This is a genomic window from Tellurirhabdus rosea, from assembly GCF_026278345.1.
GTDB classification, from domain to species: domain Bacteria; phylum Bacteroidota; class Bacteroidia; order Cytophagales; family Spirosomataceae; genus Tellurirhabdus; species Tellurirhabdus rosea.
This window is the reverse complement of record NZ_CP111085.1, coordinates 663,699-721,369: the sequence shown is the minus strand read 5'-3', so window position 1 is coordinate 721,369 and position 57,671 is coordinate 663,699. Positions and strand designations below refer to the sequence as shown.

Here is a 57,671-nt window from a genome sequence, read left to right as displayed (position 1 = left end):
ACGGTACCTGCCCGTGCGGAACGCGGTGAAGGTGTTTTCGATCTACCGCATCGGCGACGTGGGCATTCTGCTCGCCATGTGGGCCAGCCATCACCTGTGGCACGAGAACATCACTTTCCTGAAACTGCATAATTACGAGCTGGTGCACGAACACCTGATGGGCCATAGCGGCGTTGGGGTGTTCATTGCAATCTGCCTTCTGATTGCGGCGGCGGCCAAATCGGCCCAGTTGCCGTTTTCGTCCTGGCTGCCCCGGGCTATGGAAGGCCCGACGCCGTCGAGTGCTATCTTCTACGGCTCGCTGTCGGTGCACTTCGGCGTCTTTCTGTTACTGCGGACGCATCCGTTCTGGGAACAGCAGTGGGTGGCGCGGGTGCTGATCGGTCTGGTGGGGCTGGCCACGGCGCTGATCGCCTTCCCGATTGCGCGGGTGCAGTCTACCGTAAAAACGCAGATTGCCTACGCCTCGATGGCCCAGATTGGCCTCATGTTCATGGAAGTGGCGATGGGCTGGGACACCCTGGCGCTGGTTCACTTCATGGGAAATGCCTTCCTGCGGACCTACCAGTTGCTGGTGTCGCCCTCGGTGGTCAGCTACCTCATCCGGGACCAGTTTTACCACTTCGAACCGCGGACGCATACCGTTGAAGATACGTGGCCGAAAAAGCTGGAATACTCGCTGTACATCCTTTCGCTGAAAGAATGGAACCTCGACCGCCTGATGAACCGCCTGATTTTTTCGCCCTTCAAGAAAATCGGCCACCGGCTGGACTTTCTGACGCCGCGCAACGTGCTGTTCGTGGTGCTGCCGCTGTACGCGGTGGGGCTGCTGGCGCTGCTTCAGGACGGACTGGTGCCCCCGGCCATCCGGCCGTTTCTGCCCGTTTCGTTCTCGTTTCTGGGTCTGGTGATGGTTTTCAAGGCTTTTTCGGAGCGGAAATACCCGGAACTGGGCTGGCTGCTGGTCATCATGAACCACCTCTGGATTGCGCTGGCGGTCTCGTTCAACGAGCAGTACGACCGGACCCAGACGTTCTTGTACCTCAGTGGCGTAGCCTTCGCCGGACTGGTCGGGTACGCCTGTCTGCGCCGCCTGAAACGGGCCGAGCCGCTGCACTTTGACCTGAATCAGTACTACGGCCATGTGTACGAGTACCGGGGCCTGTCGCTGCTGTTTCTGCTGGCCTGTCTGGGCGTGATGGGCTTTCCGATTACGGGGACGTTCATTGGCGAAGACCTGATTTTCAGCCATATCCACGAGAATCAGTTTGTGCTGGCGTTCTTCAACGCGCTGAGCTTTATCCTGGGCGGTATTGCCCTCATTCGTATCTATTCCCGGCTGTTTCTGGGGCCGCACGTGAAAACCTATCACGAAACGCCCCTGCGTTCGGCCTGAATCTTCATCTCTCACCCAACTTTTTGTAAAGTTTATGACAACACAAACCAAACCGTCAGCGCCCGCAACCGGGCTGGCGGGTCTGAAACAAAACTGGCCAACGGAATTACTGTCGGGTTTTCTCGTTTCGCTGATCGCGCTCCCGCTTTGTCTGGGTATTGCCGGGGCCAGTAATTTCCCGCCCATTATGGGAGTGCTGACGGCCATCGTCGGCGGGGTCGTCGTGGCCTTTTTTGCCGGTTCCGAGCCGACCATCAAAGGTCCGGCGGCGGGGCTGATCGTGATTGTGGCCGGGGCCGTGGACGAGCTTGGCAGGGGCAACATGGATCTGGGCTGGAAGCTGACCCTGGGCGTTATTGTGGTCGCCGGAGTGCTGCAAATCGGGCTGGGACTGCTGAAAGTGGCTAAACTGGCCGACTTCTTCCCGCTGGCGGCCGTCCACGGCATGCTGGCCGCCATTGGGCTGATCATCATGTCCAAGCAGCTGCACCTGGCCGTGGGCATTGCCCCGTCGGAGCTGAAAGGCAAGGAGCCGCTGGAACTGATGGAAATGGTGCCGCACAGCCTGTTGCACATGGAATGGCACGTGGCCCTGATCGGGTTCGTGAGCCTGGTCATTCTGTTCGGCATGCCGACGATCAAAAATAAGACGGTGAAGAAGATTCCGCCCGCGCTGGTGGTGCTGGTCGTTTCGATTCTGATGGGTCTGGGCCTGCACCTGACCGAAATCCATGATTACGACAAGATCAAGCCGCTGGTCAATCCGGGCGAGTTCCGGCTGAACCTGAATGCCGTTTTCGACGGAGTCAGCGGCGATCTGCTGCCGATTTTCCTGAAATACCTGGCTATGTTTACCCTGATCGGTTCGCTGGAATCGCTGCTGACGGGAAAAGCCATCGACCTGCTCGACCCCGAAAAACGGAAGTCGAACCTGAGCAAAGACCTCACGGCGGTGGGCATCGGGAACGTGGTGTCGGGGCTGCTGGGCGGCCTGCCGATGATTTCGGAGGTTGCCCGTTCGTCGGCCAACCTGACCAACGGTGGGCGGACCCGCTGGGCCAACTTCTTCCACGGCCTTTTTCTGCTGCTGTTTGTAGTGCTGCTGGTGCCGGTGATCAAACTGGTGCCCGTGGCGGCGCTGGCGGCCATGCTGATTTCGGTCGGCTATCGCCTGGCGAACCCGAAGGAGTTCCGGCACATGTACCACATTGGCAAAGAGCAGTTGATCGTTTTTGTGGCAACCATTCTTGTGACACTGGCCACGGACCTCCTGATCGGTATTGCGGCGGGTATTCTGGTGAAACTGCTGATTGAACTGGCCCTCGGCCTGCCGGCTAAATACATGTTCCGTCCGGACATGCAGCTGGAGAATAAAGGCGATCAGTACCGTCTCACCGTGCGCGGCGCGGCGGTTTTCACGAATTATCTGGCGATCAAAAAGCAGCTGGACGCGATTCCGGTTGGGAAGAAAGTGACCGTTGATCTGGAGCATGCCCGTTACGTGGACCATACGGTGATGGATAATCTCCATAACTACGAAATGGACTACAAGCGCAGCGGCGGCGAGTTCGGCGTCATCAACATCAAGAAGCACCGCCCGCTGTCGGCCCACCCGCTGGCGGCGCGCCGCAAAAAAGACCTGGAACCGCAGCGCGCCCAGGCATAATTGGCTGGAGTGGAAGAGAACCCTGGCAGCGGTCGCAGACCCTGCCAGGGTTTTTCATAAAAAGGATTGTCTCTGGAGGAAAACGGTAAACCCTGACAGAGCCTGCGACCGCTGCCAGGACGGGTTTAAACACCGAATTTCCGGAGATTATACACAAAACTGAGCAGGAAATACCGGCGCAAAACCCGGCTCTGCACGTCTTCCACGTACGTTTCCGTGACGTTTCGCTGGATGCTCCGGTTCTGGTTCAGCAGGTCGAATGCCTGAAGCCGGAGTTCGCCGTTTTTGTTCCGGAAAAACTGCTTCGAGAGCGCGGCGTTCAGCAGGGCGTAATTCTGATTGAAGCCCGCCGAACGGCCCGTGTTGTTCAGATACAGCAGATCGGTCGTCAGCGTAAAACCGCCGGGTAACTGGTAAAATACGTCGATGTCCAGCGATTTAGTGAAAAACTCCGTGTTCTGCGAAGCCTGCAGCGAGAAGTCCGCCGTCTGGTAACTCAGGTTTCCGGCGACGCTGAAGTCAATCTTTCCGTTGAAGTTGGAAGCGAGACTGACGCCCTGCCCGATCGTCCGGTTCCAGGAAACGTTCTGCTGCCGGTTGACAAAGCTGACACCCCTCGTCAGCGCCGCGTTGGTGTTCAGGCTGACGTTCAGCTTCCACGGACTGACGCGGCGACCCAGCGACAGAAACCCGTTCAGGCTGTAGTACCCGTCCGTGTTGACCGGCTGGGTCGTCTGCGCCCCGGTCTGGCTAAAGGTCGTCGCGCTGGCGATCCGGTTGGCTACCTGATTCAGGTTCAGAAAGCCGAAAATGCTCCGGTTGTTGGTCGTGCTGAACGCGTTGTAGCTCATCGTCACCGTGTTGTAAAACTCCGGACGCAGGCCCGGATTCCCCAGGCGGATGTTCAGCGGGTTTGTATTGTCAGCCACGGGTTGCAGCTGACTGACGGACGGAGCGTTAATCCGCGTTCGGTAATTGAGCCGGAGCGTCCGGTTACGCGTCCAGTTGTAGGTGAACATGGCCGTGGGCAGCAGATTGGTGAACGGCCGGTTCAGCACCGTGTCCACGCTCCGGTTGTCGGCCCGCAGTTGTGCCTGCTGTACGTCGAACCCGAGGCCGTAAGTGTACCGAAGCCGCCGCGTCTGCAGCGTCATGCCCAGCCGGTGCGTCGTAAACTGGCTCGAAAACCGGTTGCTCAGCGGCAGATTGTAGTCGTCGTACAGGCCGGTTGTTTCGTCAAAATCATTGACTTCCCGCGCCGACCGGCTCCGGTTTCCGGAATAGCCATAGCGGAATTCCAGTTTTTTGCTCATCGACAGCGGCTCCGTGTAGGACAGCGTCAGGTTGTTGTTCATGAAATAATTGTCCTGATCGATCTGCTGGTTCAGCAGCGTACTGCGCGGAATACCGGTGTCCGGCCCGTACGTGCGGTTGGTGGCCTGGTTGAGGCCCAGCGTGCTCTGGTTGCTCAGAGCCGTCGTCAGATTGACGGAGAACGTGCGGCCTTCTCTGCGGAATTTCCGCATCAGGAGGAGGTTGCTGAACCCGTTCATGCCGTTGCCGTCGGAGTGGTAACGGGTCTCGTTGCTGCTCAGCGGCTGGCCCGTCGGGGTGCTGATCCGCTGATCGGTCAGGCTGCGGATGCCGGTGCCGTTCCACGACAGGTTGGGCGTGAAGCGGAGAGAGGTCAGCGAGTCCAGCTTCCAGTCGAGGCGGAGGTTGAGCCGGTGATTGGTGGCCTGCGCCCGGTTGTAGAGCGACTGGTCGTTGATGAACGCCCGTCCTTCCGCGCTGCCCGCCGGGACGATGTTCTCGCGGCGGCTCTGCTGCTCGGTGGTCGTAGTCGTGCGGTTGGCGAAGTAGCTCGTCGCGATTTCGGCCCGCTTGCCGATGCCATCCCGGTAGTTGAGTCCGCCGCCTAGTGTTTCGACGATGTTACTGGGCTGGCTGTTGTTGCCCTGCGAGCCGCCTGCGCGCCCGCCCTGGTCTACTATGACCATGCCGCCTCCGCCCGTGCCGCCGTTGCCAAAGCCCATCCCGCCCGAGCCGAACCCCATGCCGCCGCCATCGGGCGAGAAATTCTGCTGGTTGATGTTGTTGCCCTGTCCGATGAGCGAAATCTGCCGTCCGTTGTTGAAGCGGTTCAGGCTGATGTTGCCCGCGTAACGCGGGTCGTTGCCGTCCTCATCGACCCCGGCCCCGAGGCTGTTCCGGCCAAAATAGCCTTTCCGCTTGTCCCGTTTGGTCGTGATGTTGATGGTCTTTTCGCGGTTGCCGTCGTCCATGCCCGAAAACGCGGCCTGGTCCGATTGCTGGTCGTACAACTGCACCTTGTCCACAATGTCGGCGGGGAGGTTGCGGGTGGCCATCTTCGGGTCGTCGCCGAAAAACGGCTTTCCGTCCACGAGCACCCGGTTTACCTGCTGGCCCTGCGCCCGGATGGTGCCGTCGCGGGCCACTTCCATGCCCGGCAGTTTTTTCAGCAGGTCTTCCACCGCCGCGTTCGGTTTCGTCTTGAACGACCCGGCGTTGAATTCCAGCGTGTCCTCTTTGACCGTAATCGGCGCGCGTTCCTGCACGATGTTCACCTCGTTCAGCGTCTGGGCCTGCGGCTGCAGGAGTAGTTTTTCAAAATCAACCGTCAGTTTGTCCGCCGAGATGTTGAACCGGCGGGAGATGTTCTGAAAACCCACGTACGTAATCAGGAGCCGGTACGATCCCTCGCCGAGGTTGCGGATCTGAAACCGCCCGTCGCCGTCGGTCAGGTGAAGTGAGAGGTAGGACGAATCGCGGCCGGATAGCAGCGAAACGGTCGCTTCGCGCAGGGGTTTACCGGAGGCCGAATCCAGCAACATGCCCGTCACCTGCCCGCGCTGGCCCGTTTTCTGCGCGGCCAGCGGGAGCGTCCAGAGCAGGAGCAGCCCGAATAAAAGCTGACGCATGGGTTAGTTCCGTTCCATTTGTTCCATCATCCGCGACCGGAAATCGGCCATGGCTTTCTGCCGCAGTTCGTTCAGCTGCTCGCTGGAAACGGTTTCGGCACCGGCGCTCGGCTGAATGTCTTTCTCCGAAACGGCCGCTTTCAGGTCTACTTTAGTGGCTTTGAAGGCTTCCCGGCCGCCTTCGACCGCCAGCACGACGCCCTGCGGAGGAATGAGGGCGCGGATGGGGGAGTAGCTGAACGGCAGTTCGGTCGTGTACCAGACGGTGTAGGTTTCGCCCCGGTGCGGCACGGTCGCTTTTTTGCAGACGTACCCGGCGATTTTTTTAGTCTGCCCCGATTCGGTCCAGCCTTCGGGCGTTTTCAGGAATGGCTGTTCGGCGCGGTACACTTTGGTTTCGGCCTCTTTTTTGACGGATAACTCGGTCAGGTATTTCCGGTTGCTGAGGTCCAGAAACGTCTGTTCCTCAAACGGCCGCTGAATGTTGGTGTTTTGCCGGGGACCTCTGCCGCCGGGACCTCCCGGACCACCGGGTCCTCCCGGGCCGCCGACGAACGTCCGGATCATCATGCCGCCGCCTTCCCGCACTTCTTTGCCGAGGTTTCCGGCAAAGAGTAGTTTGGTTTCAAACGTCCGGACGTCGGGGATGTCGGCCGGAAAATCCGGGCTACCGGGCTGCACGGCCTGTCCGTTAATGACGACCCGCATCTGCGACATATCGACCTTCTGCATGGCTTCGTAGGTGATCTGTCCGGTTGTCTGCGCCATTAGCTTTGTTGTTACCCCCGCCAGCAGGAGCAGGGATTTGAATCGGGTTTTCATGGAAGTAGGGGTTATTTCTAAGTACGGAGCAAAGATGGGCCGGTATTTTGTAAGATACTGTTACACTTTGTTAAGTAGTGTTAAAGTGAAAAGCCCGCTCCTGTGCGTCTGAGCGGGCTTTGTGTTTTGGGAGGACGGCTTTGGCCGCGTACGGCACAAAAAAACCTCCGGCTCCGGAGGCTGTTGGGCTGGTAAAGCAGGCGCTTGTCCGATGAGTGAAAGCTGAGCGGTTGGCGGCGGTTCTCTATCCAGGCGGCATTTTCTAGAAGTGATAGGGCAACTGGCCGATCTGCATCCAGTACAGACTGAGGTTTTTGACCAGCATCTTCAATTCCGGGTAAGTTGGCGGCTTGTGGATAAAGGCGTTGATTCCGTTATGATACGCTTTGTAAACGTCGCCCTGTCTGTCGCTGGCCGTCAGAAGGATGATCGGCAGCATTTTCAACCGGGAGTTATTGCGCACCTGCTGGGCCAGTTCGATGCCGTTAAGACCCGGCAGATTCAAATCGGTAATGATCAGATTAGGATATTGATAGGCGGGTAATTTGGTCAGGGCCTTGATCAGTTCTTCACCGGTGGCAAAGGTCGTTAACATAACATGAGGACTTTCTTTACTGAAGGCTCTTGAGATGGCACTTACAAAACCCGGATCATCGTCCACTAAAAACACTCGGCTTTTTCTCACTGCACAGTACGTTGTTTCTAATGGATAGAGACCACCCAGCCTGTATATAGTTTACGCTTTATATCATTTTTAAGCGGATTTTAAGATAAACTGTCTGAGGGGGCTTTGGGAATGGCTCCTTGAAGGTCTGGTAACGAATGCCTTCTATTTTCGGCCACCAGCGGGTCTAACGGTCCTCGTTAACAGGGTTTTACACGGATCCTGGGTCCAGAGAGCCCGGTGTTGTTACCAAAAATCCTGATTTGTTAAGCCACCTGCTAAAAAATACGGAAACATTCCTTCAAAACTGGTTATTGAAGCATAGCGACCGGCCATCGGGTCTGTTCGTTTTACGGGCCAACTTATTATAAAGAATGAGCGAGAAATTTCATGCTGACGGTTCAGCCCCTATTATTATCATTGATGACGACGAGGAAGACCAGTATTTTTTCACCACGATTCTCCAGAAACTGCTTCCTCAGCGTGAATGCTTTACGTTCCACTCGGGCGACGATGCTTTGCACTATCTGAAGACAACCCAGGTGCGTCCTTTTCTCATCATTACCGAAGTCAAGCTTCGAAAAATGGACGGACTGGAACTGCGCCGCCAGATCGAGCTGGACCCTGAACTCAAGGAAAAAGCCATTCCGTTTATTTTCTTTTCGCATCCCGTGCACCTGCACGATGTGAAAGAAGCCTACGAACTTCCCATACAAGGGTATTTTGAAAAGGCTTCCAACATGAAAAAGGTCGAGCAGCAGCTTAAATCGATTGTGGATTACTGGCAGGCCTGCCTGCATCCAAACAGTCCGCAGTTCCTGCAGTAGAAGCCCGGGCCCGCCCGGACTCCTTCTCTACGTGATGAGGACCGAATACGGCCACATGCCCTGTTTGGAGTTCATTACTCGGCTTTTTGGTCTCCCCGGATTCGCAGCTCATTTTTAGGTCCAGGCACTCCGCGTTCTTCATCGCTCAAGGTCCAGATGCTTAGGCACGCGGAATCTGCTGGCACGCCAACGTGATTCGAACCGAGCAGTACATCCACTCTGCGGATGGAGCCTTTCGAGATTTGGAGCGTATCAGAAACCAGATGCCCATTGAGCATGAAAACCACGGTTCGTACCGATGCGGGTAATCGTTTTTTCGACAAATACAGATGGGGAGTAACCACATCAAACTGTTGGTCTGCTTCGAGATAGATGCAGCCATTCTCCGCTAAAGTTCCGTACCGCTCGTTGGTCTGTTTATCCCGAATAACGGTCACTGACAGAATGAAGTCAGTGTTCACTTCGTTTGGACTAACTATAACCCCATTTGCAACACTGAGAGGAATTTTTGAATGGTTAACCTGAGTCGAATCAAGCCAGGGATTGACCCGTTGGGCTTTGGCGGCTAACTGACTACAGATAAACAGCAGCAGGAGGATAGTAAACCGATCCGTTTTCATAAATTATTCCAGTTTAAACGATGAATTATGTAGCCCCTAAGGTAAAAATAAGAACAGGAATAGCCATACATGAGCTGTTTTAGCGGCCGATCCACTGACTCGGCGCTGCGGCGGACCACTAAATCGCTCAATCACTCAATTCATCCCTAACGTTAATCGGCACCGGGCGGCAACTGCGGCAAAGCTGGCGTAGTATTTGCACTTTCCTGCCGGAAGGCGGGCAAAACGGCCCGTCGCCACCGTACGCGTCATGAGTTTGAAACGAATTGAGGAACTGGATGCCCTGCGCGGAATTGCCGCCCTGCTGGTCGTGGGTTTTCACTACGTGATGAGGACCGAATACAGCCATACGCCCCTGATTTACGGCGTCACCGGCGTTGACCTGTTCTTCATCATCAGCGGCTACGTTATTTTCCTGACCCTGAACCGGACCCGCGACTGGCGCGATTTTGTCGTCTCCCGCTTCGCCCGGCTGTACCCGGCCTACTGGTTTGCCGTCCTCTTCACTGGAGTTCTGTTCTACTTCTTCGACCGGGGCGGTTTCCGGTTCACGATGATTCCGATGAACCTGACCATGTTTCAGCGGCTTTTCGACAAACAGGACCTCGACGGGCCGTACTGGACGCTCTGGGTAGAACTGGTTTTTTACGCCCTGATGCTGCTGGTGCTGTTTACCCGAAGCGTCCAGAGTATTTACCGAAACGGCCTGATAGCGTTGCTCTTACTGCTGGTGTTTCATCTGGCGGGGCTGTCGTTTTTTCCGGAAGCTTACCCGGCCATCACAAAACGGATTTCGTTCCTCAGCCACGCCCCGCTGTTTTTCGCCGGGATTGTCTTTTTCAACCTGCGGGCGCGCCAGCGGTGGTACGACCACCTCGTGCTACTGGGCTGCCTGCTGTTTGCCTGTCTGCTGCACGACCGGGGCGGGCATAGCTACAAGCACATGAATCAGGCCATGCACGCGGCCATCACCGCTTTTTACTTCGCCGTTTTTTACCTTTTCTGTTATGGCAGGCTCGGTTTTATAAAGAATAAAATTACCCTGTTCCTCGGCCGGATTTCGTATTCACTATACCTGATTCACCAGTTTGTCTCCACGAAAGTGATCATTCCGACCCTGATCGAACGGTATCATTTTTCCCGCATCGAAGCCTCGCTAATTGCCCTCGCGGTAGTGATCGCCCTCGCCACGTTCATGAATCAATACATCGAAGAGCCGGCAAATCAGTGGATTAAAGGAACATACAAAGCCTGGAAAAACCGGAAGCCGGTGGAGAAAGAAGTGCTGGTTTGAACGGTTAGGCAGAGCCGCGTTAAGCGGGGGAGTTGAAACAGGGGCGAAGAGGCCGTCAATTCCGGGGATCTCTCCGGCTTCACTTCTTCTCCGCTCCATTCTGCTCGCCTCCGGTTAACTCCGCGATGCAACCGCTTACTTCGCCGTAATCTTCAAACTGATCTGCCCCGTCGAGATTTCCGGGCGGTCGCCCGAGGAGGTGGGAACCAGCGTTACCCGTTCGAGCTGTTCGCGGTACCAGGCGACCACGCTGGGAGATACCGTCGTGTTTTTCACCGTCAGCGACAGCACCCGTCCCTGCGCGTTTACCCGCACCACAAAAATAATGCGGCCCGTTTCGTCGTAAGGGTCCGGGGCGACCGACAGCCGTCCGAACCGGAAGCCGGTCAGGTCGAGGCCGATACCGCCCGTACCGCCCGGACCGGCGATGCTGCCGCCCGGCTGGCCGTTGGGGTTGCCGCCTTCCGTGTTGCGGCTGTTCATGGTGGAGCCGTTGCCGGGTTTATCCACTTTCTTGAAAAGGCCGTGTTCGTCCACTTTAGGTTCTTCCACGGGCGAGGGCTGGTTGCTGACAATATTCGGCTTGCTGTTGCCCGGTAGCCCTTCCGTCGGGCGGGCCTCCGTGGGGGTGGGTTTCCAGCGGGCCACCGGGGCGGCGGCGCGCCCGCCTACTTCCTTGACGGCTACCGGCGTCCGCTGGGGCTGGCGTTCGATGCGCAGTGGAATGTAGGCGATCTGCAGGCTGTCGATCACCGGCCGGTCCACCGTATCTTTCGGCGGGGTAAACGTAAAACGGGCCAGAAACAGCAGCAGAAGCACCACCGCAGACAGCAGCGCCGTGTAGAGCAGGGCTTTCTGCTGGGTTTGCGCCTCGGGGGAAGAGTTCAGTTGGGTATACATAGCCGGGTTATATTGGCGGTCGACGGCCGTTTGATGCCAAAAGCCAGCGTCCGTTTAGCGATTCAGAGAAAAAACGGCTCAAGATAAAAAAATCCGTCCGTTGAGTCCGTTTAAGTAAACGTCTTTTAGCCGCCGTTCGGTACGGCAAATGGCTATTTTTTTGGAAACAGACCGGGACGAAAGCCGAAGCGGACGGTTATTAGCCCAAACAGCGGGACAAATCGGACAACATGGGTATTCACATCGGAACCTCAGGCTGGAGTTACGACCATTGGCAGGACGTGCTGTATCCGCCCAAAACGCCGGTCGCCCGGCGGCTCGGGTATTATCTCCGGCAATTCACCACCGTCGAGCTCAACAGCAGTTTTTACCGCTGGCCCAAAACCGAAACCTTTGCCGGCTGGCAGACGCGCCTTCCCGAAGGCTTCGTGATGAGCGTGAAGGCGCCGCGCTGGCTGACCCACGTCAAAAACCTGAAAGAGCCGGAAGCCTGGATCGACCGGATAGCCGAGGGCTGGGACGCGCTGGGCGACAAAAAAGCCGTGCTTCTGGTCCAGCTTTCGCCCCGTTTTGCGCTGAACTACGACCGGCTGGCCTATTTTCTGGAAACGATGCCCGACCGGATTCCGCTGACCGTGGAGTTCCGGCATCCGACCTGGCATACCGAACCCGTTTTCTCGCTGCTGGAACAGCACCGCGCGGCGTACTGCATCATGAACGGCTTTGGACTGCCCTGCCTGCTGCGCACCACCGGTCCGTTTGTGTACGTGCGGCTGCACGGGCCCGAAAACCAGCCCCTGTATCACGGCGGCTATTCGGATGAGGAACTGGCCGGATGGGCGGAACTCGTCCGGGAGTGGCACAGAGCCGGGAAAGACGTGTACGTCTATTTCAACAACGACATCGGCGGTCACGCCGTCCGGAACGCCCTGACGCTGCGGGCGCTGCTGGGCTAAAGCTCAATCGGACGGGTAGATTCCCGAACCATCAGCCGGGTCGGAATCCGGAGAATGCTGCTCGAAACGGGCCGCAGCTTGTTTTCAATCAGTTCGATGAGCTGGCTGGACGCCGCCTGCCCGATTTCCCGGGCCGGTTGCATGACCGTGGTCATGGAAGGATGCAGCAGATCCGCTACCGTCAGGTTGGTGAAGCCAACCAGCCCCACATGGTCGGGAATGACCACGCCCTGCGTGCGCAGGGTTGATAAACAAGTCAGGGCGAGGCGGTCGCTGGCCGTAAAGAAGGCGTCGGGCGGGGGCGACAGGCGGAGCAGATCGGCCACGATGGGTTCCAGTTCGGTCTGGTCAAAGCCAACGTAACGGACCAGCGATTCGTCGAACGGAATGCCGTTGGCCTCCAGCGCGGCCCGGTAGCCCGCCAGTCGTTCCTGCGAAATGGACATGAACGCCGGGATGGTGATGTGGGCAATCCGCCGCCGTCCGCTCTGAATCAGGTGTTCGGTGGCCGAGTAGGCTCCGCTGAAATTGTCGGCCACGACCTTGGGCGCGTTGAGCTGTTCGGAAACCCGGTCGAACTGCACGATGGGAAAGCCCTGCTGGTGCAGCGTTTGCAGGTGCGAAAGGTCGGACGTTTCGCTCGAAAGCGAAATCAGCAGCCCGTCCACCTTCCGGGCGACGGCCTGTTCGACCGTCAGCAGTTCCCGTTTATACGATTCGTGGCTTTGCAGAATAATGACGTGGTAGCCCCGGTCGTAGGCGATTTCTTCGATTCCGTTGATGGCCTGCGAAAAGAAATTGTTGGCAATCTGCGGCACCACGACGCCAATGACCCGACTGCGGTTCTCCTTCAGGCTCAGGGCAATGGGATTGGGTCGGTAATTCATTCGCTCCGCATAATCCATCACCAGCCGTTTCGTTTCCGGACTGATCTCGTAACTGCCCCGTAAAGCCCGCGACACGGTGGAGGTCGACAGGTTCAGGGCGCGGGCGATGTCTTTAATCGTAATGGAATTCAAAGCGGTGTCGTGTTATGGTGCAAAATTAACAGAAGGGACCTCCCGACCAATTCCCCGCCCTCATTTCCGGCGCGCATTCCGTCCGCCCCGCCACCGGTCGATCCGGCCGCTCCCCGATTTCCGACTCAGTAGAGTACAGGAGGGTTCGGGCGATGAGTTTGCTTTACTTGCCGGTCAGGTTCCTGAACTTTTCCACGAAAAAATTCTCTTTCTTTCCCCGGCAGAATATCCGGGACGGAAGTCGGATGAGAATACGGGGATTTCCGGAAAACCACATCTCAAAACCGCAGCGCCCTTCCTGAACCATGAACCGTTTCGTCCCTTTATTCGCCCTGCTCAGCCTGAGTGCGCTGGCCCAGCCCCGGCTGGAAACCGGCGTCCAGAAGCCCATGCCCGCCGAGTGGATTGACCGGGACACTGGCCACCGCATTGTCCGCCTTTCGGACGGGGAGGGCAACAACCAGAGTTTCTACTTCCACAACAACCCGTTTGTCAGACAAATCCGCGACGAGGGCGATAAGATGGTGTACTACCGGACCACCGGCACAAACGGTCGCCAGCTGTACGTCCTCAACCTGAAGACGCGCCGGAACGAGCCGCTCACCCCTCGCTCCGGACGGTTCGGGGGCGAAATCGTCGCGCCGAAGCACCGGGAGGTTATTTACCAAAGTGCCGACAGCGTGTTTGCTACGCATATCGACACAAAAAAAACGCGGCTTCTGTACGTCTTCCCGAAAGGCTACAACGTCAATATCACGAGCCTGAACGCCGACGAAACCCTGCTGGCGGGCGTCAAAAGCGGGGAGGAAGCGCGGGAAATCCTGCGGAATTTTCCGGAAAAGAAAGACTTCTTCCCCCGCATCTTCGAGGCAAAGGTACCTCACGCTCTGTTTACCGTAGACCTCAAAACCGGCAAACTGGCCGAAATTCATCAGGAGAATACCTGGCTCGGGCACGTGCAGTTTTCGCCCACCGACCCGGACATTCTGATGTTCTGCCACGAAGGTCCCTGGCACTTGGTGGACCGCATCTGGCAAATCAACGTGAAGACCAAAGCCGTGAAGTGCATGCATAAACGGACCGTCGAAGGCGAGATTGCCGGACATGAGTTCTTCAGCCGCGACGGCCGGACCATCTGGTTCGACCAGCAACAACCCCGCAGCGTGACTTTCTACCTGACCGGCGCCGACGTGCAGACGGGCCAGGAGCGGCGCTACGAAATGACCCGCGACGAATGGTCAATCCACTTCAACATCTCACCCGACCAGACGCTTTTTGCCGGCGACGGCGGCGACCCCGGACAGGTGGCCAAAGCGGCCAACGGCATGTGGATTTACCTGTTTCGGCCAGAGGGGGGCCGGTTCCGGTCCGAGAAACTGGTCAACATGAAACACCACGGCTACAAGCTCGAACCGAACGTCCACTTCTCGCCCGACGGCAAATGGATCATTTTCCGGGCGAATTTTGAGGGCCAGAGCCAGGTGTACGCGGCCGAAATTGCCAAACGTGAATTATAAAAATGAAAAAGCTACTTTTCCTTCTCTTACTCACCACCGCTTCCAGTGCCCAGAAACTCCCGCCCAAAAAGGAGATTCTTGCCAAAATGACCCTCGCCAACGACTATTTCATGCAGAAATGGCCCGATACCGGCAAGGAAATCGTCACCAACAAAACCCGCCCGAGCAACATCTGGACCCGGGCCGTCTACTACGAAGGACTGATGGCGCTGTACGGCATCGACAAGCAGAAACGCTACTACGACTATGCCGTCGATTGGGGAACGAAGCACAAATGGGGTCTGCGCAGCGGCGTCAACACCCGCAACGCCGACGACCAGGCCTGCGGACAGACCTACATCGACCTGTATCTGATCGACAAACAGCCCGAGCGCATCCGCGACATCAAGGCGTCCATCGACAACATGGTCAAGTCCGGTAAATCCGACGACTGGAACTGGATTGATGCGCTGCAGATGGCGATGCCGGTCTTTGCCAAACTGGGAGTGATTTACAAAGACAACGCCTATTTCGAGCGGATGTACGATTTGTACAATTTCTCGAAAGTATCCCACGGCGGTAAAGGACTTTACAACCCGGAAGACGGCCTGTGGTGGCGCGATAAGGATTTTGTGCCGCCTTACAAAGAACCGAACGGACAGGATTGCTACTGGTCGCGGGGCAACGGCTGGGTGGTGGCCGCGCTGGTCCGGGTGCTGGACATCATGCCCAAAGACGCTCCGCACCGCGACGAATACCTGCAGATGTACCAGACCATGATGAAAGCCCTGCCGCCGATTCAGCGTCCGGATGGCTTCTGGAACGTCAGCCTCCACGACCCGACCAACTTCGGCGGCAAGGAGGCGACCGGAACGGCCCTGTTTGCCTACGGCATGGCCTGGGGTATCAACAAGGGGTTGCTGGACAAAAAGACCTACCTGCCGGTGCTGACCCGCGCCTGGAACGCACTGTCCAGTGAATCGGTGCAGCCGACCGGGTTCCTGGGCTACGTGCAGGGCACGGGCAAGGAGCCGAAAGATGGTCAGCCGGTGACGGTCAGCAGCATGCCGGACTTTGAGGACTACGGCCTGGGCTGCTTCCTGCTGGCCGGCACGGAAGTGTATAAGCTCAAATAACCGGCCCGGAAAAAACGGTTAAAACCGTTGAATCGACCCCCGGTGGGAATACCCCCGGTGGGACCACGGAACCCGCCCGCCGTTGAAACGGTGGGCTACCAACGCATTTTTGAAATAGCCTACGGTTGAAACCGCGGGCTGCCAACGCATTTTGGGATAGCCCACGAATGAATTCGCGGGCATCGTAAATAAACAAAGGTGTAGCCAGTCGTTTTAACGACTTATTTTCACAAATGAACAAAAAGACATTCCTTTTATCCCTTCTCCTCGGCACCTCGGTGAGCCTGTACGCCCAGCCGAAGTGGCCCGCCATTACCCAGCAGACCAAACCCTGGACACGCTGGTGGTGGATGGGCAGCGCCGTGAATCAGAAAGACCTGAGCCAGTTGCTCGACCAGTACCAGAAAGCCGGACTCGGCGGGGTCGAAATTACGCCCATTTACGGCGTCAAAGGCACCGAAAAGCAGTTTCTGACCTTTCTGTCGCCGGAATGGGTATCGATGCTGACGCACACCCTGAAGGAAGCCAAACGCAACGGCATGGGCGTCGATCTGGCGCAGGCGTCGGGCTGGCCCTTCGGCGGACCCTGGGTGACGAGCGAAGATGCCTGCAAATACGTCGCTTTTCAATCGTATTCTGTCAAAGGCGGGGAGAGCCTGAGCGGGCCGGTGCAGTACATCCAGAAGCCGCTGACCCGGATTGTCGGCCAGCCCATTGACATTAAGGAACTCGTCGAGCCGATTACCAAAAATCCGAACCTCCAGCTCCACGCCTTCGACCAGGTGCGTTTTGAAAAACCGCTGCCGCTGCAATCGCTCATGGCGTATTCGGACAAAGGGCAGACCGTGGACCTGACGACCAAAGTGGACGCCAAAGGCAACCTCGCCTGGACGGCCCCGGCGGGTGGCAACTGGACGCTCTACGCGCTCTTTCAGGGCTGGCACGGCAAAATGGTGGAACGCGCCGGACCGGGCGGGGAAGGCGACGTGATCGACCACTTTTCCAAATCGGCCACCGAAAACTACCTCCGGCGCTTCGACGAGGCGTTCAAGGGCGTGGACGTGAGCGGCATCCGGGCGTATTTCAACGACTCCTACGAAGTGGACGACGCCAGCGGCGAATCCAACTGGACGCCCGCCCTGCTGGCCGAGTTCCAGAAACGCCGCGGCTACGACCTGCGGAAACACCTGCCCGCGCTGTTTGGCAAAGCGTCCGAAGACCAGAACAAACGCGTCCTGAGTGATTACCGCGAGACCATCTCGGAACTGCTGCTCGAAAACTATACGAAGACGTGGAGCGACTGGGCGAAAAAGCGGGGCGCCATCATCCGTAACCAGGCGCACGGCTCTCCGGCCAACATCCTCGATCTGTACGCCATCACCGACATCCCCGAGATTGAAGGCACGGAAATTCTGCGCATCAAATTCGCTTCGTCGGCGGCCAACGTGACGGGCAAGCGCCTGACCTCCTCCGAGTCCGCAACCTGGGAAAACGAACATTTCCTCTCGACGCTCGGCGACGTCAAAAAGGCGATGGACCGTTTCCTGCTCGGCGGCGTCAACCATACGTTTTACCACGGCACCAACTATTCGCCCCAGAACGCGCCCTGGCCGGGCTGGCTGTTCTACGCTGCCGTTCATTTTAACCCGCAAAACCCGTTCTGGACGGATTTCGGTAAGCTGAACCAGTACGTGGCGCGGGCGCAGTCGTTCCTGCAACAGGGGCGCCCGGACAACGACGTGCTGGTGTACCTGCCGATTTTCGACTCGTTCACCCGCCCCGGCAAGGTGCTTTTGCAGCACTACGACGGCATCGACCATGGCTTCAAAGGCATGCCGGTCGAGCATCATGCCGAAGAACTATGGGCGAAAGGGTACGGCTTCGATTTTATTTCGGATAAACAACTGTTGGGCGTTACCGGACAAAACGGCACGCTGACGACGGGCGGCAACCGCTACCGCACGGTGCTCGTCCCCGAAGCGGGTCTGATGCCGCTGCCGACAATGCAGCAACTCGTAAAACTGGCCCAGAACGGCGCAACGGTGGTGTTTGTCAAAGCCCTGCCGGAAGACGTGCCGGGCCTGAGCAACCTCGAAACCCGCCGCGCCGCGTTCAAAAAACTGCTGGCCGGACTGAAGTTCGCAGAGGCCGGGAAAGGCGCCCGTCGGGCGGCGGTCGGCAAGGGGGCGTTTATCGTGGGCGAATCGGTGGAAGCGGGTCTGACGGCCGCCAACACCCGCCGCGAGGCGCTGGTGGACAACGGTCTGGAGTTCGTGCGCCGCAAACACGACCGGGGCGCGTATTATTTCGTGACCAACTGGAGCGACAAAGCCGTGGAATCCTGGGTGCCCGTCGCCACGAAGGCGCAGGCGGTCGCGCTGTACAACCCGATGACGGAAGAGGCCGGCATGGCGCAGTTCCGACCCGGTGCCAGCGGGGGAGAGGTGTACCTCCAGCTGGCCCCCGGCGAATCCTGCATCCTGGAAACGTACGATACGGCCGTCAACGGCCCGGCCTATGCCTACCGCAAGGCGGGCGGCGCGCCGCAGGAACTGAAAGGAACCTGGAACGTGGCCTTCGTTTCGGGCGGCCCGACCCTGCCGTCCAACGTGCAGACCGATAAACTGGCGAGCTGGCCCGAACTGGCGGGAGACGCCGGGAAGAAGTTTGCCGGAACCGCTGACTACACGCTGACCTTTGCCCGTCCGCAGGGAGCCGCCGACGGTTACCGGCTCGATCTGGGCAGCGTGGCCGAAAGCGCCCGAGTCCGGCTCAACGGACAGGACCTCGGCACGCTCATCGGACCCGTATTCCAGGTCTTTATTCCGAAAGACAAACTGAAAGATTCCAACACGCTGACGGTGACTGTCTCCAGCGGCATGGCCAACCGCATCGCCGACATGGACCGAAACGGCCAGCCCTGGAAGATTTTCTACAACATCAACATGTCGGCCCGCCTCCGCGAAAACCGGGGAAAAGACGGCAATTTCACCGCCGAAGGCTGGTCGCCCCGCCCGTCGGGTCTGCTCGGCCCGGTCACGCTGACGCCGGTAAAAAATGATTGAATGTTGAATGACTGAATGACTGATTAGCTCCGCCTCAAGGTATAAACGGAGGAGCTAATCAGTCATTCAGTCATTCAACATTCAGTCATTCAACATTCAGACATTCAGTCATTCAAAATTCAATCATTCAACATTTTCCCCATGAATCTTGTCGCCTTTACCATGCAGCTCAAGCCCGGCGTGGAAGCCGAGTACGAGCGCCGTCACGATGAAATCTGGCCGGAACTGTCCGCCGCCCTGACCGAAGCCGGGGTGTACGATTACGCTATTTTTCTGGAAAAAGAAACCGGAAAGCTATTTGCCGTGCAGAAACGCACCGAAAATCATTCTGCCGATGACCTCAAAAATCAGGAGATCGTGAAGCGGTGGTGGGCGTATATGGCTGATCTGATGGAGACTCATGCCGATAACGCGCCGGTATCCCATCCGCTGCAGCCAGTTTTTTATCATAAGTAATAGTACCGGGAAAAATACGGCGGCAGGAGAGTGCGGGAAGGTCCTTCAACCCGGGTAAAGTAAACTTGTTGTGGTTTTCGTACCATTCCAAGTCAGAATAAATCTTTGCCCCTATGAGAACAACCCTTTACCGGACCTGCCGACTGGCATTCGGCCTGCTGTTACTGACGCAGGCAGTGCTGGCGCAGGTCGTGACCGGCGTCGTAACGTCGGCAGACAAGGCCGAACCACTACCCGGTGTGAACGTCGTGCTGAAAGGCACCAGCACCGGGGCCGTCACGGATGTCGACGGAAAGTATTCCCTCCGCATTGGCTCGGTTCCGGCCGCCGTCCTGACCTTTTCGTTTATCGGTTATAACCCGGTGGAAGTGCCGGTGGGCAGCCAGTCGGTTATCTCGGTAAAACTCGAACCTGACGTGAAAGCGCTCAGCGAAGTCGTCGTCATCGGTTACGGCACCGCCCGGAAAGCGGACGTAACGGCGGCCGTGTCTTCGTTTCAGGCGAAAGGCATCGAGCAGCGCCCCATCCTCCGCGTCGACCAGGCACTGGTCGGACAGCTGGCCGGGGTGCAGGTGAAGCAGACCAGCGGCGCACTCGGTAAGGGCTTCAGCGTGCAGGTCCGCGGCTCAGGCTCCATCACGGCCGGCAACGAACCCCTGTACGTCATCGACGGCTTCCCGCTCGCCACGGCAGCCCCCAACGGATCGGGTAACTTCAGCACGGGCAACCCGCTCGACAACATCAACCCCAACGATATTGAGTCTGTACAGGTGCTGAAAGACGCCGCCGCCGCCGCCATCTACGGTTCGCGGGCGTCCAACGGCGTTGTGCTGATCACCACCCGGCGCGGCCAGGCGGGCAAGGCGCGGATTACCTTCAACACGTTCGCGGGTTTTATGGAACGCTCGCGCAAGCTCGACATGCTCAGCGCCGAGGAGTGGGTAGACCGCGCTACGGAAATGATTAACGCCCAGTGGGTGGCTTCGGCTCCGGGCCGTTCGGCTTCGCAGACCAACGACGAACGCCGCCGCATTCTGGGCCTCGCGCCGGGTCTGGTCAACACCAGCTTCATGACCGACGACCGCTGGGCACAGCCGGGCCATCCGGGCCTGCGGTACATCGACTGGCAGGACGAGGCGTTCCGTCGCGGACTGGTTCAGAACCACCAGTTGGCGGCCAGCGGCGGCACTGACTTTGTCCGGTATTATGTGTCGGGCAACTTCGTCAAGCAGCAGGGCATGGTCATCAACACGGACTATACCTCTTACTCGGCCCGCGCCAACGTGGAAGTGAACGCGTCCAAAAAGCTGAAACTGGGTCTGAACATCGCCCCAACGTATTCCATCAACAACGACCCCGGGGTGGAAGGCAAGGACAACATCCTGCACCAGCTCGTCAGCTACACGCCGGTTCAGGAAGATACGATGGGCCTGTACCCGAACGTGGGCAACTACGGCCAGTACCGCTGGAGCGTGTCGCCGAACAGCCCGATCGGTAAACTCGAATACACCATCGGCGAAACGAAACGCTTCCGGACGCTGACCTCGCTTTTTGCGGATTATCAACTGGCCAAGGGCCTGACGTTCCGCACGACCGTCAACCTTGACAATACGGACAACAGCTCGAAAGGCTACACCCCGTACATCATCGCCAGCAACCTCGCCACCCGGCAGGCTCAGTTGACCCAGCAGACGTCCGGCTCGTTCAGCAGCTACCGGAAGCGGACGTTCGTGAACGAAAATACCCTGACATACGCCAAAGTCTTTGGTAAGCATGACCTCTCGCTGCTGGCTGGTTTGTCGTACAATTCCGATAAACTGGAAACGTCGCAGCTTAACTCGAACGGTGGTTTCAGCAGCAACGTCATCACGACGCTTAACGCCGCCAACGCCGTGACAGGCAACACCACCGAAAGCCGGAACGTCCTGCTTTCGTACTTTGGACGGGCACAGTACAGTTTCGACGGCAAGTACCTCTTCTCGGCCAGCCTGCGCCGCGACGGCTCGTCCCGCTTTGGGGCCAACACCAAATGGGGAATGTTCCCTTCGGCCTCGTTCGGCTGGCGTCTGTCGGAGGAAGAATTCATGAAAAACATTACGCCGATCAACGACCTGAAGCTCCGCGCCAGCTGGGGTACGGCAGGTAACTACAACATCGGCGATTACCGGACCATCCCGACGCTGGGTACCTACAACTACACCTTCAACGGTGTCGGCGTGATTGGTCAGGCCCCGGCGGGCGTAGCCAACCCCGATCTGGGCTGGGAGCGGGCCGAAACGTTCGACGTCGGTCTGGACGCGACGGTGCTCAACAACCGCATCAGTCTCTCGTTCGACTACTACACCCGCCTGAACTCCGACCTGCTGCTGAACGTCCCGATTGCCGGGGCCACGGGCTTCTCCAGCTACCTCAGCAACGCCGGAAGCGTCCGCAACAAGGGCTGGGAAATCGAACTGAACACCCGGAATGCGGTCGGTGCTGTCAAGTGGAACACCTCGCTGAACTTCAGCCACAACGCCAACAAGGTGGTGGCGCTGGCCGGTGGACAGCAGCAGATTCTGATTCCGTCCGCCTTCGATATTTCGCACTCCATCCTGCGGGTGGGCGAGCCGCTGTACAGCATTTATGTCGTGAAACAAATCGGCATCCTGACGCAGCAGGACATCGACAACAAAGCGGCCCTGTTCGGCTCGCAGACCGTCGGCGACCCAAAATACTTCGACGCCAACGGCGACAAAGTGATCGACGCCAACGACCGCGTGATCGTGGGCCAGCCGAACCCCAAATACGTCTGGGGGATCACCAACACGGTGAGCTACAAAGGCTTCGACCTGAACGTGCTGGTGCAGGGCCAGAACGGCGGGTCTATCTACTCGCTGCTGGGCCGGGCACTGGGCCGGACGGGTCAGGGCTTTACGGACAACGCGCTGGGCTTCTACCGGGACCGCTGGCGTTCGCCCGAGAACCCCGGGGCGGGTGAAGTCGGGAAGGCTTACTCGACCTTCGGACGGATCAAGAACACCGACTGGCTGTATTCTTCGGATTACGTCCGCGTGCGAAACATTACGCTGGGCTACAACCTCGGCAGTGTGATCAAGGTCCCGGCCATTTCGAGCGCCCGGGTGTACGTGACGGCGGAAAACTTCATTGGATTCGACAAGTACAAAGGCGGATTCAACCCCGAAGCGTCCAACACGGATCTGAGCGGCAGCGGTTCGTTCCCCGAGCCGGGTGATTACGGCGGTCTGCCGCTGCCCCGCTCGCTGGTCTTTGGTTTGAACCTGTCGTTTTGAGTTTTGAGTTTTCCGTTTTCTGTTGTCCGTTTTATTTACTGCTTTTGGTGATTGCCTGAGTTATAAAGCAAATAGAAAACAGACAACCGAAAACAGAAAACCGACAACTGAAAACAGAAAACTGATATTTAAATGAAACTCAAAATCATAACCGCTGCCCTGCTGTTGTCGGTGCTTTCGTCCTGCACGGACGACCTGACGCAGGTGCCGCTTTCTTCGGCGACGACCGCCACGTTTTACACGCAGCCGAGCGATTTTATTCAGGCCGCCAATGCGATCTATAACGACCTGCGGGGCTATCCGGACCGCCAACTGAACCTGTCGGAGACGCGCTCGGACAACCTCTACGCCGTTTCGGACGGGGGCGTGCGCGACTGGGAAGGTATCAACAGCTTTCACAAAACCATTGCGTCCAACCCGTACGTCTCGGAAGCCTGGAACACCAACTACAACGGAATCTACCGCGCCAACGTCCTGCTGGATCAGCTTCAGCAAAACGGCAAGGTGATCACGGACGCCACGCTGCGGGCCCGTCTCGAAGCCGAAGCGCGTTTCCTGCGGGCGTTTTTCTACTTTGATCTGGTGCGCTGGTTTGGCAAAGTGCCGGTGATCGAAAAGGCGGTCACGGCCAACGAAGCACTGGCCATTCCGCGCAGCCCGGTGGCGGACGTGTATAAGCTGATCATCGCCGATTTTCAGGCCGCCATCCAGAGCCTGCCCGAAACCTACGCGGCCGCCGAACGGGGCCGTCCGACCAAAAACGCCGCCCGGTCCCTGCTGGCGCTGGTGCACATGACCCGCTCGGGTCCGACCTATAACATCGAAGGGCCGGGACTGGGCCTCAACGAATGGACCCAGGCGCTGACGCTGCTGAACGAAGTCATCGCCAGCGGCCGCCATTCGCTCGTGGCCAGCTACCCGAACATTTTCTCGTACACCAACGAGAACAACAGCGAGGTGGTCTTTGACGTGCAGTACGTCACCGGCCTCAACCCGGTCATGGGCGCGACCTTCCCCTGGGCACTGGTGCCGGACACCTGGTTCCAGTCGAACGGAAAACCCATTCAGGGCGGTCTGACGATTCGGCCGGTAGCCAACGACCTGCTCAATGCCTACGACCCGAAAGACACCCGGAAGGCGTTCACGATTCAGACGGGTTACACCTTCAACGGAGTGACCGAAACGCAGTCGTTCATCAAGAAATACGTGGACCTGACCCGCGTGCCGGTCAACCGCGTCGACTGGCCGATCAATTTCATCGTCATGCGCTACACGGACGTGCTGCTGCTGAAAGCCGAATGCATCCTGCGCGGGGCCACGGGCGGTACGCAGGCCGAGGTGGACGCCATCGTAAACCAGGTGCGGGCCCGGGCCGGTCTGAGTCCGATTACGGGCGTTACGCTGACGCAGCTTTTCAACGAACGGCGCGTGGAGTTTGCCGGGGAAGGTTCCCGCTGGCACGACCTCGTTCGCAGTGGACAGGTGGAAACCAAGATTCCGGCCTGGATTGCGGCGGAGGATGTGCAGAAGAAAATGCTGCCGTTCAGCAAGGAGTATGTCATCTACCCGATTCCGCAAACCGAACTGGACGTGAAACCCGGCCTGTACGAGCAGAACAAAGGGTACTAAGCGGCCTGTAACCGCCTGAGCAGCAAACCAGCGGCAAAGTTCCTGAGCAAACGGCCCGTCCGTCCGCTCCGGGGCTTTGCCGCCTTGTTTTTCGGGGCGGCGGCGTTGGTTTTTCCGCATCAAAAATTGACACTTTTTCCCTCCACAGGAGAGTACGGGATGGTCTGGGGTCCCAAATAAAGCAAATTCGTCTTGGTAAAAGTGCTATTACCCGATAGCGCCCCAGCCAGAACTAACATACAACCTCCTGTCAATGCAAAGTTATACCCAATGGATTCGCGCTGCCCTGGTGCTGACCGTCTTCCTGTTCGCGCAGGCGGCGTTCGGTCAGACGATCAGCGGCGTCGTCACCTCGACCGAGAACAATGAAGGACTGCCCGGCGTCAATGTGGTGGTCAAAGGCACCAGCACCGGGGCCGTTACCAACGCCAAAGGTGAGTTTGCGATTCGCACCGCGGCCAAAGACGGCGCGCTGGTTTTTTCTTTTATCGGATATACGTCCAAAGAAATACCGCTGGGTGGTCAGTCGGTGATTAACGTCAGCCTCGCTCCGGACGACAAACTGTTGTCGGAAGTGGTGGTGGTCGGGTACGGTACTGTCAAACGCGCCAACGCCACCTCGGCGGTAGCAAGCATGGGTGCCCGCGAAATCGAAGAACGTCCCATCAACCGGATTGAAAACGCCCTGGCCGGTCAGATGCCGGGCGTCTATGTACAGACCACCAACGGCGAGCCGGGGGCCGACCTCCAAATCCGCGTGCGCGGGACGGGTTCGCTCAACGCCTCCAACGAACCGCTGTACGTGGTGGACGGCGTGCCGGTCGAAAACCTGCGCGGCATCAACCCCCAGGACGTAAAATCCATCGACGTGTTGAAAGACGCCTCCTCAGCCGCCATCTACGGTTCGCGGGGGAACAACGGCGTCGTGATCGTGACCACCAAGCGCGGCGAAAAAGGCAAAGCCCGCCTGAACTTCACGGGCTTCACGGGCATCCAGACGCTCGAACGCCGTATTCCGATGATGAGTGCCGAAGAATGGATCCAGCAGCGGAAAGAAGGCATCGACGAAGCCTGGGTCAACCGCGGCATTTCCCTCAAAAAAGACTACAAAGCCACTGACCCCATGGAATTCCGCGCGAAGGAACTGGGCATTACGATGGCGAATCCGAACGTGAGTCTGATGTACGACCCGAAATGGGCGTACGGCTCCGACAGCCTCGCCTTCACCGACTGGCAGGACGCGTTCTTCCGCCAGGCCCGGATGCAGAACTACCAGCTCGGCGTGGCGGGCGGTACGGACGACGTGACGTATAACGTATCCGGTGCGTACCTCGATCAGGACGGCATCGTCATCGGGACGAATCTGCGCCGCGCTACACTCCGCGCCAACTTCGACGCCAAACTCCGGAAAGGAATGCGGTTTGGCATGACGCTCGCGCCGTCGATGGAATGGTCGACGCTCGGCCGCGTCGACGGCAAAGACCAGCAGGCCATGAACGCCGTGCAGATGCCGCCCGTCGGCCCGCTCGACGCCGGCGTGTACGTGGGTGCCCAGCCTTATGGGGCCTATGCCTGGTCGGGCCGGTACGTCAGCCCGGTAGCCGTCATGGAACGCACCTCGACCGACGGCACGCGCTCGCGCCTGAACGCCAACATGTACCTGAACGTTGATCTCTACAAAGGGCTGCAACTGCAACTGACGGGCGGGATGGACAACAACAACTGGATGGAGCAGCAGTGGGTGCCCACCAGCGCCAGCCGCGACTGGGCGACGGCCACCAACGAAGGGGCCCTCAGCCGCTCGCGCCGTACGCAGGAGCAGCGGACCCGTTACCTGTTCCAGAGCGTCCTGAATTACAACCGGAAGTTCGGCGACCATAGCGTCAACTCCATCCTGGGCTATTCCGTCGAGCGCTACGGCGTCGACCGCAGCCAGCAGGAAAATAACAAGTTCCCCAACGACTGGACGTACCTCTTCGACAATACCTCCTCTACGGTCGGCCAGTCGCAAATCACCGGCGAGCGCGAAGCCCTGATCTCGTACTTCGGCCGCGTTCAGTACGATTACAAAGAGAAATTCCTGCTGTCGGGCAGCCTGCGCCGCGACGGGTCGAGCAAATTCGGGGCCGACAACCGCTGGGGGCTTTTCCCGGCCCTGTCGGCGGCCTGGCGCGTGTCGGCCGAGCCGTTCATGGCGAACGTACCGTTCATCTCGGACCTGAAACTGCGGGCGAGCTGGGGCGTGACAGGGAACAACCGGATCACCAACAACGCGCAGTTCTCACTGCTGGGGGTAAACAACTACTCGCTCAACGGGGCAATGGTCGCCGGGTACAGCCCCTCGACCATCGAAAACCTGAACCTCGGCTGGGAGCAGACCGATTCGTACAACGTCGGGATGGACCTCGGCATTCTGAAAAACAGCGTGCAACTGACCCTCGACGCCTACCGCCGCGTCACGTCCGACCTCCTGTTCCGCACGCCGGTTTCGTCCACGACGGGCTTTACCACGAGCTGGCAGAACATCGGCGACATCGAAAACAAAGGGATTGAACTGGGCGTGAGCACCCGCGGCAAGCTGGGTCCGGTGCGCTGGACGGGTTCGTACAACGTGTCGTACAACCAGAACAAAGTGCTGAAACTGGGCTACGACAACACCCCGATCCCGACCGGCTTCAGCAACCTGACGCAGATGATCCAGGTGGGCCAGCCGATCGGCGTGTTCATGCTCTATGATGTCGTCGGCGTGTACAAGACGCAGGCGGAAGTGGATGCCGGTCCGAAAATGACCAACACCCGCGTCGGCGACTCGAAGTACCGCGACGTGAACGGCGACGGCAAGATCGACAACAGCGACCGCACCATCGTCGGCTCACCCCAGCCTAAGTTCATTTTCGGTTTCAACAACACGTTCACCTACCGGAATTTTGACCTGACGCTGTTCATCAACGCGCAGCAGGGCGGCAAGGTGTACTCGATGATCGGCCGCTCCATCGACCGTCCGGGCATGGGTTACCTTTACAACAAACTGGCGAAGTGGTCGAACCGCTGGAAGTCGGAGCAGGACCCCGGCGACGGCATGACGCCGAGCATCAACGCCACCACGGGCGGTTACTACGACACCCGCTGGCTCTACAGCTCGGACTACATCCGCGTGAAGAACGTGGCGCTGGGCTACAACCTGCCGTCGGCGAAGTTCTACAACCGCGCCCGCGTCTACATTTCGGTCGAAAATGCCTACATCTGGCATAACTACACCGGTGGTTTTACGCCCGAAGCGGCCAACAACGAAGGCGGCGACTACGGCGGCTACCCCCAGTCCCGGACCTTCTCGGTAGGGGTAAATCTGAACCTGTAAAACTGACCTGATCCATTATGAAAGCCATAAAAATCCTCACCCTTGCGGCCCTGACGGGGTTGACCATGTCCTGCAAGGAAGATACGCTCAACATCACGCCGCTGGCCCGCAACACGGCCAGCGACTTCTACAAGGACGAAACGCAGATCAACCAGGCCGTTATCGCGATCTACAACTCGGGTCTGTCGCTGCCGACCAACTCGCTCTGGAACATGTCCGAAATCCGGTCCGACAACACGCTGGAAACCCAGGTGAACGTGCAGCGCGACTGGAACGACATCGGCAACTTCCTGATGACGTCGCAGACCGGCCAGATTCAGGCGACCTGGACGGATCTGTACGAAATCGTGTACCGGTCCAACATCCTGCTCGAAAAAGTGGCGCCGTTCAAATTCCAGCGGGTGCCGCAGTTTCAGGCCGAGGCCAAATTCTGGCGGGCGCTGGCCTACTTCGACCTCGTGCGGTTCTGGGGCGACGTTCCCCTGTCGGAAACGGTCGTGAGCATCGAAGAAGCGAAGCTGATTCCGCGTTCGCCGGCGAAGGAGGTGTACAACCTCATCGTGTCGGACCTCCAGTTTGCCGCCCAGAATCTGCCGGAAACCTACGCCACCGCCGACAAGGGCCGCGCCACCAAATGGGCCGCCAAAGCCCTGCTCGGCCGGGTGTACCTGACGATGGCCGGCTTTCCGCTGAAACAGGCCGATAAACTGGCGCTCGCCAAGAAGGAACTGGCCGACGTAATCGCCCAGGAAGGCAAGGCGTTTACGTTTGCCCCGACCTACAAGGCGCTTTTCCAGACGGCCAACGACAACAAGTACCACGTTTTCGAAATCCAGTACATCTCCGGCGGCTTCGGCATCGGTTCGCAGGCACCTTCGGACATGGCCTTCCAGTTTCCGTCGCAGTGGTCGGCCTTCCAGCCCATCGGCCCCGACGGACAGGTAGACCTGGAGCTGTACAGCTCCTGGCCTGCCATCGACCAGCGCAAAGCCGCCACGCTCGATTCGGGTTATGTGGATACGAAAACCAACGCCCGTTCGGGACGGATGCAGTACACCAAGTTTCTGGAAAAAGGCGCGACTTCGCAGCAGAACCGCAGCGACTACTCGCTTAACTTCCCGCTGATTCGCTACGAAGACGTGCTGCTGATGTACGCCGAAATCCTGAACGAAGAAGTCGCCGAAGGCGCCGCGCCGCCGACCGAAGCCGTGACGATCCTGAACCGCATCCGCAAACGGGCGGGCGTTCCGGACGTCAAACCGGCGACCAAAGCGGGCTTCCGGCTGGCGATGGAGCAGGAACGCCGCTGGGAATTTGCCGCCGAAGGACTGCGCTGGCACGATATCGTGCGGACCGGCCGGGCCATCGAACTGATGACCAAATTCACCACGGCCAACGCCATCAAACTGTCGAAGCCGCTGAACGAAAACGACCTGCTGTTCCCCATCCCGCAGAACGAAATGCTGATCAATCCGGGCTTCTGGAAGCAGAATCCGGGCTATAATTGAATGATTGAATGACTGAATGATTGAATTATTGAATGAGTGGTCTGCCGCTACGGTTGCAAAGCCGGTCAGTCATTCACTCATTCAGTCATTCGCTCAATTACTAACTTCAGCAAGAAAATTAACCCTCCTAAATCCCATGAAAACCAATTCCTTCTCCCGCCGTGATTTTGTCCGGCGCACCACCCTGGCGGCGGCCGGTGTCATAGCCGCTCCAAAAATGAACGCCTTTGGCAAAGCGGCCAAACGCAGAGTAGCGATGGTCGGCACCGGCCACCGGGGAACGGGCATGTGGGGTTCGCCGGTCGTGAAAGAATTTGCCGACATCGCCGAATTCGTCGGGCTGTGCGACAAAAACCCCGGCCGGGTCGAAACCGCCCGGAAAATGATGAACGTCAGCTGCCCGACGTTCACCGATTTTGAAAAGATGATGCGGGAAACCAAACCCGACCTGCTCATCGTCACGACGGTGGACGCCACCCATCACGAATTCATCATCAAAGGCATGGAAATGGGCGCCGACATCATCACGGAGAAGCCCATGACCACCGACGAAACGAAGTGCCGGGCCATCCTCGACGCCGAAAAGCGGACGGGCCGCAAGGTGACCGTGACGTTCAATTACCGCTACTCGCCCCACCGCCAGAAGATTTACGAACTGCTCCGCGCAGACACCATCGGCAAAATCACGTCCGTGGATTTCCACTGGTACCTCGACACGCGCCACGGGGCCGATTACTTCCGCCGCTGGCACCGCCTGAAAGAAAACAGCGGTTCGCTCTGGGTACACAAGGCGTCGCACCACTTCGACCTGCTGAACTGGTGGCTGGAATCGGAGCCGGAAACCGTGTACGCGAATGCCGCGCTGGAGCATTACGGCAAAAACGGCCCGTTCCGGGGCGTCAACTGCCGTTCCTGCCCGCACAAGTCGGAGTGTAAATTCTTCTTCGACGTGACGCGGGACAAGCGCCTGACGGCCCTGTACGTCGACAACGAGAAACACGACGGCTACCTCCGCGACGGCTGCGTGTTCAAGGAAGACATCAATATTTACGACAAAATGGCGGCCACGATTCACTACGCCAACGGGGCCAACGTAAGCTACTCGCTGACGACCTATTCGCCCTACGAAGGCTACCGCATCGCCTTCAACGGCACCAAAGGCCGCATCGACGCCTGGATCAAGGAAAGCGGCGCGATGACGCTGGAGCCGTACGACGAAATCATGGTGTCGCACAACTTCGGCAAAGTGGAGTACATCAAGGTGCCGCAGTCCGAGGGCCACGGCGGGGGCGACGCCATCCTGCGCGACAAGATTTTCCGGAATCCGAACAAACCGGACACCTACCGGCAGTCGGCCGGCAGCCGCGACGGGGCGATGGCGATTCTGGTCGGCATCGGCGCCCGCAAAAGCGTAGAGTCCGGCCAGCCGGTCCGCATCGAGGACTTGACCGGTCTGCGCCCGCTGGCGGTTAAAGGCTAAATGAAAATTCGGGGCGGCTTTGGTTAAGGTCGCCCCGAATTTTTCAGACTAACCCATTTTACCCAAATGATTGAAGTGACAAGCTATCCCTCCCTTCCCGGTAAGTACCTGACAGGCCTTCTTTTCCTGCTTCTCATTTCCGCCAAAACGCTGGCAGGACCCATCATCGACCTGAAAGGCACCTGGCGTTTCCGCACCGACCCGGCCGACAAAGGCATTCCCGAACGCTGGTTCGCCACCCGACTGCCCGAGACGATCAAACTGCCCGGCTCCATGCTGGAAAACGGCAAAGGCGACCCCGTAACGCTGCAAACCAAATGGACGGGCAGTATCTACGACAGCTCCTGGTACTTCAACCCCCGAATGGAAAAGTACCGCCGCCCCGACAACCTCAAATTCCCCTTCTGGCTGACGCCGGACAAATACTACGCCGGGGCCGCCTGGTACCAGAAAGACGTTACGATTCCCCAAAACTGGCGCGGTAAACGGGTGGTACTGTTCCTCGAACGCTCCCATACCGAAACCCGCGTCTGGGTCGACCAGCAGGAAATCGGCAAACAGAACAGCCTTTCCGTCGCGCACGAATACGACCTGACGGCGGCCCTCTCGCCGGGAAAACACACGCTGACGATCCGGATCGACAACCGGCTGGAAGTCATCAACGTCGGCAAGGACTCGCACAGCGTCACCGACCACACCCAGGGCAACTGGAACGGCATTGTCGGCAGGCTCGAACTGCGGGCCACCGAGCCGGTCTGGTTCGAGGACGTGCAGGTGTATCCCGACCTGACCCGAAAATCCGCCCGGGTGAAAATGACCCTGCACAATACCACCGGAAAGCCCGTTTTGGGTCGGATACAAGTAGCGGCGGTTAGTTTTAATTCGTCTGTAAAACAGTCCGTAAAACCGCTGACCATTGAGTACGGAATGGAGGGCAAAGAGGCCGTTGTCGAAGCGGACTACCCGATGGGCGAGGCCCCGCTGCTGTGGGACGAATTCAACCCCGCGCTCTACCGCCTGACGGCTTCGCTGACCACCGCCGACCAGCGGAAAGAAGCCCGGACCGTCACCTTTGGCATGCGGGAATTCGGCATTCGCGGGACGCGCTTCACCCTCAACGGCCGCGAAATTTTCCTGCGCGGCACGGTCGAAAACTGCCAGTTTCCGCTGACGGGCTACGCGCCGATGGACGTGGCGGGCTGGGAGCGGGTCTTTCGCATCGCCAAACGGTACGGTCTCAACCACATGCGCTACCACTCGTTCTGTCCGCCGGAAGCCGCGTTTGTGGCCGCCGACCTCGTTGGGTTTTACCTCCAGCCGGAAGGGCCGAGCTGGGCCAACCACGGCACTTCGCTCGGCGACGGTCGGCCGGTAGACCAGTACATTTACGACGAAACAGCCCGCATGGCGAAAGCCTACGGCAATTATGCCTCCTTTGTGATGCTCGCCTATGGCAACGAACCGGCCGGCCGCAACCAGGTGAAGTACCTGACCGAGTTCGTGCATTACTGGCAGAAAAAAGACCCGCGCCGTAAGTACACGGGCGCGTCGGTGGGCAACAGCTGGCCGCTGGTGCCCGAAAACGAGTTCATGGTGAAAGCCGGTGCCCGCAACCTGCCCTGGGACAAGCGCCCCGAATCGACGGGCGATTACCGCGACAAGATTGAGCCGTTCAAGGTGCCGTACGTGGCGCACGAACTGGGGCAGTGGTGCGTCTTTCCGAATTTTCGCGAGATTTCGAAATACAGGGGCGTTTACAAAGCGAAAAACTTCGAACTCTTTCGGGAAGACCTGGCCGACCGGGGCATGGGCGAACAGGGGCACGACTTCCTGATGGCTTCCGGAAAGTTGCAATTGCTGAGCTACAAAAACGAAATCGAACGGGCGCTCAGGACGCCGGGCATGGCCGGATTTCAGTTGCTGTCGCTCAACGATTATTCGGGACAGGGCACCGCGCTGGTCGGGCTGCTGGATGCGTTCTGGGAAGAAAAAGGCTACGTGACCGAAAAGGAGTTTGCCCGTTTCTGCGCCCCGACGGTGCCGCTGGCCCGCCTGCCGAAGTTTGTGTTTCAAAGCAACGAAAGCCTGCACGCGGAGCTTGAACTGTCGCACTTCGGAAATGTCCCAATCCCCTCCGCGGTCACGCGCTGGACGCTGACCGACGAAGCCGGAAAAGCCCTGGCGCAGGGGAGTTTCGGGCCGAAACCCCTTGCGATTGGCAGCAATGTCCGCGTGGGCGAAATCAACGTGCCGCTGTCGGGTGTTCAGAAGGCGACGAGGCTGAAACTGACGGTTTCGGTGGCAGGCACGAAGGCCGCCAACGACTGGGAAATCTGGGTGTACCCGACCACCGTGGCCGCCGAACCGACGAACGTTCTGATTACCACGAGTCTCGACGAAAAAGCCGAACAAACGCTGAAGTCGGGCGGCTGCGTCCTGCTGTTGGCAGCCGGTAAAATCGAAAAAGGCAAGGAGGTGGCCCAGCATTTTCTGCCCGCGTTCTGGAATACGTCCTGGTTCAAGATGCGCCCGCCGCACACGCTGGGCATTCTGCTCAACCCGAAGCATCCGGCCTTTGCCGACTTCCCGACGGATTACCACAGCAATCTGCAATGGTGGGAACTGGTGAACCGGACGCAGGTGATGAATCTGGAGGATTTTCCGGCCCATTTCCGTCCGCTGGTCCAGCCCATCGACACCTGGTTTCTGAACCGCCGCCTCGGTCTGGTTCTGGAAGCGAATGTCGGCGGCGGACGCCTCGTCGTTTCCAGCGCCGATCTGAGCAGCGACCTCGAGAACCGCCCGGCGGCGCGTCAGTTGCGGCAATCCCTGCTGAACTACATGGCTTCAGAGGCTTTCCGGCCCAAAGGCGAAGTGGCCGCATCGGTCATTCGCGCCCTGTTCACCGAACCTTCGCGGGACACCTACAAGCCGTTTACGAAAGATGCACCCGACGAATTAAAAGTAAAAAACCAACAGCCCTGAAGCGGCGCATACCATGACGTTTAAGCTCAAAAACGGCCTGCTGCTCCTCCTGCTGGGTCTGCTCGTTCAACCCGTTCTGGCCCAGCGGACGATGGAACGCCTCGGCCGCGGCTTGGTGGCCGTACGAACGAGCGCCAGTCAGGTGTACATCGGCTGGCGAATGCTGGGGACCGAGCCGGAAAACATCGGCTTTCACCTGTACCGGGGAGCCACCCGCCTGACCCGGACGCCGCTGACCCAGACAACCAATTTTGTCGACGAAACCTCCGAAAACGGCACCTACACCGTCCGGCCCGTGCTGAACGGCGTCGAACAGGCCGTTTCGGCCCCGGCTCCGGTCCAGTCGCTGCCGTACCGGGCCGTTCCGTTGCAGTTGCCGCCGGGCGGCGAAACGGGCAGCGGCACGTCGGTGAGCGCCTACACATACACGGCCGGGGATGCCAGCGCGGGCGACCTGGACGGCGATGGCGAGTATGAGATTGTTCTGAAATGGGACCCCACCAATGCCAAAGACAACTCCCAGCGCGGCTTTACCGGAAATGTATTGCTGGATGCCTACAAACTGGACGGCACCCGGCTCTGGCGAATTGACCTGGGCCGGAACATCCGCGCCGGAGCGCATTACACGCAGTTTATCGTCTACGATCTGGACAGCGACGGCAAAGCCGAAGTTGCCTGCCGGACGGCCGATGGAACGGTGGACGGGCAGGGCAAAGTGCTGGGCGATGGCGCCGCCGACCACCGCAACGAATCGGGATACATTCTGAAAGGCCCTGAATTCGTCACGATCTTCAACGGGTCGTCGGGCGCGGCGATGGCTTCGGCCCGTTTTCTGCCCCAGCGCGACCCGGTGGCGGGGGACAATCCGACGCCCGAGCAGCTGAAACAGACCTGGGGTGATAATTACGGCAACCGCATTGACCGGTTTCTGGCCTGCGTGGCCTATCTGGACGGTGAAACCCCCAGTCTGGTGATGACCCGCGGCTATTACATTCGCGCCGTGCTGACGGCCTGGGACTGGAAAGCGGGCAAACTGACGCACCGCTGGACCTTCGACAGCGACGACAGTACGCCGGGCAACGCCGCCTACCGCGGGCAGGGCAACCATAATCTTTCGGTCAATGACCTCGACGGCGACGGACGGGATGAGATCGTCTTCGGTTCCTGCGCCATCGACGACAACGGAAAAGGACTGTACGCCACCGGCCGGGGCCACGGCGACGCGCTCCACCTGTCGGATCTCGACCCCGACCGGCCGGGGCTGGAACTGTTCTCCGTGCATGAGGAGCCGGAAAGCTACGGGTCCTATCCGTTGGATTTCCGCGACGCCCGGACGGGCCGGATCATCTGGGGCGCTCCGGGGCCGAACATGGACGATGTGGGCCGGGGCATTGCCGCCGACATTGACCCGCGTTACCGGGGCGCCGAGGCCTGGGGTAGCGTTGGGGGACTTTATTCGGCCAAAGGCGAATTAATACCGGGCAGTAAGCCGTCGCAGATGAATTTTGCCATCTGGTGGGATGCCGACCTGACCCGCGAACTGCTCGACCGGACGACCATCTCCAAATGGAACTGGACGACCGGCCGTGCCGAAACCCTGCTGTCGCCCGAAGGGGTTTCTTCCAACAACGGCACCAAAGCCACGCCCGCCCTGAGCGCCGACCTGCTGGGCGACTGGCGGGAGGAAGTGGTCTGGCGGGCCTCCGACAACCGGAGCCTGCGGATTTACACCACGACCATCCCCGCCCGGAACCGGCTGCCGACGCTGATGCACGACCCGCAGTACCGCCTCAGCATTGCCTGGCAGAACGTAGCCTACAACCAGCCGCCGCATACGGGCTTTTATCTCGGGGCCGATATGCCGACGCCGACCCGCCCGAAGATCGTACTGGCCGGAAATGAACTGCCGCCGGTGGTCACGGGCGAGCGAAAGGCGGCCAATCGTCCGGTGGCGTATCCCAATCCCGTCAACCAGCAGGAACTGACGGTGGAGATGCCGACCCTGCCGGGGCAGCGGCTGACGCTGAATCTGGTTAGCTTGCAGGGCAAAACCCTGCTGACCCGGCACGAAATGGGGGTCGGTGGGCGCCAGCTTGTTCAATTACCTCTCGGCGGGCTGTCGGCCGGACGCTACCTGCTGAAAATCCAGGCGGGCGGTGAGCGGACCGAACTGCCCATCCTGAAACACTAACCACCGAACTTTTGATGAAAACCCTGTTCATGGCCTTTTGCCTCACCTTCCTGAGCGTTGCCGCTTTTTCGCAGGCTGTCAATACAGCCTCGCCGATGAAACCCGTTTCGGTGACCGTAGCGGCCGATGGCAGCGGTCATTTCAAGACCATTCAGGAAGCCGTCAACGCGTTCCGCGACCATTTGCAGGTGCGGGTGACGGTGTTTATTAAAAACGGGATTTATGCCGAAAAACTGGTCATTCCGAACTGGAAACCCAACATTCACCTCATTGGCGAAAGCCGGGAAGGCGTCGTGATTACGGGCAATGATTACTCTGGAAAAGACTACCCCGGCCGGGATCAGACGGGAAAGACCAAGTTTCAGACCTACACCAGCTATACGGTACTGGTGCAGGCCCCGGATGTGGTCATTGAAAATCTGACGATCCAGAACACCGCCGGTCGGGTGGGGCAGGCCGTGGCGCTGCATGTCGAAGCGGACCGGTTTGTGCTGAAAAACTGTCGGCTGCTGGGCAATCAGGATACGCTGTACGCCGCCGCGGAAGGCACCCGGCAGTATTACGAAAACTGCCATATCGAAGGCACGACCGACTTCATTTTTGGCAAAGCTACGGCCGTTTTCCGGAATTGCACCATCAAAAGCCTGACGGATTCGTACATCACCGCCGCCGCTACGCCGGTTTATCAGCCCTACGGCTTCGTCTTTCTGGACTGCCACCTCACGGCCGACCCCGCCGCCACGAAAGTGTACCTCGGCCGTCCCTGGCGACCTTATGCCAAAACAGTTTTTATCCGGACCACGATGGACCGCCACATCCTGCCCGCGGGCTGGGACAACTGGAACGATGCCGCCAACGAGAAAACGGTCCTCTACGCCGAATACGCCAGCTCGGGACCGGGCGGAAACACCGGACAGCGCGTCGGCTGGGCCAAACGGCTGACCGGCAAAGAAGCCAGAGCGTACACCGTGGAGGCGATTTTTGGCGGAAAAACAGTCTGGGTGCCCGGCCGGTAAAGCCGCTTCCGGCCGGGGTGCCGCCTTGCCGACGAAGATTTTTGGCAGGCTTTCGGACGCTTAGTGGATGGGCGGCAGCGGTTGCTGAACAAGGTGTTGCATCAGCCGGGTGGCCGTCGCCAGGGCCGGTCCCGCGAGGGCGTCAGTGAACAGGACGCTGGTCGGTGCTTCTCCGAAATACAGCCCGTCTGAAACGAGGAACGAAATCCGGGTGGTACCCTGGGCCGGATGGGGCTTCCGGTCGTTTTCCCACGGACCAATCTGCTGGATGATCTGCCAGCTTTGGGTAAACAGTTTTCGGGTCAGCTGACCGGAGGGTTCGTCGGTTTTTTCCCAGATCAGCGTCCGGCCGGTGAAGTTGATGTAGCGGGCGTGCCCGTTTGAGAAAGAAGCCAGCACGTCCAGCCCTTCGTCCAGCCCCACTTCGACGATGACCGCCAGCAGCTCTTTCCGCGTGGGCGTATGGCCCGCTTTCCGTTGCCGGTAATACGCCAGTGCCCGGAGCCGGGGGTCGGCCGACGGGTCGTCAATTACCTTCTGGAAGTCTTCTAACGTGCTTTTTTCGGAAAGAAGGACCGAAAAAGGGTAGGCGTGCGGTTGTTGAATGACGGTCTGGTACAGGTGAGGATTGTCGCTGAACAGAAGTTCGTAAAGCACATTGGTGGGGTACTCCTTGTAAGGGCCAGGCGTAGCGATGGACGCCGGTTCGGTGAGGTCAGATTTTTTAATAAAGTCAAAAAGTCCCATACGTGTGGTGAGGTTAGTCCAGAGGAATTTGGCGTCGCTTTGTGACGGGTGCAAAATTTGCGCTTTCTGTCTGTAAATCAAAATGGTACTTGAAGTTATTATAATAAAAAAGCGCCCGGAAATCCGGGCGCTTTTCCTTTTTAAACTGAACCTTAACTGATTAATAAGCTTAATAACCGGGATTCTGCTCGGCCGTGCGCTGCTCGGCCGTCAGGGGCTGGCCGTTCTTGAACAGGCGCTCGATATGGGCCAGCGGAACCGGGCGGAGGCGGTGGAAATCCTGCAGCCCCGTGGCGTATTCGTTGAACAGCCGCACCCGTTCGACCAGCGTTTCGGTCCGGGCCAGATCGTTCCAGCGGTGGAGTTCGCCGTACAGTTCGCGGGTACGCTCGTTCAGAATGAAGTGGATGAACCGCTGGGCCTTGCTGGTGGCCGAGGCCGGATACTGCTCCATCGGCACGTTGGTGTCCCAGTAGGCCGCATCGACCAGAATGGCGTTTTCGGTGCTGCCCAGGTCGTTGACCCGGCCGCCTTCCACTGTCCAGTGCTGGTGGGTTTTCACCTCGCCCTGCTTGTAGGCCGCCCGTTTGCGGAGGACGTTGATGTACGTCGCGGCTTTGGCATAATCGCCTTTCCGGCCGTACGCTTCGGCCGCAATCAGGTAGGTTTCGGCCAGCCGCGCCAGGAAGTGGTCGCGCGTGCCGAACTCCGACTGGAAGTTGTCGCGGGTCGGGTCGAAATGCTTCAGGGTCGGCGGGAAAATCTGCAGATCGTGCTTGTTCTTGGGGTAAAAGTTGTACCGGACGCGGGCAATGCGGGAGTCGGGCACGTTGTTTTCCATCGAGAGGTAGATGGCCGTGTCGCCGACCGCAAATTTCGGCTGTCCGACAAGGTTCGAGCTGGGCGCGTCGGCGGCGGTCCATTTCGGAATCGTCGCGGCGTTGTTGGCCAGATACACCCATTTGAAGCTCTTGTAGAAGCGGGAGTCGTTGCGCCGGTCGAAGACGTTGAAGGTGTACTCCGTCGGGCGAATCCGGCGGAACGGACGGCCGTTTTCGAGGTCGCGCAGCATGCCCGGCTTGTTGTCGTACACCATCCCGAAGTACAGGTGCGCCCGGTTGCCGGAGTTGTTCAGCAGCAGCAGGTTGTTGTTGAACTGAATCGTGAAAATAACCTCGTTGTTAACCTGGTTGGTGATTTTCCACAGGTCGGAATAATCGCTGACGAGCTGGAAACGGCCGGAGTTGATCACCTGATCGGCAAAAACCGCCGCGCTGTCCATGTCGGTCGCTTTCTGGCCCCGCTGGTCTTTGACGGCGCTGCCCCGCGTCAGGTACACCTTGGCGAGGTAGTGCTGGGCGGCTCCCTTGGTGGCCCGGCCGTACTGCGTCTGCGATACCGGCAGGTTTTCCACCGCATAGCGCATGTCGGCAATGATCTGGTTGTACACCGTGCTGACGGGCTGGCGGTCAAATTCGAGGGCGACGCCCACCGTTCCTTTCAGCGGCAGCGGAATGGCCCCAAACTGCTGCACGAGTTCGAAGAGGTAATACGCCCGCAGGAAACGAAGCTCGGCCATGCGGATGCGCTTGCTGGCATCGTCTTTCAGGCCCGCCGTGCCGCCTTTAAGCTCCGGAATCCTCTCCAGACCAATGTTGCAGGAATTGATGCCGCGGTAGTAGGTCGTCCACATATCGTGCAGGAAACCGCCCTGGTCGGCGGGGTTCAGCAGCGAGTTGTATGAATCGTAATGCTTGTTCTGGCCGTCGGCCGCCTGGCGCACTTCGTCCACGCCGTATTCAAACAGGGTAAACGCCTGTTCGCCGTTGACTTTCCAGCGGAGTTCGCTGTAGGCGGCATTGATGAGGTCTTCCAGACCTTTTTCGGTTTCGTAATACGAGTACGAAACGGTGGCAACGGGGACCTCCTCCAGATAATCCTTGCAGGACGTGGCCGTCAGGGCCAGGAGCAGGGCGGTGCCGGTGATGTATTTTTTCATAGGATAAAGTCTTTTTCGGTCAATCATGGATACTTACAGGCCAATCCGCAGGCCAAACACAACGGTTTTTTCGGTCAGGTTCACGCCAAAAATCTGGTCGTTGAAGTTCCGGCTCGCGCTGATGAACTCCGGGTCGGTGACGTTGAATTTGGTGAACAGGAACGGGTTGGTGGCCGTCGCGTACACGTTCACGCTGCCCAGACGAACCTTCGACAGCAGCTTGGCCGGGAAGTTGTACGCCAGCGTGGCCGTGCGGACTTTCAGGAAAGAGCCGTCGGCGTAGAGGTAGGCGTCGGCGTTGACCGGGCGCTCCGAGTCGGCGTTGGCGGCCGGGAGGTAGTTGGTCGGGTTGGTCGGCGTCCAGTGGTCGGAGATGAACTGCGGCTCCGGATACCGGCCCGTCAGCGTCGGACGCAGGTAGCTGTTGAGGACGGTCTGGCCCAGACGACCGAACACAAAGATGGACAGGTCGATGCCCTTGTAGGAGAAGGTGTTGTTAAGCCCGCCCTGAATTTTCGGAACGTTGTTGCCCACGATGGTCCGGTCGTTGGTGGCGTCGATTTTGCCGTCGTTGTTGAGGTCGGCAAACTTCGGACGGCCTAAGCCCGGGCGGCCAAACGGGTTGCGGGTATCGGTCGGGTAGTACTTGGCGGCTTCCTCGGCTTCGCTGGTCTGCCACACGCCGATGACTTTGTAATCGTAGTACGAAATGACGGGGCTGCCGATGAACCAACGGTTGCCGATGTCGTCTTTGGTACCGCCGTAGAGTTTGGTGATTTCCTCCTTGTTTTTGGCCAGGGTCAGGTCGGTGGTCCAGCGGAGGCCGTTGGGGCGGTCGATGTTCACGCTGTTCAGGGTCAGTTCGACGCCCGTGTTGCGGGTCGAGCCGATGTTGGACTGGATGCTGGCGAAGCCCGAAGCGGTCGGAATCTGGCGGTCCATGATCAGGTCGGTCGTGTTGGCGCGGTAAACGTCCACCGACCCCCTCAGCCGGTCGTTGAAGAGGCCGAAGTCAATTCCGAGGTCAACCTGGCCGGTGGCTTCCCATTTCAGGTCGGGGTTCGGGATCAGGTTGGGCACAAAGCCCCAGGCGGCCGTTTCGCCCCAGACGTAGCGGGTTTTGGACAGTCCGCCGCCCGTGCTGTACGGCCCGACGGCCGAGTTCCCCGTACGGCCGTAGCCCAGACGCAGTTTCAGTTCGTTCAGGGCCGGAACGGCTTTCAGGAAATCCTCTTCGTGAATTTTCCAGCCGAAGGCGAACGAGGGGAAAAAGTCCCATTTGTTGCCCGGAGCCAGCACCGACGAGCCGTCGAAACGACCTGTGGCCGTGATGAGGTACTTGTTGTTGAGCGTGTAGTTGACCCGTCCCATGTACGACATCAGCTGCACGAGGCGGTAGTCGCTGCCAAACGCCCGCGGGCCGGAGCCGTTGGTCGAGCCGAGGTTGTACCATAGCTGCGAGGTATACGGCAGGTTGTCGACTTCGAGGTTCGAATATTCGTAGCGGTCGCTCTGGATACTTTGCAGGGCCGTGAAGCTCAGCGTCTGGTTGTCGCCGATGTTCTTGTCGTAATACAGCAGGTTTTCCAGTACGTAGTTGAAGCGATTGTCCTGCTCGTAACGGCCCAGCGGCGTGGCCAGCGTTCCCCGGCTGGCTTCGGGCGTCATGAAATAACCCCGGCGGTAGTTGCGCAAGTCCGGACCGAAGTTCATGCGGTAGCGGAGGCCTTTCAGCAGCGTCACGTCGGCGTAGAACGTGCCCATGATCCGGGTCGTCCGGCGGTTGTCGAGTTCGCCGCTGATTTTCGGAATCGGGTTGTAAATCTGCGCGTCGCCGCCTGGCTGGATGATGACGTTGCCCGCCGCGTCGTAGGGTAGCACCAGCGGCAGCTGGCCCAGGGCCTCGCCGTAAAGGTTGGTGCCCCATTCCTGATTCTGGAAGCTCATGTTCACCGCGCCGCCGATCTTGATGCCGGGCGTCACCTGATAATCCAGGCCGAGGCGTGAGCTGTAGCGCGTGAAGCCCTGCCCTTTCTGAATGCCTTCCTGGTCAAAATAACCCATCGAGAAGGTGACCCCCACGTTGTCGGAACCGCCCGATACGCTCAGCTGGTGGCTTTGCTGAACGCCCGTCCGCAGCACGAGGTCCGTCCAGTCGAGCGAGCGGACTTTCGAGGGGTCGTAAATGGGCACCTGGTCCACGACCGTATAGCCGTACTTGGCCATCGCCTCTTTTTCGGCGGCCGTCGCCTGGCGGTATTTCGGAATCAGCTTTTCCTTATCCTCCCATTCGTAGCCCATCGCGACGGATTCCCACATGACCGGGTCCTGCTTGAAGAGGTTGAAGTCCTGCGCGGGGTTGGGAAACGAGGTGGTGTAGTTGGTCGCGTTGCCGTCGCCCCGGACGCCGTTGCGGCGCAGTTCGGCAAAGGTCGCTCCGTCCATCATTTCCAGCGGGGCCAGCGGTTTGGAGAAGCCCACAAAGCCGTCGTAGTTGATGCGGGCCTTGCCTTTCTTGCCTTTTTTGGAAGTCACCAGAATAACGCCGTTGGCACCCCGGGCTCCGTAAATGGCCGTCGCCGAAGCGTCCTTGAGGACTTCGATGGACTCAATATCGTTTGGGTTAAAGTCGTTGATGCTGGAACCTTCCGACAGCGGAATACCGTCAAGGACGAAAAGGGGGTTGTTGGTGGCGTTGAGCGAGCGGTTGCCGCGAACCCGGATCTGCGGAGCGGCCCCGGGACGGGCGCTGGTCTGGGCGATATCCACCCCGGCCGCCCGGCCCTGCATGGCCTGCGAAAGGTTCTGCACCGGAACGGCCTGCAGCTGCTTCGACGAAATGGACGAGACCGAGCCCGTAACGTCGCTTTTCTTGACGGTGCCGTAACCGACCACCACCACTTCCTGCAACGATTTGGTGTCCACCAGCAGGGTTACGTCGATGACGGAGCGGTTGCGCACCGGAATTTCCTGCTTTTCGTAGCCGACAAACGAAAAGACGAGCGTGGCGTTTTCGTTCGGCAGGGTAATCCGGTACGTGCCGTCGGCGCTCGCCGTGGTACCGGTCGTACTGCCTTTGATCAGAATACTGACGCCGGGCAGGGGAGAACCGTCTTCGCCGGTCACTTTGCCGGTAACGGTGAAAACGGCCCTTCGGGCGTCGAGCATCTGGGCGGCCTGGGGACTGACGGCATTCCGCGCCAGCAGCACCGGCTTGCTGCCGTCGACGTGCGCATACCCCGAAAGCGCCAGGAGGCAGAGAAGAGGGGTTTTTGGTACAAATCGTAACATAGATGTAAGAGCGGGTTATGGAAATGCAAAAATTTAGTGGTAAAGGAATATATTAGTCAGGTGCCAAGACTCCTGTACTGTCATGCTTTTTGTAGTGTTTTTACTTAAGGGATTCCCTTAGGCAGTGTCGGGCTGTCAGGAGAGTACAGGCTTGTTGATCAGGGCAGAAAAATTACCTTCGCTCTATGCTACTCTTTCTCTCTTTTCTTGCCTTCTGGCTCACGGCTCCGGAGCCCTGGCAGCAGCAGGTTGGCGCACGCACGCAGCCGAAACAGAAGACCGTATTCCTGACGACGACCTACGGGGCCGTCGGCGACGGAAAAACCCTGAATACCGCGGCCATTCAGAAAACAATTGATGCCTGCGCGGCCAAGGGTGGCGGCGTGGTGGCTTTTAAACCCGGGCAGTACCTGACGGGGTCGCTGTTCCTGAAAAAAGGCGTGACGTTCCGGCTCGATAAAGGCGTCGAACTGCTGGGAAGCCAGTCGCTGGCCGATTACCCCGAGATGGATACCCGCGTGGCCGGACTGGAAATGAAGTGGCCCGCCGCGCTGCTCAATGTCATCGACCAGCAGAACGTAGCCATTGTGGGCGAAGGAACCGTCAATGCGCAGGGCAAGCCGTTCTGGGACAGTTACTGGGCGCTGCGGAAGGATTACGAGAAAAAAGGACTGCGCTGGATTGTGGACTACGACGCCAAACGCCCCCGCACGCTGCTGGTGCAGAACTGCGCCAACGTCACCCTGAAAGGCATTACGCTCCAGCAGGCGGGGTTCTGGACGGTGCACATCCTGTACTCGAAACACGTTACGGCCGACGGGCTGGTGATTCGCAACAACATCGGTGGCCACGGCCCCAGCACCGACGGCATCGACATCGACTCGTCGGAATACATTCTGGTGCAGAATTGCGACATCGACTGCAACGACGATAATTTCTGCCTGAAATCCGGCCGCGACTGGGACGGGCTGCGCGTCAACCGCCCGACGCAGTACGTCGTTATCCGGAACTGCATTTCCCGGGCTGGCGGCGGGCTAATTACGTTCGGCAGCGAAACGTCGGGCGGCATCCGGCACGTGCTGGCCCAGAATCTGGAAGCCAAAGGCACGGGCGTAGGCATCCGGCTGAAATCGGCCACGACGCGCGGCGGCACGGTCGAAGACATTACGCTCGAAAATATCCGGATGGAGGAAGTCGGCGTGGCGATGGAAGCCACGATGAACTGGAACCCCAGCTACAGCTATTCGACGCTGCCCGCCGGGTATACCGAAGAAACCCTGCCCGTTCACTGGAAGAAAATGCTGACCAAAGTAGAGCCCGTCGAACGCGGCATTCCGCACTTCCGCAATGTGACGATCCGTCAGCTGCGGGTCAGCAACGCCCGCAAAGCCATCACGGCCGAAGGGCTGGAATCCTCCCTGCTCGAAAACTTCAGACTCGAAGATGTGCAGGTCACGGCCAACAGCGCCGGCACCATCTCCTTCGGCAAAAACTGGAAGCTGACCGACGTAAAAATCGAGGCAAAAGACGCCGTGGTGGTGAAGAAGAGTAATGGAGTGACGTTTTGAATGGCGAATGAGTGAATGAGCGAATTGTGAATAGGCTCCGCCGGGCCAGGTTCCGGAATCGGCGGAGCCTATTCACAATTCGCAATTCACTCATTCGCTATTACCACCGCTGATGCACCAGCCTCTTGATATGCTTCTCGTACACGGCCTGCATGCCGGCGCGTTGATCGGGCGTGAGGGCGGGGACGGTTTCGGTGGCCAGATTGGAGGTCACCTGCTCGGGTCGGGAGGCACCGGGGATGATGCAGCTTACGGCGTCGAAGTCCAGGATCCATTTCAGGGCGATGGGCGCGAGGTTTTCCGTGCCGGGGAACAGCGCTTTCAGGTCTTCCACGGCGGCGAGGCCCGTTTCGTAGTCGATGCCCGAAAACGTCTCGCCCTTGTCGAAAGCTTCCCCGTTGCGGTTGAACGTCCGGTGGTCGTTGGGGCCGAAGCTCGTTTCCCGGCTGAACCGGCCCGTCAGCAGTCCGCTCGCCAGCGGGACGCGCACGATCACCCCGAGGTTGCGTTTCTTCGCTTCCTCGAAAAACAACTCCGAAGGCCGCTGCCGGAACAGGTTGAAGATGATCTGCACCGTCGTGACGTTCGGAAACTGAATGCCTTTCAGCGCCTCTTCCACTTTTTCGACGCTGATGCCGAGGTGCCGGATTTTGCCTTCTTCTTTCAGCCGGTCGAAAAGTTCGAAGATTTCGGGGCGGTAGTACACCTCCGTGGGCGGGCAGTGCAGCTGGATCAGGTCGAGCGTGTCGAGGCCCATGTTCCGCAGGCTGTCTTCCACGAACCGGCGCAGGGCGTCGGGCTGGTAGGCTTCATTGGTATGCGGCTGCAGGCGACGGCCGCACTTGGTGGCTACGTAGAGCCGTTCGGAACGGGCCTTCACGAGGCGGCCCACGGCCTTTTCGCTTTCCCCATCGCCGTACACATCCGCGGTATCGATGAAATTAATGCCTGCGTCAACGGCGGCGTTGAGGATTCGGTCGGCGTTTTCGTGGCTGAACGGGTCGCCCCATTTGCCACCCACCTGCCAGGTGCCGAGGCTGATTTCTGAAATGTTGAATCCGGTCTTGCCGAGGGTTCGGAAGTTCATAAGATGGCGCTTGCTGGTTAATAGTTGACGTTTGACATTGGACTTTTGACGACTGACAATCTACGCAACTGCGATAGGTCAACGGTCAAACGTCCAGTGTCAGGCGTCAGTTCGGTACAAAATAATTTACTGCGGCAGTGCCTTCAGGTTTTCGAAGCGCACCACCCATTTTCCATTTTTCGGGAAACCCGGTACCGGTTCGCCCCGGTAGCCTTCCCAGCCGGCGCACATGAAGGCGATGGCCGTCAGCAGGCCGCCGTTGCCGGGAAGATAAATGCGCAGATTGTCGCGCTGGTAATTATGGCCGTTGGGAAGGTAAGTATTTTTCTTCACCGGCATCAGCAGCGCGTCCACGGCCTTGTCGGGCAGTCCGAGCCGCGTGGCCGACATCGCCACCAGCGGATAATCCCAGCCCCAGGTGTCTTCCCACGACCACACTTTTTCGATGTGATTGAACGTCCGCAGCATCGTCGCCTTGTCGAGGTCCGGCGTGCCCGGCAGGTAGCCGTAAGCCCCCAGCACGGTCGGGTGGTCGGTCATGTACGGCTTGTGCGTGTACGAGTTCTGGGCGCTTTCGGCCGCCAGATAAAGACCGTCCTTAACGGGCAGGGGCGAGAGACCGGCCAGCACTTTGTCCCAGTCCGGGTTGCGGGGCAGGCCGAGCCGCTGCCGCCATTTCTGGGCCGTTTGCAGACCCCAGTGCCAGTAGGCCAGTTCGTAGGGCGGGTTGAAGGTTTCTTCCGGCTTAAAGCGTTCCTGCGCCGGAATCAGCCCTTTGCCGAGAATGTACCGCTTCGTTTCGGGGTCGAAATAGGCGTAGGACGCCATGAAGTCGGCTGTTTCAAAAACCAGTTCTTTATATCGGTCGAGCACTTCCCGGCTGGGCTTGCTTTGGTAAATCAGTTCGGCAAACTGGAGGTAGTGCGGCTGCTGCCAGATGAGGAACGGAGCCACCGAAGACGGGCTTTCGTTGCCGTCGGCATCGACCATCTTGGGCCAGCGAACGCCGCCGAAGCCCTGCCGTTCGGCCAGGCGGCGGGCCTGCGGACGGATGCGCTCGTACCAGCCCATGCTGCGTTCGAGCAAGGGCGTCCGGTTCCAGAGCGGAAAGTGGGCCGCGTGCCACCAGTGCATTTCGAGGTGGGGCTTGCCGTACCAGCTGTTGTAGGTCAGGCCGGTTTCCTGCGGCGGGATGCTGCCCGAGCACTGGATGGCGGTCAGGTACTGCGAAAGCACGATGCGCCGTTCCAGTTCTTTCGCCCGCGGGTCGGTGCTGCCTGACAGATCGACGGCCCCGCCGGTCTGCCAGAACTGCTGCCAATGCGTATTGGCAGCCTGTTTTACGGCCGTAAATTCGGGCAGGGCGGCCGGATTCGGGTTTTGCGTAAACCGGCAGCTGAAGGCCAGACGGTTCGCCGCTTTGCCCGCCTGAAGCACGTACAGGTGCTTTTCTTTTTCGGACAAAACGGCCCCGTTCGACCAGCGGAGACGGGCTTCGTAGCGGGTCGTGTCGAGCTGGCGCTCAAAACGGGCTTCGCTGGATCCTGAACGGGTCAGGCGGGTGGTGTGCTGGCCGGGTTTGGTAAAATCGGCGTCTTCCTCCCAGTCGGTATTGCCGTACGGAAAATGCACTTTGACCGTCAGCCGACCGGAAGCCAGCAACGGCGACTGTATGTCCGCGGCGACGAGGTCCTGCGTCGGGTGGCTGACCGTCCGGACGTCGACCGGCTGGCCTTCCAGTTCGAAATGGCTCCGGATTTCGCCCGCCCAGAGGTCGAGCACCTGCCGGATGTTTTTGAGGTCGGCCACGGTCGCTTCCGAGCCGTCTTTTTTGGTCAGCACAAAACCGATCTGGCCGAGATGTAGCCGGTGCGGATTTTCGCGGAAGTATTTGGTCACCGCCGCTTTCCGGTCTTTCCCGCCGTACTGGTAAGTGTAGGGGACTTTGCGCCCGTGCGATTCGTAGTCCTTGTAAACTTCCTCGATCCGGTAGTTGTCGGGATTCGGGAGGGCGTGCCAGGCCCACTGCGTCTGGGTGCCGAGCGAAACGCCGTTGTCGTAAAGAGCTGGAAAGGTTTGAAGGCCCGTCGGGTCGACGGTAAAGGCAAATTCGCCGTTCCCCACCGAAACTGAACTGAGCGTGTCGAACCGGGTATTGATGACCTGATGGCGGTCTACCAGCGCGCGGCGGTCAATTTTGGCGGGTTGGAGCGGGTGAAAAGCGGGTAAGGCGAAAAGGAGCAGGAGGTATTTTTTCATGGAAAAGGATGGGGGAACAAAAGACACGGAAGGTTGGCCGCGTGGCTGAACGCCTGCGTCTGCAAATCCCCTTGTCGCTGCGGTAATGGAAAAGACTTTACGGGACAACCACCGCCGTCATGGTCCGCGCGCCGTGCGCCCCGATGACCAGCGACTGCTCGATGTCCGCCGTTTTGCTCGGTCCGGCGATGAAGACGCCGTAACCGCCCGGGTGCCGGATGCGCTCGTAGGCGACGTGCATGGTCGGAACGAGGCTGCTTTCCGCAATCACGAGCACCAGATGCTGGGTGATAAACGGCAGCGACCGGTTGAGCATGGCCGGTTCGGGTACCCAGATGGCCCCGTTTTCGGCTACCCCGAAATCTCCTTTCAGGACGGCCAGTTCGATGGTTTCCAGCGTAGGTTTGGGCGTATCGCTGGTAATGGCTACCGAAGCCGGGAACAGGGGTGAGGCAATGCGGGTAAATTCGGGAAATTCGGATTTGATATAGGCCGGTAAAGCCGCCTCGCTTTCCAGCCGCACGACCCGTCCGCCGATGCTTTCCAGAATCGTGGTGAATTTCTCCAGGGACGCATCCCCGCCGAACTCGGGCAGGATCGGAGCCGGAACGGTTTCGGGACGGTTCTGCCGGATGGCGGCAAGGATTTGGTCTCTTGAGGACATGAGGTAATGAAGAATGGAAAATGAATAATGAATCGCGATTTACGGGCTGACCTCAGGAGTGGATGTCGCCGAGGGCCTTTTTTCCTGTTCATTTTTAGTTGCGGCCCGCCGCTGCGGTTCATTTTTCGTCTCCTGCTCAAACCATTCGCGGAAGCTCTGTTTGGGCGGCTCGGGCATTTCGCGGGCTTTGGCCCAGGGGTTGAACAGCCGGGCGTGGGTGAGTCCGTGGGGCAGTATTTTCAGCATCGTCCGGGCAAAAGCTCCGCCGAACCGGTACAGACCCGGGCGGGAAAGCACGCCGGACAAGGCTTTCATGCTCCACTTCTTGCTTGCCGGCAAAGCGCCTTCTTTGGCCACTTGCTGCCGCCACTTGTACAGTTGCGTGTGAATGTCAATTTTGACCGGGCACACATCCGAACAGGAGCCGCAGAGCGTGGACGCAAACGGCAGATCGGCGTGTTTGCTCAGGTCTACGTTCGGCGAAAGAATAGCCCCAATCGGGCCGGGAACCGTGAAATCGTAGCTATGTCCGCCGCTGCGCCGGTACACCGGGCAGGTGTTCATGCAGGCCCCGCAGCGGATGCATTTGAGGGAATTCCGGAAATCCGGACGGCCCAGTTGCCGCGTCCGGCCGTTATCGACCAGCACGATATGGAGCTGCCCGCCTTCGACCGGTTTTGTAAAATGGGAGGTATAGGTCGTAACGGGCTGACCGGTGGCCGAGCGGGCCAGCAGGCGCGTAAAGACGCCGAGGTGCCGCAGTTCCGGCAGCAGCTTCTCGATCCCCGTTGACGCGATATGAATTTTGGCAAGATTAACGCCCAGATCGGCATTGCCTTCGTTGGTGCAGACGACAAATCCGCCCGTTTCGGCGATGGCAAAGTTCACGCCGGTCAGTGCGGCGTCGGCGGCCACAAATCGTTCGCGGAGGTGCTGGCGGGCGGCCTCGGTCAGTCGCTGCGGGTCTTTTTCGCCCGCCGGGGTGCCGAGGTGCTGGTGGAACGTCTCGCCCACGTCCTCTTTTTTGAGGTGAATGGCGGGCAGCACGATATGGCTTGGCGGCTCGTCGCGCAGCTGCACGATGCGTTCGCCGAGGTCGGTATCGACCACTTCCACGCCGTTTTTAATCAGGAACGGATTCAGGTGGCATTCCTCCGTTAGCATCGACTTGCTTTTGACCAGCCGCCGGACGTTGTTTTTCCGGAGAATGTCCAGCACAATCCGGTTGTGTTCTTCGGCATCCGCCGCCCAGTGAATCTGCACGCCGTTTTGGCGGGCGTTCTCCTCAAACTGAACCAGGTATTCGTCCAGTTTGCTGAGCGTGTGGTCCTTGATCTGGGAGGCCAGGTCCCGGAGTTGCTGAAATTCGGGGATGGAATAAGCCATCCGGTCGCGTTTCTGGCGGACAAACCAGAGGGTCTGGTCGTGCCAGGTGGTGCGTTCGGTATCCTGGGTAAACTGGTCGGCGCGTTGAGCGTGGTTCATGGCTGGTTCCCGTTAAGGATTTCGGCAACGTGCATTACTTTAACTCCTAGTTTCTGGCGGCGGACAATGCCTTCCAGATGCATCAGGCAGGACATATCGCCGCCCGTAAGGACCTGGGTTCCGTTGCGGACGTGGTCGGCGACGCGGTCCTGACCCATGCGGGCCGAGACGGCTTCTTCGGCCACGCAAAACGTTCCGCCAAAGCCACAACACTCATCGGGACGGTCCAGTTCGGTCAGTTCGAGTCCGTCCATCGACCGCAGCAGCCGGTGCACCGAGCTGTCGGGAGTGGGGGTCATTTCGGTATCCGTTGCCAGCCGCAGTCCCCGCTGGCCGTGGCAGCTAAGGTGCAGGCCGACTTTGTACGGGAAGGTGCCGGGCAGGGTTTTTACGTCCAGCACCGAGGTCAGAAAATCGACCAGTTCGTAGGTGCTGGCCCGGACGTGTTTCACCGTGGGCGTCTGCTCGATGATGTTGAAATGCTTCCGGACGTGGTAAACGCAGCTTCCCGACGGGGCCACGATGTAATCGTAATCGCCGAAGGTCCGGACAAAATGGTGATAGACCGGCACGGCATCCTGTTCGCAGCCGCTGTTCGCCATCGGCTGGCCGCAGCAGGTCTGCTCGGCCGGAAAGTCCACCTGAACGTCCAGCTTACGCAGCAACTGCACCATCGAGATGCCTACCTGCGGGTAGAACTGGTCAACATAACAGGGGATGAAGAGGGCGACTTTCATGATGTTTGAGTTCCTTCAGTATAAAATCCAGCCTCGCCCGTCCGTAACCCACGGGTTTAATCGCGGGGTCAAACGGTTTCATTTCGCAAACCACGGATGTATCCGTCAGGTCGAAGAGTATCAGTTTGTAACCCACGGATGTATCCGTCAGTTCGAAGGATATCAATTCGTGAACCACAGAGGTATCCATCAGGTCGAAGGACATCAATTCGTAACCCACGATTTGAACCGTGGGTCATAACGGTCTCCTTTCGCCGTTGGCCAAACCGGTTTAACGGTTTCACCGGACTCCGGTCGGCAATCGCGTTGACCCACGGATAAATCCGTGGGCTATCCAAAACATGCAACCGTTTTCCGTTTTGTGTTTTCAGTTTTCCGTCTTCAGTGTCTCCTCATTTCGCAGCAACGGAAAACAGAAAACAGTAAACTGAAAACAGATTCAGGTAAACAACAACCGCGTTTGCCGGTGCGCCTCGCCCTGCTGCAGGTGCATCATGGCTCCCAGCGCCGTGGCCTGCGGTACGTCCAGCGTCCGGATCGACCGGTCGGGGAACCGTTTGGCCAGTCCCTGCATGAACACGGCGTTACGGGCAAACCCGCCGTCGATGTACAGAATGCGTTCGCCGGTGTCGATCAGCGAAATAGACTCCTGCAGAATGTCCAGCAGGCCGTCCATCAGGTGCTGGTAGGCTTCTTCGGCGGAGGCGTAGACGCTCAGATCCCAGTCGGCGGCGGGCTGGTCCGGGAACGGTCCCGTGCCGCTCATGCAGGCGGGCCGGAAGGGCTTCAGCGGCGAAACCGGGCGGGCAAACGCCAGGGACTTGTAGAAGTCTGGGGCCAGACCGAAATGGGCGGCAATCCGCTCCGTCTGAAAATCGTGTTCCCGACCGAAAAACACCCGCGAAGCTTTGGTCTGTCGGCCTTTCGGAGAAAGGTAACTCAGACAATCGCGGTGGAGTCCGTCGGTCGTCAGCGGGGCGTTGTTGAACGGATTCAGGTTGATGCACCACGTCCCGGTCGAAATCAGCAGGAACGGGTCTTCCGACTGGAGCAGGTACGGCATCAGGGCCGCCGAGCTGTCGTGCAGCCCAATCCCGACCAGCACGCCGTCCACCACCGAAGCCACCGAATCCCGCGTCAGGGGCGCCAGTTTCTCGTCGATGCGTTCGCGTTTGACCCAGGTATGGTAGTCGCCTTTCTGAAAATTCCAGAGCGCCGTATGGCAGCCCACGGAGGTATAATCGCTGAACGTTTCGCCCGACAGCAGGAACGAAAGGTACTGCGGCAGGTGGAGCGAATACCGAATGCGCTGGTAAACGTCCGGCTTTGTGTGCCTGATCCAGTACAGTTGCAGTCCCGAATTGAGCATGCCGAGGCGGGGCGAGCAGGTGCAGGCAGCAAAGGCGTCGGCGTGTTCGTCCAATTCGGCGTAGAATTGAGCGGCTACGGCTTCGGGCAGCGGTTTAAGGTAGTTGTACAGCGGCAGAACGGGTTTTCCGTCGTGCCCGATGTGCACAAAACTGGCTCCGTACGCCGTAAAATTGACGCCTTTCACCGCGTACCGGGCATCCCGCTGCAAATCCGCCCAGGTCGCCAGCAGCCATTCGGTGAGGCGGTCTACGTCGTCGCAGGGAAAACCGTCTTCGTCCTTAATTTCTGCGAAAACCTCCTGTCGCTCTTCCAGAACCTGCTGGTCCTCGTCGAACAGGAGGAGTTTTTTGTTGGTTTTGCCGATGTCAAAAACGGCGTAGACGGCCTTTTTCATAATCCTGTCGCCACGCTGAGTTTACCCCGCTGCTGAATGCGTTGTTCGCGAACCTGCAACTGCCGGAACGCCGCGATGGGGTCCAGTGCCCCGCCGCTCTGCTGCATGGCTTCCGCCACCAGCGGCCGTACGTCCGTCAGGAACGCATCTTTCAGAATCTCTTCTGCCCGAACGACATCGTTGGTAACCTGGGCTTCTTCCAGCGCCGCGCGGTCCACGATCAGGGCTTTGGCGTAGGCCGAAAGAATGTTCTGAACCGATTGCAGGAGGTCTTCCAGCGGGTCTTTGGTGTTGTGGCTGGCGTCGATCATGTACGCCACCGTCGGGTTTTTCACCAGGGCGTCCACCGCCGCGTCGGCCAGTTCGTTGAAGATCAGGAACAGCTGGAACGGCTTGATGCTGCCCGTGGTCAGGTCGTCGTCGCCGTACATCGAGCCGTTGAAGTGGAACCCGCCCAAGCGACCCAGGTGCAGGAGCCGTCCGACGATCTGCTCGATGTTGGTATTGGGCAGGTGGTGACCCAAATCCACCAGCACCTGCGCGTTCTGACCTACCTGCTGGCAAAGTGAATACGAAGTGCCCCAGTCGGGAATGATCATTGAATAGAAATGCGGCTCGTACGGCTTGTATTCGATCAGCATTGTCCAGTCCGACGGCATGGCTTCATAAATCTGGGCCAGCGAATCGGCCGTGCGCTGGTAGGCGCGGCGGAAATGCTGCTGGCCGGGAAAGTTGGAACCGTCGGCGAGCCAGACCGTCAGGGTTTTGGCGTCGAGCTGGCGGCCGTACCGGATGCAGTCGATGTTGTGTTCGATGGCCTGCTGGCGAACGCGCTCCTCGGTATGGCAGAGCGACCCGAATTTATAGGAATACGCCTGGTCTTTCTGGTCCTGAAACGTGTTGGAATTGACCGAGTCGATGACCAGCCCGGCCTCGGCGAGCCGCTGTTTGATGGCTTCCGCGTCGGTCGGGATATCCCAGGGGATGTGCAGGGAAATAGAGTTGGAAGAGCGGTTCAGGGCGTTGAGCAGGCCGACATCCTCAATCTTTTCTTCCAGCGAACGGGGTTCGCCGCCGCCAGCATACCGTCCGAAACGCGTTCCGCCCGTACCCAGTGCCCAGCTTGGAATCGCCACCTGCAGCGCTGCAATCTGGCTCACGAGGGCGTTAACGTCGAGGCCCCGGCGGCCCAGCAAATCGGTCAGGTATGACAGCCGCAGCTGGTGTTCGCTCGCTAACGGCTGGTTGAGTTCTTGTATGCGTTCCTGGTTAATCATCTGGCTAAGAGTTTACTGAAAGGTACAAATAAGCCCATCAGAAATCCAACGGGCTTACTACCTTACCTATGATGAATAAAGCTTCCAGATGACAAAAGAAGGCATTTCTAAATTCTAACTGTTCTGAACTCTCCTGTAAGCGAAAAAGTGGAGACGTTGTGCGCCCGGAAGGCCCGGCCCGTTTCCGCCGTCCCCGGTGGGCAAGTCGGTTTGATCGCTACGCGATGGATGGGGCGGGGACGCGTGATGGCTACAAACCTTTGATCGCTACGCGATGGATGGACAGGGTGGGAGATGGGGCTGTTGCTACCAACGTTGGATCGCGACGCGATAGGATTCTTAGCTTCGTGCCGAGTTTCATGATTGCTGGACCGCTTGTAATGAGGCTTTTCGTGGGTCTACTTGACATGCCTCCTGATTGAGAGGACAAGCCAAATGGGTTTGTCAACGGCATTGTTTTATCGCGTAGCGATCCAACGTTTATAGCACCAGCCCCGTCTCCCGCCCATCCATCGCATAGCGATCTAACGTTTATAGAAATGCCATACATCCCCTCCACCCATCGCGTAACGATCAAACATTTGTAACCATTTCGACCCTGCCGACGCATGCCGTCCCGAATCGATCGCCACGCGGGATTCCAAAACGCAAAGAAGCTTCGCCCAACCCGGACGAAGCCTCTGCTTTTAAAACTTGACGAAACTTACAGCGACATCCGCCGAATCATCGTAAACGGATTTTTCACTTTAATTTTTTGATTATCAAGCAGAAGGGTAGCGGCGGTGCGGCCCATCGTCTCGAAATCCGTGGTGATGACGGTGATGCCCAACAGCTCTTTCAGGGTCGTTTCGTTGAACGAAACCAGGCCGATATCGCGGCCCAGCAGGTAGCTCGACTGCCGGACTTTCTTGATCAGTTCGGCCAGATCCGTTTCTTCCAGCACCACGTAAGCCGTGCCGGGGTCCAGCACCTCATCGGTAGCGTTCTCCTTGATGCTGAACGGGATATCGTACACCAGACAGAACGACCGGAAGCCGCGGGCAATCTCCACCGGGTAGTTGGCATCGCCCGGAAAAATCAGCGTCAGGCGCTGGTATTTGGCCAGCAGGTCGCGGGCGCCTTCGAGCGCTCCGAAAATATCTTTATCAAAATTCTGAAACACGCTCAGGCGGTTGGGCAGCTCGGGAATGTCCTTGTCGAGCAGCACCAGCTGGTCGTCGGGAATCTGCTTCAGCACCTGCATGTAATCCACCTGTTCGACGCCCTGCGTGAAGTGGGGCATCACCACGTAGTAGTTGTACTTGCCCAGATTCTTCTCGATAATCTCCTCAAAAGTCCGCGCGTTGTAGTGGTGAATCTGAAGGTCTACCGTAGCCCGGTCGCCGAGGGCGTTCAGAAAGGCGTAATAAATATTTTTTTTGTGCGAACTTAACTTGTTGAAAATCAGCAGGATTTTGAGCTTGCTCGCGTTGCTGGCCTGTACATAGTATCCTTTCCCCTGCACGGAAGTGATGTAACCCCGCTCGCGCAGTTCCCGGTAAGCTTTCTCGACGGTGTCCCGCGCCAGATAGTATTCCACACTCAGTTCGCTGATCGAAGGAAGCTGGTCGTTTTTCCGCAGAATTCCCCGTTCGATATCGGTAATGACCGACTGAACAATCTGTTTGTACTTCGGCATTTTGTCCACCGGATTGAACTGAAGCCGGTACGAACAAAGCGCGGGTGTCTTGTACACATCCACAAAGCCGGAGCGGGACGAAGCGGGAGAGGTTGCTTTAGCAATCATGGCCGTGTGATGAATTTGATTTAAACAGGAATGTAAGGTTCAGGAAAGTCAGCATAAAGCCGTTCTTTCAGATAATCTTATCATGAAAAAAGAATAAAAACGTCAGGTATGAAAGGAAATAATTACGCAATCGTTGCCGGGAACGTTGCCGGAATTGGATATGGGAAAGACCTTTTAGAAAAAAAATCATTTCCGGCAATGCGACAATCCCACTGCAATCCGGTGCCTTCTTCCGGCCTTTCTTGCATTTTTTCGGGAAACAAAAAAGCCGGTCAGCTTGCTGACCGGCTTTTTATCAGGGAGTTAGTTGCTTATCGGACAAAAGAAGCCGCCACGCCGCCGTCCACGTTCAGGACGTTACCGGTCGATTTGCCGAGCAGACCGCCCACCAGCACGAAGCAGGCGTTGGCGATGTCCTCGGGCAGGATGCTTTCGTTGAGCAGGGTCCGCTTGGCGTAGTAGGCCGGCAGTTCTTCCACCGTGATGCCGTACGCTTTGGCGCGGCCTTCTGCCCAGCCGCCGGCCCAGATGTTGGAATCGGCGATGACCGCATCCGGGTTTACCGTGTTGACCCGGATCTTGTCGGTGCCGAGTTCGGCTGCGTTCAGACGGCTCAGGTGCAGCTGGGCCGCTTTGGCCGAGCCGTAACCCGCGTTGTTCGGACCCGCCACCAGCGCGTTCTTCGACACAATGTTGACAATGTCGCCCCCCAGTTTCTGCTTGCGCATCACTTCCACGGCTGCCTGCGTAACCAGGAACTGGCCTTTCACCAGGATGTCGTACAGACGGTCCCAGTCTTCGAGCGTATGGTCTTCGATGGGTTTCGAAATGCTGATACCGGCGTTGTTAACCACGATATCCACCCCGCCGAAGGCCAGCGCGGCGGCTTTCAGGGCTTCCACGATGCTGGTTTTGTCGGTCACGTTCAGCAGGGTCGTAGCGACCGAATCCTTGCCGAAGCTCTTGACAAACTCCGCTTTGGCTCCTTCCAGACGCTCGGCGTTGATGTCGTTCAGAATCACGCAGGCACCTTCCTGCACAAACCGCTTGGCGATGGCCTTACCGATGCCTCCGGCGCTGCCCGTCACGAGGGCGATTTTACCCGAGAGGGGCTTCGGTTTCGGCATCCGCTGGAGTTTGGCTTCTTCCAGCAGCCAGTATTCGATGTCGAACGCTTCCTGCTCCGGCAGACCGACGTACTCCGACACGGCTTCCGCGCCTTTCATCACGTTGATGGCGTTGATGTAGAACTCGGACGCCACGCGGGCCGTCTGCTTGTCTTTGGCGAAGGTGAACATACCGACCTGCGGCCACAGAATCACGACGGGGTTCGGGTCGCGCATGGCCGGGCTGTTGTCGTGTTTGCAGCGCTCGTAGTAAGCGGCGTAGTCGGCGCGGTACTCTTCAAATTTCTGCTCCAGATACGCCTTGATTTCGTCCGCAGACCTGGTCATCAGCGTGTCAGCGGCTTCCAGCACCAGCGGGCGGATTTTGGTCCGCAGAAAGTGGTCGGGGCAGGAGGTGCCGAGGCGGGCCAGCTTTTCGAGGTCGTTGGAGGCAACGTATTCCAGCACGCGGGCGTCGTCGGTGAAGTGGCCGATCATCCGGCGCTGGGCCGAAGCGAGGCCGCGCAGGGTCGGAATCAGCCCGGCCGCACGCTCTTTACGCACGTCCGCCGCGTTGCTTTCCAGTTTAGCACCGCCGAAAACGGGTCGTTTTTTGCCGTAATTCTGCTCCAGGTATTCGGAAGCCTGCTCGATGACTTCCAGCGTATTGATGTATGATTCGTAAGACGTGTCGCCCCAGGTGAACAGTCCGTGTCCGCCCAGGATGATACCCCGGATGCCCGGATTCTGTTTTACGGCGGCTTCCAGTTGGAGGCCGAGGTCGAAGCCGGGGCGCTGCCACGGAATCCAGACCATTGTGTCGCCCCAGATGGCCTTCATGATGGCTTCACCGTCCTTGCTGGCGGCGATGGCGATGAGGGCGTCGGGGTGCAGGTGATCGATATGTTTGAAGGGCAGCAGTCCGTGCAGCGGGGTATCGATGGACGGCGCGGCGCATTTCGGATCAAAGAGGCAGTGGTTGAAGAGTTCCACCATTTCGTCTTCGAACTCCAGACCGCGGTAACGTGATTTCAGGGCCTGCAGCCGTTCGACGTACAGGTTGGCGCAGCCCGCCTTGGTGAGCGTACCGATGTCGCCGCCTGAGCCTTTCACCCACATCACCGGAACTTCCTGGCCTGTAACGGGGTCGATTTCCGTGATTTTAACGGAGGTGTTCCCGC

The 57,671-nt window shown here is 58.8% G+C and carries 36 protein-coding genes (2 of these 36 cut by a window edge); 18 read left to right on the top strand and 18 right to left on the bottom strand.

Going from position 1 to position 57,671, the window contains the following annotated elements; genetic code table 11:
• Positions 1 to 1,396, top strand: partial view of a proton-conducting transporter transmembrane domain-containing protein gene (locus ORG26_RS02870; RefSeq protein WP_266367014.1) — the 3' portion only. Its footprint begins 482 nt before the window's first position; the window shows 1,396 of its 1,878 coding nt (coding positions 483-1,878); its start codon lies off the left edge, out of view; the stop codon is at positions 1,394 to 1,396.
• A gap of 34 nt (positions 1,397 to 1,430) precedes the next feature.
• A complete protein-coding gene (locus tag ORG26_RS02865) occupies positions 1,431 to 3,062 on the top strand; it encodes a SulP family inorganic anion transporter (protein ID WP_266367013.1) in 1,632 nt (543 codons plus the stop codon).
• A gap of 125 nt (positions 3,063 to 3,187) precedes the next feature.
• On the opposite strand, the gene ORG26_RS02860 is transcribed toward ORG26_RS02865, so the two are convergent.
• From ORG26_RS02860 to ORG26_RS02850, 3 genes are all read right to left on the bottom strand, one after another.
• On the bottom strand, positions 3,188 to 6,004 hold the full coding sequence (locus tag ORG26_RS02860; protein ID WP_266367012.1) for an outer membrane beta-barrel protein: 2,817 nt from the start codon (positions 6,002 to 6,004) through the stop codon (positions 3,188 to 3,190).
• A gap of 3 nt (positions 6,005 to 6,007) precedes the next feature.
• Positions 6,008 to 6,826, bottom strand: coding sequence for a GLPGLI family protein (locus ORG26_RS02855; RefSeq protein ID WP_266367011.1), 819 nt, complete (start codon positions 6,824 to 6,826; stop codon positions 6,008 to 6,010).
• 262 nt (positions 6,827 to 7,088) lie between these two features.
• Positions 7,089 to 7,487 carry a response regulator gene (locus tag ORG26_RS02850; protein ID WP_266369306.1) on the bottom strand — a complete coding sequence of 133 codons (399 nt, stop codon included), beginning with the start codon at positions 7,485 to 7,487 and terminating at the stop codon, positions 7,089 to 7,091.
• 377 nt (positions 7,488 to 7,864) lie between these two features.
• Here ORG26_RS02850 and ORG26_RS02845 point away from each other — a divergent pair, with 377 nt between their 5' ends.
• Complete coding sequence (locus ORG26_RS02845) at positions 7,865 to 8,317, top strand: response regulator (protein WP_266367010.1); 453 nt, start codon at positions 7,865 to 7,867, stop codon at positions 8,315 to 8,317.
• A 74-nt stretch (positions 8,318 to 8,391) separates the two neighbouring features.
• Here ORG26_RS02845 and ORG26_RS02840 read toward each other — a convergent pair whose 3' ends face one another.
• A complete protein-coding gene (locus ORG26_RS02840; protein WP_266367009.1) occupies positions 8,392 to 8,937 on the bottom strand; it encodes a hypothetical protein in 546 nt (181 codons plus the stop codon).
• Positions 8,938 to 9,187: 250 nt separating this feature from the next.
• On the opposite strand from ORG26_RS02840, the gene ORG26_RS02835 reads away from it, so the two are divergent.
• Positions 9,188 to 10,231: an acyltransferase family protein gene (locus ORG26_RS02835; RefSeq protein ID WP_266367008.1), complete on the top strand. Its 1,044-nt coding sequence runs from the start codon at positions 9,188 to 9,190 to the stop codon at positions 10,229 to 10,231.
• Positions 10,232 to 10,366: 135 nt separating this feature from the next.
• Here ORG26_RS02835 and ORG26_RS02830 read toward each other — a convergent pair whose 3' ends face one another.
• Positions 10,367 to 11,131 (bottom strand): hypothetical protein, encoded by a 765-nt coding sequence (locus tag ORG26_RS02830; RefSeq protein ID WP_266367007.1) that lies wholly within the window; start codon positions 11,129 to 11,131, stop codon positions 10,367 to 10,369.
• Between the two features lie 230 nt (positions 11,132 to 11,361).
• On the opposite strand from ORG26_RS02830, the gene ORG26_RS02825 reads away from it, so the two are divergent.
• The gene (locus ORG26_RS02825) at positions 11,362 to 12,087 is read left to right on the top strand and encodes a DUF72 domain-containing protein (RefSeq protein ID WP_266367006.1); all 726 of its coding nucleotides are present in this window, start codon (positions 11,362 to 11,364) and stop codon (positions 12,085 to 12,087) included.
• Here ORG26_RS02825 and ORG26_RS02820 read toward each other — a convergent pair.
• Complete coding sequence (locus ORG26_RS02820; protein WP_266367005.1) at positions 12,084 to 13,106, bottom strand: LacI family DNA-binding transcriptional regulator; 1,023 nt, start codon at positions 13,104 to 13,106, stop codon at positions 12,084 to 12,086. The two genes, ORG26_RS02825 and ORG26_RS02820, sit on opposite strands and share 4 nt — an antisense overlap.
• A 305-nt stretch (positions 13,107 to 13,411) precedes the next feature.
• On the opposite strand from ORG26_RS02820, the gene ORG26_RS02815 reads away from it, so the two are divergent.
• The 12 genes from ORG26_RS02815 to ORG26_RS02760 all read left to right on the top strand — a co-directional run bounded on the left by ORG26_RS02815 (position 13,412) and on the right by ORG26_RS02760 (position 36,719).
• A complete protein-coding gene (locus ORG26_RS02815; RefSeq protein WP_266367004.1) occupies positions 13,412 to 14,623 on the top strand; it encodes an oligogalacturonate lyase family protein in 1,212 nt (403 codons plus the stop codon).
• A gap of 2 nt (positions 14,624 to 14,625) precedes the next feature.
• The gene (locus tag ORG26_RS02810; protein ID WP_266367003.1) at positions 14,626 to 15,738 is read left to right on the top strand and encodes a glycoside hydrolase family 88/105 protein; all 1,113 of its coding nucleotides are present in this window, start codon (positions 14,626 to 14,628) and stop codon (positions 15,736 to 15,738) included.
• A gap of 233 nt (positions 15,739 to 15,971) precedes the next feature.
• Positions 15,972 to 18,803 (top strand): glycosyl hydrolase, encoded by a 2,832-nt coding sequence (locus tag ORG26_RS02805; RefSeq protein ID WP_266367002.1) that lies wholly within the window; start codon positions 15,972 to 15,974, stop codon positions 18,801 to 18,803.
• Positions 18,804 to 18,944: 141 nt separating this feature from the next.
• Positions 18,945 to 19,259 (top strand): L-rhamnose mutarotase, encoded by a 315-nt coding sequence (gene rhaM, locus ORG26_RS02800; RefSeq protein ID WP_266367001.1) that lies wholly within the window; start codon positions 18,945 to 18,947, stop codon positions 19,257 to 19,259.
• A gap of 113 nt (positions 19,260 to 19,372) precedes the next feature.
• The gene (locus ORG26_RS02795) at positions 19,373 to 22,552 is read left to right on the top strand and encodes a SusC/RagA family TonB-linked outer membrane protein (RefSeq protein ID WP_266367000.1); all 3,180 of its coding nucleotides are present in this window, start codon (positions 19,373 to 19,375) and stop codon (positions 22,550 to 22,552) included.
• 132 nt (positions 22,553 to 22,684) lie between these two features.
• Positions 22,685 to 24,181 (top strand): RagB/SusD family nutrient uptake outer membrane protein, encoded by a 1,497-nt coding sequence (locus ORG26_RS02790; RefSeq protein ID WP_266366999.1) that lies wholly within the window; start codon positions 22,685 to 22,687, stop codon positions 24,179 to 24,181.
• A 253-nt stretch (positions 24,182 to 24,434) separates the two neighbouring features.
• A complete protein-coding gene (locus ORG26_RS02785; RefSeq protein ID WP_266366998.1) occupies positions 24,435 to 27,539 on the top strand; it encodes a SusC/RagA family TonB-linked outer membrane protein in 3,105 nt (1,034 codons plus the stop codon).
• A gap of 17 nt (positions 27,540 to 27,556) precedes the next feature.
• Positions 27,557 to 29,047: a RagB/SusD family nutrient uptake outer membrane protein gene (locus tag ORG26_RS02780; protein ID WP_266366997.1), complete on the top strand. Its 1,491-nt coding sequence runs from the start codon at positions 27,557 to 27,559 to the stop codon at positions 29,045 to 29,047.
• 136 nt (positions 29,048 to 29,183) lie between these two features.
• Positions 29,184 to 30,527, top strand: a complete 1,344-nt coding sequence (locus ORG26_RS02775) for a Gfo/Idh/MocA family protein (RefSeq protein WP_266366996.1) — start codon at positions 29,184 to 29,186, stop codon at positions 30,525 to 30,527.
• A 66-nt stretch (positions 30,528 to 30,593) separates the two neighbouring features.
• On the top strand, positions 30,594 to 33,512 hold the full coding sequence (locus ORG26_RS02770; RefSeq protein ID WP_266366995.1) for an exo-beta-1,4-galactosidase: 2,919 nt from the start codon (positions 30,594 to 30,596) through the stop codon (positions 33,510 to 33,512).
• 13 nt (positions 33,513 to 33,525) lie between these two features.
• A complete protein-coding gene (locus tag ORG26_RS02765) occupies positions 33,526 to 35,703 on the top strand; it encodes a rhamnogalacturonan lyase family protein (RefSeq protein ID WP_266366994.1) in 2,178 nt (725 codons plus the stop codon).
• 14 nt (positions 35,704 to 35,717) lie between these two features.
• Positions 35,718 to 36,719, top strand: a complete 1,002-nt coding sequence (locus tag ORG26_RS02760) for a pectinesterase family protein (protein ID WP_266366993.1) — start codon at positions 35,718 to 35,720, stop codon at positions 36,717 to 36,719.
• Positions 36,720 to 36,779: 60 nt separating this feature from the next.
• On the opposite strand, the gene ORG26_RS02755 is transcribed toward ORG26_RS02760, so the two are convergent.
• The 3 genes from ORG26_RS02755 to ORG26_RS02745 all read right to left on the bottom strand — a co-directional run bounded on the left by ORG26_RS02755 (position 36,780) and on the right by ORG26_RS02745 (position 42,756).
• The gene (locus ORG26_RS02755) at positions 36,780 to 37,466 is read right to left on the bottom strand and encodes a hypothetical protein (RefSeq protein WP_266366992.1); all 687 of its coding nucleotides are present in this window, start codon (positions 37,464 to 37,466) and stop codon (positions 36,780 to 36,782) included.
• 169 nt (positions 37,467 to 37,635) lie between these two features.
• Positions 37,636 to 39,465 (bottom strand): RagB/SusD family nutrient uptake outer membrane protein, encoded by a 1,830-nt coding sequence (locus ORG26_RS02750; protein ID WP_266366991.1) that lies wholly within the window; start codon positions 39,463 to 39,465, stop codon positions 37,636 to 37,638.
• A gap of 33 nt (positions 39,466 to 39,498) precedes the next feature.
• Positions 39,499 to 42,756 carry a SusC/RagA family TonB-linked outer membrane protein gene (locus tag ORG26_RS02745; RefSeq protein ID WP_266366990.1) on the bottom strand — a complete coding sequence of 1,086 codons (3,258 nt, stop codon included), beginning with the start codon at positions 42,754 to 42,756 and terminating at the stop codon, positions 39,499 to 39,501.
• 185 nt (positions 42,757 to 42,941) lie between these two features.
• On the opposite strand from ORG26_RS02745, the gene ORG26_RS02740 reads away from it, so the two are divergent.
• Positions 42,942 to 44,324, top strand: a complete 1,383-nt coding sequence (locus ORG26_RS02740; protein ID WP_266366989.1) for a glycoside hydrolase family 28 protein — start codon at positions 42,942 to 42,944, stop codon at positions 44,322 to 44,324.
• A gap of 100 nt (positions 44,325 to 44,424) precedes the next feature.
• On the opposite strand, the gene ORG26_RS02735 is transcribed toward ORG26_RS02740, so the two are convergent.
• The 9 genes from ORG26_RS02735 to ORG26_RS02695 form a co-directional block, all read right to left on the bottom strand.
• Positions 44,425 to 45,411 (bottom strand): aldo/keto reductase, encoded by a 987-nt coding sequence (locus ORG26_RS02735; RefSeq protein ID WP_266366988.1) that lies wholly within the window; start codon positions 45,409 to 45,411, stop codon positions 44,425 to 44,427.
• Between the two features lie 126 nt (positions 45,412 to 45,537).
• Entirely contained in the window at positions 45,538 to 47,670 is a 2,133-nt protein-coding gene (locus ORG26_RS02730; RefSeq protein ID WP_266366987.1) for a hypothetical protein, read from the bottom strand.
• A gap of 97 nt (positions 47,671 to 47,767) precedes the next feature.
• Complete coding sequence (locus ORG26_RS02725) at positions 47,768 to 48,334, bottom strand: LutC/YkgG family protein (protein ID WP_266366986.1); 567 nt, start codon at positions 48,332 to 48,334, stop codon at positions 47,768 to 47,770.
• A gap of 39 nt (positions 48,335 to 48,373) precedes the next feature.
• Positions 48,374 to 49,819 (bottom strand): lactate utilization protein B, encoded by a 1,446-nt coding sequence (locus ORG26_RS02720; protein WP_266366985.1) that lies wholly within the window; start codon positions 49,817 to 49,819, stop codon positions 48,374 to 48,376.
• On the bottom strand, positions 49,816 to 50,556 hold the full coding sequence (locus ORG26_RS02715; RefSeq protein ID WP_266366984.1) for a (Fe-S)-binding protein: 741 nt from the start codon (positions 50,554 to 50,556) through the stop codon (positions 49,816 to 49,818). Before ORG26_RS02715 ends, ORG26_RS02720 begins: the two co-directional genes overlap by 4 nt.
• A gap of 439 nt (positions 50,557 to 50,995) precedes the next feature.
• The gene (locus ORG26_RS02710) at positions 50,996 to 52,321 is read right to left on the bottom strand and encodes an FGGY-family carbohydrate kinase (protein ID WP_266366983.1); all 1,326 of its coding nucleotides are present in this window, start codon (positions 52,319 to 52,321) and stop codon (positions 50,996 to 50,998) included.
• Positions 52,318 to 53,598 carry a sugar isomerase gene (locus ORG26_RS02705; RefSeq protein WP_266366982.1) on the bottom strand — a complete coding sequence of 427 codons (1,281 nt, stop codon included), beginning with the start codon at positions 53,596 to 53,598 and terminating at the stop codon, positions 52,318 to 52,320. The genes ORG26_RS02710 and ORG26_RS02705 overlap by 4 nt, the downstream gene beginning before the upstream one ends.
• Before the next feature lie 703 nt (positions 53,599 to 54,301).
• Positions 54,302 to 55,384, bottom strand: a complete 1,083-nt coding sequence (locus ORG26_RS02700) for a GntR family transcriptional regulator (protein ID WP_266366981.1) — start codon at positions 55,382 to 55,384, stop codon at positions 54,302 to 54,304.
• Between the two features lie 311 nt (positions 55,385 to 55,695).
• Positions 55,696 to 57,671, bottom strand: the 3' portion of a protein-coding gene (locus ORG26_RS02695) for a bifunctional aldolase/short-chain dehydrogenase (RefSeq protein WP_266366980.1). It continues 157 nt past the right edge of the window; the window shows 1,976 of its 2,133 coding nt (coding positions 158-2,133); its start codon lies beyond the right edge, outside the window — the gene reads right to left on this strand; its stop codon occupies positions 55,696 to 55,698.

What these genes read in the sequence shown, in the direction of transcription:
- ORG26_RS02825 (WP_266367006.1), top strand. Translation starts at nt 11,362, where the DNA reads ATGGGTATTCACATCGGAACCTCAGGCTGGAGTTACGACCATTGGCAG.
- ORG26_RS02830 (WP_266367007.1), bottom strand. Translation starts at nt 11,131, where the DNA reads ATGTATACCCAACTGAACTCTTCCCCCGAGGCGCAAACCCAGCAGAAA.
- ORG26_RS02840 (WP_266367009.1), bottom strand. Translation starts at nt 8,937, where the DNA reads ATGAAAACGGATCGGTTTACTATCCTCCTGCTGCTGTTTATCTGTAGT.
- ORG26_RS02780 (WP_266366997.1), top strand. Translation starts at nt 27,557, where the DNA reads ATGAAAGCCATAAAAATCCTCACCCTTGCGGCCCTGACGGGGTTGACC.
- ORG26_RS02795 (WP_266367000.1), top strand. Translation starts at nt 19,373, where the DNA reads ATGAGAACAACCCTTTACCGGACCTGCCGACTGGCATTCGGCCTGCTG.
- ORG26_RS02760 (WP_266366993.1), top strand. Translation starts at nt 35,718, where the DNA reads ATGAAAACCCTGTTCATGGCCTTTTGCCTCACCTTCCTGAGCGTTGCC.
- ORG26_RS02740 (WP_266366989.1), top strand. Translation starts at nt 42,942, where the DNA reads ATGCTACTCTTTCTCTCTTTTCTTGCCTTCTGGCTCACGGCTCCGGAG.
- ORG26_RS02710 (WP_266366983.1), bottom strand. Translation starts at nt 52,321, where the DNA reads ATGAAAAAGGCCGTCTACGCCGTTTTTGACATCGGCAAAACCAACAAA.
- ORG26_RS02725 (WP_266366986.1), bottom strand. Translation starts at nt 48,334, where the DNA reads ATGTCCTCAAGAGACCAAATCCTTGCCGCCATCCGGCAGAACCGTCCC.
- ORG26_RS02715 (WP_266366984.1), bottom strand. Translation starts at nt 50,556, where the DNA reads ATGAAAGTCGCCCTCTTCATCCCCTGTTATGTTGACCAGTTCTACCCG.
- ORG26_RS02735 (WP_266366988.1), bottom strand. Translation starts at nt 45,411, where the DNA reads ATGAACTTCCGAACCCTCGGCAAGACCGGATTCAACATTTCAGAAATC.
- rhaM (WP_266367001.1), top strand. Translation starts at nt 18,945, where the DNA reads ATGAATCTTGTCGCCTTTACCATGCAGCTCAAGCCCGGCGTGGAAGCC.
- ORG26_RS02835 (WP_266367008.1), top strand. Translation starts at nt 9,188, where the DNA reads ATGAGTTTGAAACGAATTGAGGAACTGGATGCCCTGCGCGGAATTGCC.
- ORG26_RS02860 (WP_266367012.1), bottom strand. Translation starts at nt 6,004, where the DNA reads ATGCGTCAGCTTTTATTCGGGCTGCTCCTGCTCTGGACGCTCCCGCTG.
- ORG26_RS02750 (WP_266366991.1), bottom strand. Translation starts at nt 39,465, where the DNA reads ATGAAAAAATACATCACCGGCACCGCCCTGCTCCTGGCCCTGACGGCC.
- ORG26_RS02785 (WP_266366998.1), top strand. Translation starts at nt 24,435, where the DNA reads ATGCAAAGTTATACCCAATGGATTCGCGCTGCCCTGGTGCTGACCGTC.
- ORG26_RS02855 (WP_266367011.1), bottom strand. Translation starts at nt 6,826, where the DNA reads ATGAAAACCCGATTCAAATCCCTGCTCCTGCTGGCGGGGGTAACAACA.
- ORG26_RS02810 (WP_266367003.1), top strand. Translation starts at nt 14,626, where the DNA reads ATGAAAAAGCTACTTTTCCTTCTCTTACTCACCACCGCTTCCAGTGCC.
- ORG26_RS02730 (WP_266366987.1), bottom strand. Translation starts at nt 47,670, where the DNA reads ATGAAAAAATACCTCCTGCTCCTTTTCGCCTTACCCGCTTTTCACCCG.
- ORG26_RS02805 (WP_266367002.1), top strand. Translation starts at nt 15,972, where the DNA reads ATGAACAAAAAGACATTCCTTTTATCCCTTCTCCTCGGCACCTCGGTG.
- ORG26_RS02775 (WP_266366996.1), top strand. Translation starts at nt 29,184, where the DNA reads ATGAAAACCAATTCCTTCTCCCGCCGTGATTTTGTCCGGCGCACCACC.
- ORG26_RS02790 (WP_266366999.1), top strand. Translation starts at nt 22,685, where the DNA reads ATGAAACTCAAAATCATAACCGCTGCCCTGCTGTTGTCGGTGCTTTCG.
- ORG26_RS02720 (WP_266366985.1), bottom strand. Translation starts at nt 49,819, where the DNA reads ATGAACCACGCTCAACGCGCCGACCAGTTTACCCAGGATACCGAACGC.
- ORG26_RS02865 (WP_266367013.1), top strand. Translation starts at nt 1,431, where the DNA reads ATGACAACACAAACCAAACCGTCAGCGCCCGCAACCGGGCTGGCGGGT.
- ORG26_RS02770 (WP_266366995.1), top strand. Translation starts at nt 30,594, where the DNA reads ATGATTGAAGTGACAAGCTATCCCTCCCTTCCCGGTAAGTACCTGACA.
- ORG26_RS02755 (WP_266366992.1), bottom strand. Translation starts at nt 37,466, where the DNA reads ATGGGACTTTTTGACTTTATTAAAAAATCTGACCTCACCGAACCGGCG.
- ORG26_RS02845 (WP_266367010.1), top strand. Translation starts at nt 7,865, where the DNA reads ATGAGCGAGAAATTTCATGCTGACGGTTCAGCCCCTATTATTATCATT.
- ORG26_RS02765 (WP_266366994.1), top strand. Translation starts at nt 33,526, where the DNA reads ATGACGTTTAAGCTCAAAAACGGCCTGCTGCTCCTCCTGCTGGGTCTG.
- ORG26_RS02705 (WP_266366982.1), bottom strand. Translation starts at nt 53,598, where the DNA reads ATGATTAACCAGGAACGCATACAAGAACTCAACCAGCCGTTAGCGAGC.
- ORG26_RS02815 (WP_266367004.1), top strand. Translation starts at nt 13,412, where the DNA reads ATGAACCGTTTCGTCCCTTTATTCGCCCTGCTCAGCCTGAGTGCGCTG.
- ORG26_RS02745 (WP_266366990.1), bottom strand. Translation starts at nt 42,756, where the DNA reads ATGTTACGATTTGTACCAAAAACCCCTCTTCTCTGCCTCCTGGCGCTT.
- ORG26_RS02700 (WP_266366981.1), bottom strand. Translation starts at nt 55,384, where the DNA reads ATGATTGCTAAAGCAACCTCTCCCGCTTCGTCCCGCTCCGGCTTTGTG.